Consider the following 54,942-nt stretch of genomic DNA (forward strand, 5'->3'; position numbering starts at 1 on the left):
CTCCTCGGCGTAGAGGCCGCCGTCCGGCCGCCTGAACTGCGTGTGCCGCTTACGTGGCACTTCCCCAACGACGCGGTAGTACGGCATCCGCCCTCCATGTTGTCCGATTACCGGACGCATGTGTCCTCTATGTGTGACCACCGTCCGCCATCGGTGTGGAGATGTCAACCCAGCGCGGCGGCCAGCTCGGCGGCCGCCGCCACCACGCGCGGCCCCGTCCCCTCCTCCAGCGGGCCGAACGTCACCACCCCCACCGAGGCCTCCAGCCACGGCAGTCCGGTCACGGGGGCGGCGATGCCCCGCGCCCCCTCCTGCAACTGCCCCTCCGTCACGAGGTATTCGTCCCGGCCCTCGCGCAGGGCCAGGATCGCCCGGCCCGCCGCGCCTTTCGCCAGCGGATGACGCGACCCCTCCCGGTAGGCCACGTGCATGTCGGTCCAGGACGGCTCCACCACCGCCACCGCCAGCCCGTCGTCGCCCTCGGCCACGGTCAGGTGGGCGGTCGCCCCCACCTCCTCGGCCAGCCGGCGCAGCGTCGGCACCGCCGCCGCCCGCAGCAACGGCTGCACGGCCTGGGCCAGCACCAGCACCCCGAACCCGAGGTGCACCCGCCCCTCGGCGTCGCGGCGGACGAACCCCTCGTTCAGCAACGTCGTCAGCAGCCGGTAGACCACCGGCCGGCTCAGCGACAGCTCGGTGCTCAGCTCCGTGGGGGTGCGCCCGCCCTTCCCGTCGGCGAGAAGTCGCAGCAGGCGCAGCCCGCGTTCGAGCGTCTGGGCGGATTCGGCGGCCATGACTTCGATTATGGAGTGGCGGGCGACGGTGGAAGAGCAGTGAAAGAGCGCGGCGAGGGGGTACGTAGGACAAGAAGCGTCGGGGGGGAAGATGCGGCAGAGGTGGCTGTTCCTGGTTGCCGGGCTGGCTCTCTGCGCCCTGCCGCCCCCCGTCCCGTCGCTCACGACGCCGATCGCGCACATGGCGAGGGAGACCCTGATCGACCCGCCCGACCGGGCGAGCGAGCGGCTGGTGGAGGACACCTTCTACCTCACCCAGGGCATCACGGTGAGCCAGTGGCTGCTGCCGGTCGCCAAGGGGGTGGCCTTCCGCCCCGGCTACGTCGCCGTGGGAGTCAGGGTCGACGCGAGCGGGCGGCTGTACGGCACGCCCTCACGCGTGGGCACGTTCATCGCCCCGGTCGGGCTCTGCACAGGGCAGTCGTGCGAGGAGCAGCTCATCACCCTCGTCGTGCTCGGGAACGTTCCATGGGAGCCGCGCGAGCTGACCTTCCCCGGCCGGACAGGCATCGCGCTCGGCGGCGAGATCGGCATCAACGGCGGCCCCCAGGGCGTGATCCCGACCTTCAGCGTGACCGACCACGCCAAGCTGCCCGCCGGCGTGACGATCGGCCCCGACGGGCACGTGGGCGGCGTGCCCCAGGCGGCCGGCATCTCCGAGGTCCCGGTGCGCGTCTGCGTGGCGGGCAACTGCGCGGGCGTCGTGGTCCGGTTGATCATCGTCTGAGCTCTTGCGCGGGCGCGGTCCTGAGGTCACGGTGGTTCCATGAAATCGGTCATTGTGGTCGGAGCCGGTATATGGGGGTCGTCGCTGGCGTTGCGGCTGGCCGAAACCGGCTGGCAGGTGACTCTGGTCGAACAGCACAAGCCCGGACACGTCCGGCAGGCCAGCGCGGGTGAGACGCGGCTCCTGCGCTGCGCCCACGGCACGGACGACTGGTACGCGCGGCTGGCCTGGGAGGCGCGGGAGGGCTGGCGGCGGCTGGGCGAGCGGGCCGGCGAGGAACTGTTCCTGGAGTCGGGCATGGTGTGGTTCGCGGCCCGGCCGGACGGGTGGGAGCACGCCAGCGCCCAAGTGCTGAAAAATCTGGATATACCTGCTGAGGTGCTCGATCCGGCCGACGGACGGCGGTTCTTCCCCGACTACCGTGGCGACGACCTGAGCTTCCTGCTGTGGGAGCCGCACGCGGGCGTGCTCAGGGCGCGGCGGGCCACCCAGGTGACCGCCCGGCTGGCCGTGGCGGCCGGGGTACGGCTGGTCAGGGCCAAGGCGGCGCCCGTGCCGGGGCTGAGCGCGGTCGAGGTGGACGGCGAGATCCGGCGGGCCGACCGGGTCGTCTGGGCGTGCGGGGCCTGGCTGCCGGGCCTGTTCGCCGTCCCGGTCACGGTGACCAGGCAGGACACGGTGCACTTCGCCGCGCCCGCCGCCTGGTCGACCCCCGAGACGCCCGCCTGGGTGGACTACGGCTCCTCGGCCTACGGGCACGGCGACGTGGACGGGGTCGGCGTGAAGGCCACCTCCGACGCCGAAGGGGAGCCGTACGAGCCGGAGGAGGGCGACCGGGTGGTGGACCCGTCCGCGGTCGAGCAGGCCCGCGGCTACCTGCGGCGCAGGTTCCCGTCGCTGGCGGACGCGCCGGTGCTGTTCAGCCAGGTCTGCCAGTACGCGCTCACCCCCGACGCCGAATGGATCATCGCCGAGGACTCGCCCGGCGTGTGGCTGCTCGGCGGCGACTCCGGGCACGGGTTCAAGCACGCCCCGGCCCTGGCCGCGTACGTGGCCGCGACCCTGGACGGCGAACGCGTCCCCGAACCGCGTTTCGGGCTCGGTCACGAGCGCGCGGCGGCCCGTGGCCTGCGGACGAGCGGTGACCTCGGGGTAGGGCCCGCCTCACCGGGATTCGGGGGACGACGGGCGTGATCCGCGCGGGCGCACAGCGCAGACTTCCCCTGTAACCGACGAATACAGGGAGCCCGCCATGACCACCGCCCTCGCCTCGCAGACCGCCCAGCCCGGTACCCCCCAGCCGCCGCCCGTCGTGCACGCCGCCACGCTGCTGTGGCTGTCGGCCGTGGCGGCGGGGGCGTTCGAGACCGTGCTCGCCGTCGGCAGGGAGTTGTACGAGGGCACGTCCGGCGTCGTGGACCTGCTGCCCGGCGCCGGGCTCCGGGTGGTCGTCTTCGTCGCCGCGGTCGTCCTGGCACTGCGGATGCGCCGGGGTCAGAACTGGGCCAGGCTGACCTTGGCCGTCGGGCTCGGTGTGTTCGGCACGTTGTCGCTGGTCGTGGGGCCCGTCCAGTGGCTGTTGCACGGCGGCTCGATCGCCGAGGCCGCCGCGGGGGCCGACACGGTCGCCTGGCTCTTCACGATCAGCCGCGTGCTGCACCTGACGGCCGTGCTCGGGGCCGTCACGCTGATGTTCCAGCCGAGGGCCAACGCCTGGTTCCGCTCACGGTGAGACCGGCTCCGGCTCGGGGGCGCGCAGGTTGCGCACCCCCGGCGCGGCCAGCGCGGCGAGCGTGGACAGCACGACGAGGGCGGCGCAGCCGAGCAGCGCTCCCTCGGTGCCGAAGGCCACCGCCGCCGGCGCGGCCAGCATCAGCCCGATCGGCCCGAACATCAGTGACCCGAGCGCGTCGTACGAGCTGACCCGCGACAACGACTCGGCCGGGATCTCGCGCTGCATCGTCGTCTGCCACAGCACGCCGAAGACGTCGAAGCACACACCCAGCACGAACGCCCCCGCCACGATCGCCCACAGCGGCGCGTCGAGCCCGAGCAGCACGTACGGCAGCGCGGTCGGCAGGCACAACAGCGTGCCGAGCAGGATCGGCCGGCGCGGGCGCAGCCGCAACGACACCAGCACCCCGGCGATCGTCCCGACGGCCTCGCCCGCCAGGAACGCCGTCCAGGCCGCCGGCCCGCCCAGAGTCTCCTTGGCCAGCAGCGGCCCGAGCACGCCGTGCCCGGCCTGGATCGCCATCACCAGCACCGAGAACTGGGCGACCACCACCCAGATCCACTGCCGCGAGCTGAACTCCCGCCACCCGTGGCGCAGGTCGGCCAGCACCGAGTGCCGCTCCGCCGCCGCGCGCTCGGCGGGGGTCGGGCGCAGCAGCGCGATCAGCACGCCGGCCAGCGCGAACATCGCGCCACTGACCAGCAGGGCCCAGCCGCCGCCGAACAGCAGCACCGTGCCGCCGCTCAGCACCACCCCGGCCACGCGCGAGGCGTTCGCCCCGAGGCCGAGCAGCGCGTTGCCGGCCTGCAGCCGCTCGGCGGGCACGACCTCGGGGATGATGCCGGTCAGCGCCGGGAACATGATCGCCATGCCCACGCCGCAGGCGGCCGCCGCGACGCTCATCACGGGCAGCGGCGCCCAGCCGGTCAGCAGCATCGCCGCCAGCGCGAAATAGCCCAGCGCCATGAGCAGCTCGCCGGCCATCATCACCCGCTGCCGCGGCAGCCGGTCCGCGATCACCCCGCCGAGCAGCATGAACACGATCATGGGCAGTGACTCGGCGGTGAGCACCACCGACAACGTCGTGGCGTTCGCGCCGGGCAGTTCGAGGATGCCGAAGGCGAGCGCCACGGGCGCGAAGGCGCTGCCGAGCATGGAGATGGTCCGCGCGGACAACAACAGGGCGAACTTGCGGTCGCGGAGCAGCCCGAGGTCGCGGAGGTAGCTGTGCACTGGGCCGGTCCCCTCAAAAACGGTCAAAGCCGAACTATTCTGCCGTCCTTGCGCGGGTGTTGTCGTCCGAATATTCGGCGTGACGGTCGTGGGGAGTCGCCGGTGGCCGGCTCGACCGAGGGGCTTGCTGGCTGTGGGGAATCGGGGTGGATCTCATTGAACGTTGTTGATCGTCCAGATATTGTGCTATCTGCCCACGATCACCCCCACATGGGAGTAAAGGCGCCATGCGACTGCGGAAGATCTTCGTCATCGGACTGGCCCTGTCGTTGCTCGGCGTCGGTGTTCCCGCCTGGTCGGAGGACGATCCACGGGGCTGCAACGACCTGATGTCCGCCGACACCCCGGCGTACGTCGTCTGCCGCTGGCTGGCCACTCCCGACGAGGCCGCCGACATCGCCCGGTTCTGGCTGGACAACGACGGCAAGAACATGATCGACTCCGGCCCGATGCGCGAGATCGTGGTCGACTGCACCGAGCCGGGCAACGAGTGCGCGACCGACTCCGAGGGCGACGGCGAGATGCACGACGTCGGCTCCCCGGACGTCGACGGCGCCGAGGACGGCGGCACCCCCGACGACTGCCAGGACGGCCAGAAGTGCTACGTCGACCCTGACGAGATCTCGGCCGCCGCGAAGACCGCCGCCGCCGAGAGCCCGGCGGGCCAGGCCGTGAAGAGCGCGGTCGGCGCCGGCCTGCGGACCTGGATCGAGACCGAGCTGGCCGACGACTACAAGGCCGGCAAGCTGGCGGAGGCCGCCAAGAAGGTCGCCGCCCTGGCCGCGCAGCCGGGGGTCGTCGGGATCAGGTTCACCTCGCAGCTCGGCTACAACCAGACCTTCGCCACGGCGGAGGAGCTGGACAAGTTCGTCACCGAGACCACGACCGCGCTGCGCAACCTCGTGCCCGGCAAGAAGCTCGCGGCGCACACGGTGGTGCCGCTGTTCGGCTGTGGCGCCAACGACGCCTGCAAGGCCGAGATGACCAAGAAGTATCCGCTGCTCGACCCGGCCCGCATCGGCGCCTGGCTGTCCGGCGGCCAGATCGACCAGCTGACCCTGGACACCGGCCACATGGCCACCGAGTACGCCACCTGGAAGATCGACGCCAACGAGGCCCAGCGCAACCAGTGGATCCAGGTCCGCGCCCGCGCCTGGGACGCCTACGCCCAGATCGCCGCCGAGGACGCCGGGTTCACCGCGGCCGGTACCTCCAAGCTCACCGCCGAGCAGGCCACCCAGGCCATCACCGACCGCATCGCCGCCCCGCTCCAGGCCGACGCCGCCGAGACGGTCGTCCTGTGGAGCCGCTGGCAGGACGCGCAGGGCCAGGTCAACCGCGTGTACGGCGAGAAGTGGGCGGCCAACGCCACCTGGGACCAGCTCAAGAAGCTCGGCACCGTCCGCCCGAGGCTGGCCACCGTCTACGACTACAGCAGCCCCGAGACCGACGTCGCCACCGACATCAAGAACCTGTCCGAGGTCTTCGGCCAGGTGTACCTGCACACCGCCTGACGGAAACCGCCCGGTTCCGCCCGCCCGCCCGCCCGTACGGGGGGCGGGCGGCAGGAGTTCGCCTAGCAAGGGGGCGGCTCGGTCATTTCTGCAGGAACGCGCCGAACTCGTCCACGTCGATGAGGCCGTCGCCGTCCTTGTCCAGCTTCCGCACGCCTGCCTGGGCGGCCTCCAGGGTGACGGGCTGGCCGAGCACCTCCATCAGGCGGACGAGCTCGACGGCGGAGATGCGGCCGTCCTTGTCGGCGTCGATCAGGTCGAAGGTGATGGCATGGTCGTTCATCGGGGGTGCCTTTCCTGTGTTACCGGTGCGTCGGGTCAGACCTTAGTGGCGACTTCCCGAAACAGGCCGATGAATTCGGGGTGATCGCCGGAAGAGCGGGGCTTTGCGTGATTTGCGGTTCCCGGGGTGATAGCACGGATGGATGCGTATCCGAAAGGCGACCCCGGCCGACGCCCAGGCGATCGCCGAGGTTCACGTACGGTCCTGGCAGGCCGCGTACCGCGGGCTCGTCCCTCAGGACCATCTCGACCGCCTGGACCCCGCGGCACGGAGGCCCGGCTGGGAGCGTTGGCTGGCCGGTACGGCCTGGCCCAGGCAGGGAGCGCTGGTCGCCGAGTCCGACGGACGGGTCGTCGGCTTCGCCGGCGTGCTGCCCGCCCGGGACGGCGAGGACGGCGCGACGGTCGCCGAGGTGGCCACGATCTACCTGACGCCGGAGAGCTGGGTGCGGGGCATCGGCCGGGCGCTGATGGACGCGGTCCTCGCCGCCCTGACCGAGGCCGGCTACCAGGAGGCCGTCCTGTGGGTGCTGGACACCAACGTCCGCGCCCGACGGTTCTACGAGGCCGCCGGATGGCACGACGACGGCGTGGCCAAGGAGGACGGCAGCCGGGGCTTCGTCCTCACCGAGGTCCGCTACCGGCGCTCGCTCGCCTGACCGGCCCCCCGCCGCGTCAGACCGTGGTGGCGGCCTGTTTCAGGGCGTCGACGAAGGCGGTGACGTGGGGGCGGACGTCCTGGCGGCGCCAGGCGATGGCGAGCCGGCCCGGCGAGAGGCCGGTCACCGGGCGGTAGACCATGCCAGGACGCTTGTACAGCGCCGCGTTCCCCTCGGCCACGAGGACGACGCCCAGGCCGCTGATCACCGCCTCGAACACCTCCTCGGGCGTGTTCGCGGTGACGCCGACGACCGGGTCGTCGTCTCGCGCGTCGCGGGCGAGCCAGAAGTCGCGCAGCGGGCCGGCGGCGGCGGGCAGCGCGATGAACGGCTCGTCCCGCAGCTCGGCGAACGGGACCTCGGCCATCCCCGCCAGCCGGTGCCCGGCCGGCATCGCCACCCCACGCTCCTCGGTGACCAGCACGTGCGTCTCCAGCCCCGGCGGCACCGGCAGCCAGATGAACGCCACGTCGGAGGAGCCGTCGGCCAGGCCGCCGCTCGGGTCGTCCCAGCCCACGAGCCGGAGCGAGACCTCCCATCCCGGCCGGGCCTGCCGGAACAGCCGCAGCGCCTCCTGCTGCAACCCGCGGCCGACGGCCGTCTGCATCCCGATGACCAGCGTCCCGGCGGGGGCGGCGGCGCGTGCCGTCTCCACCCCGGCGGCCCAGCGTCCGAGCAGGTCGCGGGCCACCGGCAGCAGCGCCTCGCCCTCGCGGGTCAGCGTGACGCCGCTGTGCACCCGTTCGAGCAGCGTGAAGCCGAGCTGCCGCTCCAGCACCCTGAGCTGCTTGGACAGGGCGGGCTGCGAGACGAAGAGCCGCTCGGCGGCGCGCGTCACGTTCAGTTCCTCGGCCACCGCGACGAAGTAGCGCAGCTCCCGCAGATGCACGTCCATAACCGTTGGTTATAGCAAAGGGTCTTGGACGCCGCGCGCCCTCCGGCGGCACGATCTCCGTCATGAAGACACGTGAACTCGGAACACTGCAGGTCCCCCCGCTCGGTTTCGGCGCGATGGTGCTCTCGCCCGGCGTGTACGGCGACATCGACGACACCCGGGCCGCGACGGCGTTGCGGGCGGCCCTGGACGCCGGCGCCACCCACATCGACACCAGCGACGCCTACGGGGTGGACGGCCACAACGAACGCCTGGTCGGCCGCGCCCTCAAGGGACGGAACCGGGACGAGGTCGTGGTGGCCACCAAGTTCGGCCTGACGATCCCGGACGGCGAGCCGAGCCGCCCGCACCCGGTCGGGTACGCGTTCAACGAGCTCCGCGTGAACGCCGACCCGCGCCTGGTCCGCCGCTACGCCGAACGCAGCCTGCGCAACCTGGACACCGACGTGATCGACCTCTACTACCTGCACTACCCGGACCCCGGCGTCCCGGTGGAGGAGACGGCCGGCGCGATGGCGGACCTGGTGCGCGACGGCCTGATCAGGCACATCGGCCTGTCGAACGTGACGGCGGAGCAGCTGAGGGCCGCGCACGCCGTCCATCCGGTGACGGCCGTGCAGAACGAGTGGTCGATGTGGCGGCCGGTGGAGCCCGCTCTCCTGGCCGCGGCCCGCGAGCTCGGCGTCGGCCTGGTGGCCTGGAGCCCCCTGGGCAACGGGTTCCTGACCGGCACGGTCCAGCGGCTGGACGAAGGCGACTTCCGCCACAACGCACCCCGGTTCTCGGCCGACAACCTGGCCAGCAACAACGACCGGTACGCCCCGATCCGCGCCCTGGCCACCAGCCTCGGCATCACCCCCGCCCAATTGGCCCTGTCGTGGCTGCTGCACCAGGACGAGCACGTGGTGGCGATCCCGGGCAGCCGCACCCCGGCCCACATCCGGGAGAACCTGGCCGCGGCCGACCTCACCCTGCACCCCGACACTCTGGCCAGGATCGACGAGGCGCTGGCCAGGTTCGACGTGAGCGGCGGCACCCTCCTCTGAACGCTCAGGGCGTCGCGGGGGAGTCCGCGCTCCGGCCGGTCAGGACCACCCGCAGGGCGCACAGGGCCCCGCCCGCCAGCAGGACGATGACCGCGACGACGACCCGCAGGAGACCGTCGGCCGAGGAGGGCGCGGCGAAGTACACGCTGCCGAGCCCGGCGACGGCGGTCACCCCGGCGAGCACGGGCCCGGTGGCGTTCAGGGCCGAGAGCGCGGAGGCCAGCCGGGGCTCGACCAGCGTGGTGATGCGGGCGATCAGCGGGCTGTACCCGGCGGCGTGCCCGGCCCCGGCCAGGAGCAGCAGCGGTACGGCCACCACCGGCCGCCACTGGTCACGGCACAGGAGCACCAGCAGGCCCGCTCCGGCCGCGAAGGCGATCGGACCTACGACCGGCAGGACGCGCCGCAACCCCGGCGGATAGCGGGTCCAGCTCAGGCTGAGCGCGCCGAAGCCCAGGGCGTACGGGACGAAGGCCAGCCCCGCCTGCAACGGCGAGTACCCCAGCGCGGTCTGGAGGTGGAGAGTGAGGGTGAGCAGGAAGACGGTGTAGCAGCCCATGACGGTCCAGCAGGCGGCCAGCCCCGGCTTGACCCCGCTCGGCCGTACCGAGGCCAGGTCCAGCAGCGGATGGCGCGCCCTGGTCTCATGACGGACGAACGCCACCGACAGCGCGGCGCCGCAGGCCAGCGAGATCCACACCCAGACGGGCCCGCCCAGGTCGCGGCCGAAGATCAGCGGGACGGTGATCGCGGCCATGGCCGCGGTCAGGAGCGCCACGCCGCCCGGATCCAGGCGCGCCCGCCTGTCCCCGGGGGAGGCCGGCAGCAGGCGCGGGCCCACGGCCAGCGCGATCACGCCGATCGGGACGTTGATCAGGAAGACGGGCCGCCAGGACAGGCCGAGGAGGTCGGCGCTGACGACCAGCCCTCCGACGACCTGACCCAAGGCGACGCCCAGGGCGAGCACCATGCTGTAGAGGCCGATCGCCCTGCGGCGCGCCACGCCCTCCCAGTGCGTCTGGATGAGGGAGAAGATCTGCGGGGTGAGCAGCGCCGCCCCCACGGCCTGCGCGACGCGCGCGAGCACCAGGACGCCCACGTCGGGGGCCAGCCCGCACAGCAGCGACGCGCCGGTGAACCAGCCCAGCCCGAGCAGGAACGCCCGCCGCTGCCCGACGACGTCACCGATGCGCGCGCAGGTCACCAGGAGCACGCCGACGGTCAGGAGATAGCCCGACACGACGAGCTGGATCGCCGTGCCGCCGGCGTGGAGGTCTTCGCTGATGCTCTGCGCGGACACCGACACGATCGAGCCGTCCATGGAGGCCATGACCTGGCCGGTGAGCAGCACGGCGAGCATCGGGCCACGGCGTACGACCGTCGCCCGGGGAGGAGCGGAAAGGATCACGCGTCCAGCATCGGCCGCCCGCCCCCGCCCGGTCTTGAAGAAATTTGCGCGCCGGCCGTGGTCATCGCGTGGCGTCGAAGCCGGCCGCCATGCCGAAGGGAGCGAAGAGCTCGGCGCCCTGGAACACCGAGTTGCGGCTGATGCCCTCGGCGGTGACGGTGAAGATCTGGAGGGTGTGGGGCTCGTACCGGTCGCCGACGCGCTGGAAGGCGCAGAACCCGGGCTGGCCGTTGGCCGTGATCGCCTCCAGCCGCCAGTCGGTGCCGGCCGCCTGGAAGACCCATTCCATGAACAGGCCGTAGTTGACGCGGCCGGCGAACCAGTTGAGCATCGGCGGCATCTCCATGATGACGTCCTCGGTGAGCAGCCGTTTGAGCCCTTCGACGTCGGCGTGCTCGAACGCCTTCATGTAGCGGTCGATCCAGCCGCGCTGTTCGGCCGCGGGCGGCTCGTCGAGCGGTTCCCGCCGGACGCCGGCCTCCTTCACCCGGGCACGCGCCCGCTGCAGGGAGCTGTTCACCGACACGACGGTGGTGCCGAGGATCTCCGCCGCCTCCGAGGCGGAGAAGCTCAGCACGTCACGCAGGATCAGCGCGCCGCGCTGCCGCGCCGACAGGTGCTGCAGGGCGGCGGCGAAGGCCAGGCGCAGGCCGCTGCGCGCGACCACGGCGCCGGCCGGGTCGCCCCCGTCCAGCATCGAGTCGGGCAGGGGCTGGAGCCAGGCGAGGTTCTCCCCCTGGACGAACGGCGCGAGCGGCTCGGACGCCGCCACCAGCCCCGACGGCAGCGGCCGCCGCCCCCGCACCTCCAGGGCGGTCAGGCAGACGTTCGTCGCGATCCGGTAGAGCCAGGTGCGCAGGGAGCTGCGCGTCTCGTCGTACTGGTCCCGGCTCCGCCATGCCCTCAGGTAGGTGTCCTGGACCAGGTCCTCGGCGTCGTGGACCGAGCCGAGCATCCGGTAGCAGTACGCCAGCAGCTCCGTCCGGAAGGGTTCGATCCGGAGGTCGAAGCCCTCTTCTCCTGGCGTCACCGCGCCCACGCCCTTTCCTCGCCCCCTGCACCTTATGGGTAGATCAGCCGGCCGCCACAGCCGGACTGTTGTGATAGGCCGCGAGCAGCCAGGCGCCGTCCCGCTTCTCCAGCACCCAGGTCGCGTGCACCATGCGCTCGGCGGGGACCTCGGTCTCGCCCGGGAACTTGACGCCGGTCTCGCTCACCGCGATGGCGGCGCTCTCGCCCAGGAAGCGGAGGCTCTCCAGCCTGTCGACGGTCGTGCTGCCCTTGAGGTAGGACGCGAAGCCTTCCGCCATGTTCCGGCGGACCTCCTCCTTCGACGTGCGCCGGCTGCCGGGCATGATCGCGGTGGCGTCCTCGGTGTAGTCCTTGACGAAGGCGTCCGCGTCGCCGGCGGCCCAGGCCTGGTACAGGTCCTCCAGCACGGCCTTGATGGCGGCCACGTCGTGCGCTCGGTTCTCGGTCATGACTGTCTCCTCATCGTTCGTGACGGTTCACGGATACATACCGGCGAGGCTCCCGGAACTCATCGCGCTCCCGGAGATCTTTTTCGGGAGTTGCAGTTCGGGTTGCGAACTATTATGGTTCGTATCACGAACAAGTCGTCGTCTCGACGGGAGTTGTGCACCATGAGCCGTACTGTGGCGATCATCGGCGGGGGTTACGGCGGCGCGGCGGCCGCCAAGGCGCTGGACGAGCACGCGGACGTCGTCCTCGTCGAGCCCAAGGACGCCTTCGTGCAGAACGCCGCGTCCATGCGGGCGCTGGCCCGGCCCGAGTGGGCCGAGAAGATGTTCTTCCCCTATGACGGGTTGATGCGGCGTGGCCGGATCGTGCGGGAGCGGGCGGTCTCGGTGGACTCACGGGGTGTGCTGCTGGCGTCCGGGGAGCGGGTCGAGGCCGACTATCTCGTGCTGGCCACCGGTTCGGGGTATCCCTTCCCGTTCAAGTTCGACGACGACCTGGCCGGGCAGGCGCGGGAGCGCATCGGCGCCGTCCACGGCGAGCTGGCGGAGGCCGGCCGGGTGCTGATCGCCGGGGCCGGGCCGGTCGGGCTGGAACTGGCCGGGGAGATCAAGGCCGTGTGGCCGGGCAAGCAGGTCACGATCGTCGACCACGGGACGGAGCTGCTGCCCGGGTTCGAGTCGGCGGTACGCGCCGATCTGCGCAGGCAGCTCGACGAGCTGGGGGTGGAGCTGCTGCTCGGCACCGCCCTGGACGTTGAGCCGCCCGCCGAGCCCGGGCTGGCCGGGCCGTTCACCGTCGGGTCCACGGCGGGGGAGCTGTCGGCCGACATCTGGTTCCGCGCGTACGGCGTGCGCGTCCGGACCGGCTACCTCGGCGGGGACCTCGGCGACGCGCGCACGCCCCGCGGCCACGTACGGGTGACCGAACGGCTCAACGTCGAGGGGCACGAGCACGTCTACGCGATCGGCGACATCACCGACCTCGCCGAGGCCAAGATGGCCGGGAACGCGATGCAGCACGCCGAGGTCGTGGCGGCGAACATCATCGCCCAGGTGCGCGGCGAGCAGCCCTCCTCGGTGTACCGGCCCTCGCCGCTGCCGTTCGTCCTGCTGCCGCTGGGGGCCGAGGGGGGCGTCGGCCAGCTGCCCTCGCCCGAGGGGTCGATCGTGCTGCCGGCCGAGTCCGTCGCCGACTACAAGGGCAGGGACCTGTTCACCGGACGGTTCGCGGAGCTGTTCGGGATCGCCGGGGAGCCGGCGACGGCGGGGGTCTGACCCCGGCCGGAGGTCAGGAGACCTCGGCGGCGCGCTCGATGAAGACCGTAGGGGCGTTGTTGTCCCGCACCAGCCGGGAGAGCAGGTCGGCGAGCGTGGCGCGCTCGCTCTCGTCGAGCCCCGACGGAAGCTCGTCGATGCGCCGGCAGGCCTCGGTGTAGAACTCGTCGGCGAGCTTGGCGCCCTGCTCGGTCAGCGTGACCTGGACCGCGCGACGGTCGCGGGGATTGGGCTCGCGGCGGACCATGCCGCGCTGCGCGGTGCGGTCGACCAGCTCGGTGAGGCTGGACTTGGCCAGGCGCAACATCGAGCCCAGCTCGCTCATCCCGTACGGCTGGGCCATCAGCACGCACAGGAGCTGGCCCTGCTGCGAGGTCAGGCCGTACTCGCGGGCGGACTCGGCGTAGACGGCGTTGACCAGGAAGGTCGACCGCACCAGGGCGGAGACGACTCCCAGCTGCTCCTCGGGCTTGGCCATAAGATCAGTCTAACATCAGTTCGGCTACCGAACTATTGGCTCGGACGAAGCGCGCCGGGAACCGCTCGAAGACGGGATCCGCGCGCAGGCCGGGGTTTGGCCATGCCGTCGTCGCCCGAGGTCAGGCGATCAGAACCGGACGGAGACCACCAAAGGGACATTTCTTCTGGGCGGGTGGGTAGCAGGGCCGCCATGCGACTGACGTACACCTCCGACGTCTGGTGGAAGAACGCCGTCGTGTACTGCCTGGACGTCGAGACGTTCAAGGACGGTAACGGCGACGGCGTGGGCGACTTCCGCGGCTTGACCCAGCAGATCGACTATCTCGCGGGCCTCGGCGTGACATGTCTCTGGTTGATGCCGTTCTTCCCCACCCCCAACCGGGACGACGGCTACGACATCACCGACTTCTACAGCATCGATCCCCGGCTGGGGACCTTGGGTGACTTCGTGGAGTTCATGCGGACGGCCAACGACCGGGGCCTGCGGGTGATCGCGGACCTGGTCGTCAACCACACCTCGGACCAGCACCCATGGTTCAAGGAGGCGCGCAAGAGCAAGGACTCGCCGATGCGCGACTGGTACGTCTGGTCCGACACCCCCGAGCCGGACGACCCGAAGCAGGTGGTCTTCCCCGACAAGGAGGACTCGATCTGGCAGTACGACGAGGGCAGCGGCCAGTACTACCTGCACAGCTTCTACCGTCACCAGCCGGACCTGAACGTCGGCAACCCCGAGGTCAGGGACGAGATCACCCGCATCCTCGGCTTCTGGATGGAGCTCGGGCTGTCGGGCTTCCGCGTGGACGCGGTGCCGTTCCTCATCGAGAACGTCAGCCCCAAGCTGGCCGACCCGCACGAGTTCCTGGCCGACCTGCGGGCCTTCATGACCAGGCGCAAGGGCGGCTCGATCCTGCTGGGCGAGGTCAACGTGCCCTACAAGGAGTTACTGCGGTACTTCGGTGAAGGGCTCGGTGACCAGATCACCATGTGCTTCGACTTCATCGGCATGCAGAGCAGCTGGCTCTCCTTCGCCCGCAACAGCGCCCGCCCCCTGATGGACGCCCTGCGCGAACGCCCCCGGGCCCCCAAGGACTGCCAATGGGCGATGTTCCTCCGCAACCACGACGAGCTGACCCTCGACAAGCTCACCGACGCCGAACGCCAGGAGGTCTTCGAGGCGTTCGGCCCCCGTAAGGACATGCAGATCTTCGGCCGCGGGCTGCGGCGGCGGCTGCCCACGATGTTCGGCGGCGACCTGCGGCGCATCAAGATGGCCTACAGCCTGCTGTTCTCCCTGCCCGGCACCCCCGTGGTCTTCTACGGCGAGGAGATCGGCATGGGGGAGAACCTGGACGAAGAGGGGCGGATGGCCGTCCGCATCCCCATGCAGTGGTCCGAGGACGGCGGCTTCAGCCAGACGGAGGACACGGTCCGCGAGATCCCGGAGGGCTCCTTCGCGCCCGACCGGGTCAACGTGGCCGACCAGAAGCGGGACACCGACTCGCTGCTGCGCTGGTTCCAGCTCCTCATCGAGCGGTACCGCGAGTGCCCGGAGCTGGCGTGGGGGCAGTACACCGTGCTGGACACCGGCGACGACGCGATCTTCTCGCACCGCTGCGACGCCGACGGCGCGACGGTCGTGGTCGCCCACAACCTGTGCGACACGGCCAAGGACGTCGAGCTGCGGCTGGACGGCCTGGAGCACTGCGACCTCACGGACCTGCTGGTGGACGGCACGATCAAGGTGTCGGCCGACGGCACGGCCAAGCTCGCGCTGGGACCGCACGGTTGCCGCTGGCTGCGCGCGTCGCCCCCCGAGCTGCCCCCGGAGGACGCGAGCGTCATGTCGCAATGACCCGTGCAGCCGCGCAGGATCGAACCACCCTGATCCGCGCCACCGCACGGCCAAGCCGCCGTGCGGTGGTCAAGGCGTGGGGGGCGGGTAGGCGGTCATCGCGAGTTCGGCGACCTTCAGCAGGTCGGCGTAGGGGGCGCCGTCGCGTGACTGCGTGGACATGCCCTGGATCACCGACGCGTAGAAGGTGGCCAGGGCTCCCGTGTCGGTGCCGGGAGCCAGCCGTCCGGCCGCCACGTCGTCGTCGACGCGCCTCCTGATCGCCGCCTTCGCCTCCTCCCTGAACCCCCGCAGCAGCTCTTCCACCTCGGCGGACTCGGGCCCGCAGTTGACCGCGGCGCTGATGATCAGGCAGCCGCGCGGGTGGTCCGCGCTCGCGTACTCGGCGGCCGACTCGCGCAGCACGCGCTCGACCGCCTGCCGGCCGGTGGGCTCCTCGGTGAGCGCCCTGGTGGTGAAGGCGCCGTAGGTGAGCTGGTAGCGGCGCACCGCCTCCTCGAACAGCCGCCGCTTGTCGCCGAAGGCCGCGTACAGGCTGGGGGGCCTGATGCCCATGGCGGCGGTCAGCTCGGCGATCGAGGTCGCCTCGTAGCCGTGGGTCCAGAACGCGCGCAGCGCGCTCTCCAGTGCCGTGTCCCTGTCGAATGCCCGTTGCCTCGCCATGCCGCCATTCTATAGCGATCGCTATGTTATGGTTTTCTGTATCGATCGCTAAAGAAAGGATTCGAGCGATGAGGACTGCCCTGGTCACGGGAGCCGGCAGAGGCATCGGCCGGGCCATCGCGCTGCGCCTGGCCGAAGACGGGTTCCGGGTGATCGTGAACTACGCGAGGGACGCGGCCGCCGCCGAGGAGGTCGTCCGGACGATCGGGGCGCACGCCGTGGCCGTACAGGCCGACCTGGGCGTACCGGAGGACGTGGACCGGCTCGCCCGGCGGGTGGCCGACGAGACGGACGTGCTCGACGTGCTGGTCAACAACGCGGGCATCGGCATGTCCAGGCCCATCGCGCAGGAGACGGAGGAGGGCTACGACCGGGTGTTCGCGGTCAACGTCAAGGGCCTGTTCTTCCTCACCCGGCAACTGCTGCCGCTGATCCCGGACGGCGGCCGCATCGTGAACATCACCTCCGGCGTGGCCCGCATCGCCTTCCCCGAGGGCATCGCGTACTCGATGACCAAGGGCGCGGTGCAGGTGTTCACGCTGGCCCTGGCCAAGGAGCTGGGGCCGCGTGGCATCACGGTCAACAACGTCGCGCCCGGCATCATCGACACCGACGTCAACGCGGGCTGGCTGCAGGACCCCGACGCCCGCGCGTACGCCGCGAGCAGGCACGCGCTCAACCGCATCGGCGAGCCCGGCGAGATCGCGAACGTGGTCGCGTTCGCCGTCTCGCCCGAGGCGAGCTTCATCACCGGCACCACCCTCGACGCCACCGGCGGCGGAAACCTCTAGGAGTCACCTCATGCCCACGGTCATCCACGACGGCGGACACGTGCACTTCGACCGGGCGGGCAGCGGCCCCGGCCTGGTCATGGTCCACGGCTCCGGCGGCGACGCCGCCGGCAACTACGGCCACCTCGTCCAGAACTTCACCGACATCCGCACGGTCATCACCCCCGACTACGCGGGCAGCGGCGAGACCACCGACCCCGGCGGCGACCTCACGCTCGACCTGCTGATCGAGCAAATGGCGGTGACCTTCCCCGGCGGCGGCCCGTCCGACCTGGTCGGCTTCTCGCTGGGGGCGTTGGTCGCGGCCGGGGTGGCGGCCCGGCATCCCGAGCTGGTCAGGCGGCTGGTGCTGATCGCCGGCTGGACGCACGCCGGCGACCCGCGTCTGCGGCTCGGCCTGCGTACCTGGGCCCGGCTGGCGGCCACTGACCCCGAGAGCTTCGCGGCGTACGGCCCGCTGGTCGGATCGAGCCCGGCCTTCGTGAGCGGCCTGGGCGAGGAGGGCGTGAAGGCCATGATGGCCGGCGACCCGCCGCCCGGCATCGTACGCCAGATCGAGCTGGACCTGCGGACCGACATCAGGGACCTGCTCCCGAGCATCACCGCCCCCACGCTGGTGATCGGCTGCACGCAGGACCACCTCGTCCCGGTCGGGCACGCCCGCGCCCTGCACGCCGCGCTGCCCGGCAGCCGGTACGCCGAGCTCGACAGCGGTCACATGGTGGTGCACGAACGTCCTGAAGAGGTGACAGCCCTTATCCGCGATTTCGTAACCAACGAGTAATTTGTCCTAGTTACTCTCCAGGCACATGCAGACCAAGAAGCTCGCCGCCACCGGGGCCGCCGCGCTGACCGCGCTGGCCCTGGGGGCGCTCCCCGCCCACGCGAGCGGGGACAAGAGCGTCACCGTCACCGTGATGGGGACGTCGGACATCCACAGCAACGTCCTCAACTGGGACTACTTCAAGGACGCCGCCTACTCCGACAAGCAGGGCAACACCATCGGCCTGGCTCAGGTGTCGTCGCTGGTCAACAAGGTCAGGGCCGAGCGCGGGGCGGACCACACGCTGCTGTTCGACTCGGGTGACACGATCCAGGGCACGCCGCTGGCGTACTACTACGCCAAGGTCGAGCCGATCACCGAGACCGGGCAGACCCACCCGATGGCCAAGGCCATGAACGCCATCGGCTACGACGCCGTCACCCTCGGGAACCACGAGTTCAACTACGGTCTGCCGCTGCTGGCCACCTGGATCAAGCAGATGAAGGCCCCGGTGCTGGGCGCGAACGCCGTGCACGCCGGGAGCGGGAAGCCGGCGTACGAGCCGTTCGTGATCAAGACCATGAAGGTCAAGGGCGAGAAGCCGATCAAGGTCGGGGTGCTCGGCCTGACCAACCCGGGCGTGGCCATCTGGGACAAGGCGAACGTCGAGGGCAAGCTGCGCTTCACCGACCTGGTCGAGTCGGCCAGGAAGTGGGTGCCGGTCATCCGCGGCCTCGGCGCGGACGTGGTCGTCGTGACCGCGCACGCGGGCGACAGCGGCATCTCCTCCTACGGCACCGACCTGCCCGTCGAGAACGCCTCGGCGATGGTCGCCGAGCAGGTGCCGGGCATCGACGCGGTGCTGTTCGGGCACGCGCACAACGAGGTCGCCCAGCGCTTCGTGACCAACAAGGCCACCGGGCAGCAGGTGCTGCTCACCGAGCCGGGCAAGTGGGGCCAGCGCCTGTCGCGGCTCGACTTCACCCTCGCCAAGCAGCGCGGCAAGTGGGTCGTCACCGGGAAGACCTCCGCCACGCTCAACACCAACACGGTCGCCGAGGACCCGAAGATCGTCTCGCTGCTCAAGCCGCAGCACGACACCACGGTCGGCTACGTCAACAAGGTCGTCGCCAAGTCGGCCGAGGAGCTGTCGGCGGCCGAGTCGCCGTACAAGGACACGCCGATCCTGGACTACATCCAGCAGGTGCAGACCGAGACCGTGAAGGCCGCCCTGCCGGGCAACACGCTGCCGGTGTTGTCCATCGCCGCGCCGTTCAGCCGCACCGCCGTCTTCCCCGCCGGGGACGTACGGGTCAGGGACGTGGCCGGGCTCTACGTCTACGACAACACGCTGCTGGCGATCAAGCTGACCGGCGCCCAGATCAAGGACTATCTGGAGTACTCGGCCCGCTACTTCAACCAGCTCAACCCGGGCGACCCGGTGGACGTCACCAAGCTGACGAACGCCGCCAACACCCCGGACTACAACTACGACCAGCTCTCGGGCGTCTCGTACGACATCGACGTGGCCAAGCCCGCCGGGCAGCGGATCGCCAACCTCACCTTCGAGGGCGCGCCGATCCCGGCCGGCAAGGAGTTCGTGGTCGCGATCAACAACTACCGCCAGTCGGGCGGCGGCGGGTTCCCGCACGTCACCACGGCCCCGGTGCTGTACAACGCCCAGGTGGAGATCCGCCAGGCGCTGATCGAGTACGCCACCGCCAAGGGCACGATCAACCCCGCCGACTTCGCCTCCGCCAACTGGAAGCTGACCCGCGACGGGGCTCCGCTGTTCTGACCTGACACAGGGCGGGCGCGCCATGAAGGCCGCCCGCCTTGTCACGGGCAGCGGTCCTCAGGTGGCAGAACCGGCGCCCGCCTTGTCCCGGACAGCAGGACCAGCCACCCGCCTTGTCACAGGTAGGACGGGCCGGTCACGCGGTGCCTGAACGTCCACCACACCCACCCCTGCGAGGCCACCAGCAGCGGGATCAGGACGAGGATCACCGGCGTCAGCAACGCGCCCGACGACCCCGCCGTCAGCGGCAGCCGCAGCCCGGCCAGCACCCCGACCATCAGCATCGCGCCGGCCGTCAGCGCGTACGTGCGGCCCTCGCCAGCCTCGCCGGACAGCAGCCCGGCCCGCTCCCGCAGCGATCCGCGCAGCCGCAGCGCCGCGAACGCCAGCCCGTGCACCGCGAACAGCGCCGCCACCACCAGCGCGGCCAGCAGCACGAGCGGCCCGCGCATGCCGAGCAGCACTTCGGCGAGCAGCAGCCCCCAGCTCAGCGCCAGCCCCCAGCTCCCGGCCACGATCCCGCCGTCCCAGAACGCCTGCCACCGCGCGCCGGGCACCCGCCCCCGCAACCACAGGCCCATGTCCCGGACCACCCACGAGACGAGCAGCGCGACGACCACCACGTAGTTGCCGCTCAGGAGGTGGCCCTCCAACTCGGGGAAGAGCCCGGCGATCACCCCGGCCGAGGCCACCAGCCACACCTCGTTGCCGAGGAAGAACGGCGCGATCGCGGCGATCACCTCGCGCCGCTCGCCCGCCGACCGCCCGAGGTACGGCAGCGCCATGCCGACCCCGATGTCGGCCCCGCCCAGCACGAGATAGCCGAGCGCGAAGAAGGCCAGGACGAAGATTTCCATGTTCGCTTCCTAGAAGGCGAGGAGGGGAGGGGCGAAGGCGGGGACGGGCTGGAAGGCGGGGACCGGTCAGAAGGCGGGGACCGGGACCGGCGTCTCGGTCGGGAGGGCGCCGAGCGCGACCGCGTCGGGCCCGCGCCGGGCCGCCCTGGCCAGCAGCCAGTAGTTGACCGCGATCAGCACCGTGAACACCGTCACGAACGCCGTCAGCGACAACCGCATCTGCCCCGCCGTCACCGGCGACATGGCGTCGGACGTCTTCAGCAGCCCGTAGACCACCCACGGCTGGCGCCCCATCTCCCGGAACGTCCACCCGGCGAGCATGGTGACGAACGGCACGGGGATCATCAGCGTCAGCAGCCAGTGCCAGGCCCGGAACCCGCGCACGACCGGCGGGAAGAACATCAGCAGCAGGCTCAGCCCCGCCACGATCGTCATCACCACCCAGAGGATCATCATCGTGATGCCGGCCCCCTGCACCCAGCCGGTCGCGGGCAGGTAGTCGCCCGGCCCGAACCGGGCCGCCATGTCCGCCTGCACGGCGGCCAGCCGGTCGGCCTGGCCGGTCCAGGCCGCGGCCTTGGACGGCTGCAGGGTCTGGAACCCGAGCCCGCCGAACGTCACCGTGAAGAACGAGGCCGGCAGCGCGACGCCGACGCCGATGCGCAGCGACTTCCTGAACAGGGCCTGCTCGGCCGTGCGCCTGCGCAGGTGGTAGGCGCTCACCCCGGCCATGAAGAACCCGCCGACGATCATCGCGCCGCCCATGACGTGCCCGAACGCGATCTGCGCGGCCGGGTTGGCGACCATCGCGCCGAAGTCCGTGAGCCGCAGCCTGCCGCCGTCGAGGGCGTAGCCGACCGGGTTCTGCAGGAAGCCGTTGGAGATCATGATCCAGAACGCCGACGCGTACGCGGTCAGCGTGACGACCCAGATCAGCGCCAGGTGCGCCCAGCGGTTCAGCCGGTTCCAGCCGAAGATCCACAGGCCCAGGAACGTGGCCTCGACGAAGAAGGCCACCAGCGTCTCGATCGCCAGCGAGGCGCCGAAGACGTTGCCCGCGTAGTCGGTCAGCCCGCTCCACGACAGGCCGAGCTGGAACTCCATGACCAGGCCGGTGACGATGCCCATGGCGTAGTTGATGATGTAGAGCTGCCCCCAGAACCTCGTCATCCGCAGGTGGACGGGGTCGCCGCTGAAGGTGGCCCGGGTCTGGACGACGGCCACCAGCGTCGCCAGGCCGAGCGTCAGCGCGACGAAGAGGAAGTGCGCGCCCGCGGTGAACGCGAACTGCAGGCGGGCGAGGTCCACGGTGTCCATGCCGGAAAGCTTGGCGTTACGGCGCGCTCCACCGCGTCATGCCGGGGTCTGCAATCCGGCGTACAACCCCGGGCGGAAGATCACTTTGGACGTACGACTCAAGTTGTAAGCCAGCCCGGGGTGATCATCCCGGCCTCGTAGGCGAGCACCACGAGCTGGGCCCTGTCGCGCACGGCGAGCTTGGTCATGATGCGGCTGACGTGCGTCTTCGCCGTGGCGGGGCTGAGCACGAGGCGGGCGGCGATCTCGTCGTTGGACAGCCCGGCCGCCACCAGGCCCATGACCTCCCGCTCCCGCTCGGTGAGCGCGTTGAGCTCGGGGCCCGGCTCCGGCCGCTTGACCCGGCCCGCGAACTCCGCGATCAGCCGCCGCGTCACCGACGGCGAGATCAGCGCGTCGCCCCTGTCCACGACCCTGACCGCGTGGATCAGCTCGGCCGGCTCGGTGTCCTTGACCAGGAACCCGCCCGCGCCCGCGCGCAGCGCGCCGTAGACGTAGTCGTCGAGGTCGAAGGTGGTCAGGATGATGACCTTGACGCCGTCGAGCCGCGGGTCGCCCGCGATGCGCCGGGTGGCCTCCAGGCCGTCGAGCTCGGGCATGCGGATGTCCATGAGCACGACGTCGGGCCGGTGCTCGTGGGCGCCCGCCACGGCCGCCGCGCCGGTGCCGGCCTCGCCGACGACCTCGATGTCGTCCTCGTCGGACAGTATGGACCGGAACCCGGCGCGTACCAGGGTCTGGTCGTCGGCGAGCAGTACGCGGATCATCGGGCTCCGTTCAGTGGCAGGCGGGCGACGACGCGGAAGCCGCCCTCGGGGCGCGGGCCGGCCTCCAGGTCGCCGCCGAGCGCGGTGGCGCGCTCGCGCATGCCCTGCAGGCCGAAGCCGCTGCCTTCGGTGTATGTGACACCCGGGCCGTCGTCATCGACCCGGATCAGGATATTTCCGGATGAGTTGCTGACCGCGAGGGTGGCCTTCGTCGTGCCGGAATGGCGGGCGACGTTGGTCAGCGACTCCCTGATGATGCGCGCGGCGGCCAGGTCGACCTCGGTCGGCACGTCGTCCAGCGGGCCGGACAGCTCGGTGGCCACCTCCAGCCCCGACGCCGCGACCAGGTCCGGCAGCCGCGTGAGACTGCCCGCGGGGGCGGTCGGCGCGTCCTCGTCCACCTGGCGCAGCACTCCGAGCGTGGTGCGCAGCTCGCGCAACGTCTCCTTGCTGGTCTCCTTGATGGTCCGCAGCGCGGCCTCGGCCTTCTCCGGGCGCCTGGCGAGCCCGTGCAGCGCGGCCGACGCCTGCACGTTGATCATGGAGATGTTGTGCCCGAGCACGTCGTGCAGCTCCCTGGCGATGCGCAGCCGTTCCTCGCTCTCGCGCCGCCTGGCCTCCTCCTCCTTGGAGCGCTCGGCGTCCAGCGCGCGCTGCTGCGCCTCCAGCAGGTACGCCCGGCGGTTCCTGGTGACCCCGCCGAACGCGATCGCGGCCACCACCCAGCCGGTGATCGCGCCGAACATGCTGTCGTCCACGTGCCTGACCCCGTGGGCCTCGCCGAAGCCCATGGCCAGCAGCACGGCGGCCCCGGTGGCGATCGCCGCGACCAGCCGGCCCTGGTCGGCGGCGGTGTACAGGGCCACGAACACCAGCACGATCAGCGGACCGTCGAGCCGGGCGAGCGGGTAGTAGACGGACACCGCCGCGACGACCACGATCAGCGACGCGACGGGGAGGCGCCGCCGCAGCATCAGCGCGCCGCACGACACGATCGGCAGCACCACGTCGAGGACGTTGGGAGGCTGCGCGCTCCGGAACGCGGCGACCACAGTGCCGGCGAGCGCGACGGCGACCACCAAGAGGGACACCGTGGTGCTCGCCTGCAATCTGCGCATGTGCTCCATTTTGTATGGTCATGCGGGTCATGGGGTAGTTGAGCGGGATGACGACTAAGGATGAGCTCCGGCGGGTCGAAGAGGACCTGGCCCGGCTTAAGGCGGAGAACCAGGAGTTGCGCGACCAGGTGGGCGACATCGGCGCGACCGACCAGATCGAGACCTCGGCAATGATCGCCCAGGCCGACGAGCAGTCCGAACTGATCGCCGACCTCGAACGACGCCGTGCCGACCTGGAGAGACGGGTCGAGGAGGAGGGCTGAGGCTCAGCGGCGCAGCGGGGCGCCCACCTCGTGGAGGTGGCGCAGGGCCTGGCCGTAGGAGGCGACGAGCCCGGTCTGCAGGTAGCTGACGCCGACCTCGGCGCAGTAGCTCTCGACGATGGGCTGCGCCTTGCGCAGGTTGGGCGCGGGCATGTTCGGGAACAGGTGGTGCTCGATCTGGTAGTTGAGCTGGCCGAGCGCCACATCGGTGAACAGGCCGCCCCTGACGTTGCGGGAGGTCAGCACCTGCTTGCGAAGGAAGTCCAGCTTGTCGTCCTTGGTGAGGACGGGCATGCCCTTGTGGTTGGGCGCGAACGTCGACCCCAGGTAGAGGCCGAACAGCCCCTGATGCACGACCAGGAACACCAGGGCCTTGCCGAACGGCAGCACGGTGAAGACCGCGCCGAAGTAGAGCACGAAGTGGCCGGTCAGCAGCGCCAGCTCCGCCCACGGCCGCTTGGCCGACGGTGCGAGCAGCGCCTTGAAGCTGGCCACGTGCAGGTGCCAGGCCTCAAGGGTGAGCAGCGGGAAGAACCAGAACGCCTGGTACTTGGCGACGAAACGGGGCAGGCCGACGCTCCGCGCCGCCTGGTCGTCCGACCAGACGAGGACGGCGGGCGAGACGTCCGGGTCGTGGTCCTCGTGGTTGGGGTTGGCGTGGTGGCGGTTGTGCTTGGTGGTCCACCACCCCCAGCCCAGGCCGATGCCGAGGTTCCCGAGGAGGAGACCGGTCACGTCGCTCGGCCGCCGCGTCCTGAACACCTGGCGGTGGCCCAGGTCGTGGGAGACGAAACCGAACTGGGCGAAGACCACGGCCAGTGCGACCGCGACGAGGAGCTGCCACCACGAGTCGCCCACCCAGGCGAACATCGCCCAGCAGCCAAGATACGCGGCGACGACGATGCTGAGCCGCACCGCGTAATAAACGGGACGCCGGTCGAGGAGACCGGCGTCCGAGATTCGGCGGGCTAGTCGGGCGAAGTCACTGCCCCGGGTGTCGACCACACTAGGACTGGCCACAGATCTCCTCACATTGCGGTGGAAAGTTGCCACAACCCTGGCGTATCCACCGCAAAACCGGAAGGTGTTCCGTGGTCATCCGGGGAGCGGTGGAGAAGGGGGCTCGTCGTCGGTTCCGTGGCCTCTCCCCAGACCATATGGTGCGACACCCCGTGCCGCGCACGCGACGGGCTCAGCCCAGCAGGAACAGCGCGTGCCTTTCGGGGGCCGGCAGCGAGGCTCCCCTGGTCAGGGCCTCGTGGAAGGCGTCGGCGCCGAGCGCGGAGCGGCACCGCCCGTCGAGGGCGACGACGAGGGGATCGGCGGAGCCGTCGATGCCGCGCAGCGCCCGGGCGGCGCCCAGCAGCTCGGCCGCCGCCCGGGGCGGCAGGTGCTCGGCCGCGCCTTCGAGCACGGCCGCGCGGGCCGTCCGGTCGCCGCAGGTCTCCATCAGCTCCAGGGCGGTGCGCAGCGACGGCTCCGGCGCGGCCACGCGGGCCAGCTCGACGTGCATGAACGCCCTGAACTGCGCGGGCCCCTCCCCGCTGCCGAGCGCCAGCGCGCGGTCGAGCAGCCGGGCCGCCCCGGTCCGGTCGCCGGTGCGCCGGGCCAGCTCGGCGCGGGCGTGCAGAACCCTGGCCTGGGTCACCGCGTCCTCGGCCCGCAGCGCCGACCGCCACGCCTCCTCCAGCGTGACCGCGGCCCCCTCGTGGTCGCCCGCCCGCGCCTTGAGCTGCCCGAGCCGGAGCAGGTACGTCATCGGGCCGAGCGGCGCGTCCAGGCCCGACAGCTCCTCGGCCAGGCGGCCGGGCTCCTTGGCGCGGGCCAGCGCGGCGGCGAAGTCGCCCCGGTTCTCGGCGACCAGCGACAGCCAGTAGAGCGAGGCCCACTGGCCCCAGCGGTCGCCGGTGCGGCGGAAGCCGTCGAGGGCCGGGCCGAGCAGGTCCTCGGCGCCCGCGACCGTGCCGTACTCGAACCGGACGATGCCGCCGAGCAGCAGCGCGGCCGAGCGCGTCCACAGGTCGGGGGAGTCGCGCAGGCGCTCGACGGTGTCCTCGGTCAGCTCGACGACTTCGGCGGGCGGACGTCGCGCGCCGCTCATGGCCCAGAAGTTGAGCGCGGCGGGATGGCCGGAGCCCAGCACCGCCGGGGTCGGCTCGCCGCCCGTCAGCACCCGGCACAGCCCGTGCGCCAGCTCGCGCCCCGGCGGCGGCACGTCGCCGACCCGGCGCAGCACGGCCGCCGCCCGCTCGCTCATCTCACGCCGCCGCCCACGCATGATCCACGGCCAGAACCGGGGCAGGATCAGCCTGAGAGGGTCGTCGGAGTGGCGCAGCGCGGCGTCGAGGTTGTCCTGCTCGGCGTCCAGCACCTCCAGCCAGGCGAGCTGCTCGCCGGTACGCAGGAGGGGCTCGGCGTCCTCGGCCAGCCGGGTGTAGTAGTGGGCGTGGGCCTGCCGGAGCGCGGGCAGGTCGGCGGCGGCGTACTGCCTGATGGTGGCCAGCATCGAGTAACGGTCGCCGGAGACCGACACGAGCGACTTGTCCACGAGTGAGGCGAGGTCGTCCGGGGCGCCGCCGCACACCTCCGCGACGGCCTCGTACGTCGCGCCGCCGGAGAAGACCGTCAGCCCGCGCAGCAGCTCGCGCTCGGACGCGGACAGCAGGTTCCAGCTCCAGTCGATGACGTCGCGCAGCGTACGGTGACGCGGCTCCGACGTGCGGCCGCCGCGGAAGGTCAGCCGGTCACCGAGCTGCCGGACCAGCACGGACACCGGCATCGTGCGCAGCCGGGCGGCGGCCAGCTCGATCGCCAGCGGGATGCCGTCGAGCTCGCGGCAGATGCGCTCGGCGTCCGCCGCGCCCACCTCCAGGCCGGGCCTGGCCGCCGCGGCCCGCGCCAGGAACAGCTCGGCGGCCTCGGGCAGCGGGAGGACGGGGTGCAGGTTCTCGCCGGGGACGTCGAGCGGCTCCCTGCTGGTCGCCAGCACGCGCAGCCCGGCCACCTCCGACAGCAGCCACCGCGCGACCAGGGCGGCCTCCTCGACGACGTGCTCGCAGTTGTCCAGCACGATGAGCGGCGACGTGCCGCGCAGCGTGCGGACCACGTCGGTCGTCCTCAGCACGCTCTCCACCGTGGCCCGCACGCCGGTGGCGGAGGCCAGCTCGACCAGCCACACCCCGTCCGGCACGTCGAGCCCCGAGGCGGTCTCCAGCGCCAGGCGGGTCTTGCCCACGCCGCCGGGGCCGACGAGCGTCACCAGCCGCTCGTCCTGGCCGTCCAGCAGCGCGCGCAGCCGGGCGACGTCGCCCTTCCGGCCGACGAAGCCGGTGAGCCGGGCGGGCAGGTTGCCCCTCGGCGCGGGGGCCGGGTCGCGCAAGGCCGCCATGTGGGCCGCGCGCAGCTCGGGGCCGGGATCGACGCCCAGCTCGTCGGACAGGTCGGCCCTGATCCGCTCGAAGACCTCCAGCGCCTCGCCCCGCCGCCCGCGCGCCACCAGCGCCCGCATGAGCAGGGCGTGGAACGGCTCCCGCAGCCGATGCTCGGCCACCAGCCCCTCCAACTCCGCCACGACCCCGGGCCCGGGTCTCCCGGCCGCCGGGTCGGCTGACAGGTCGGCGGCCATCGCGGTGGCGAGGGCGGTGAGGCGTAGTTCCTCCAGGCGGGCGGCCGGGGCGGCGGCGAACTGCAGCCCGGCCGCGTCCGCCAGCGCGGGCCCGCGCCACAGCGCCAGCGCGCCGCGCGGGTCACCGGCCCGCACCAGCCGCTCGAACGCCGACGCGTCCACCTCGCCGGGTGGCACGTCCAGCAGGTAGCCGGCCGGGTGGGAGGAGATCAGCCCCGGTGCCTGCCGGCGGGCCCGCGACACCAGGGACTGCAGCGCCGCCGCCGGATGCGCGGGCGGCTCGCCGGGCCACAGGTCGTCGATCAGCCGGTCGGCGGTGACCACTCGGCCGGGGTCGAGCGCCAGGCGGACGAGCAGGGCGCGTACGCGGGCGCCGCCGATCTCGGCCCCAGCCACCTGGAGCGGCCCCAGAACCCCGATCCGCATGCCTCCCACCGTACGCACCGGCGGCACCGGGCAGGCCGGCACGGACGGCCCGCGACCGCGCCCGCCCACGACCGGTTTCCGGCGCGGAGCCCGCACGCACCGCGTTCGAGCAGCTCGGGCAAGGGCGCGCGGCATGGCTCAGCCCGCCGAAAGAGCCGGTCGAAGAGGCCGAGCGGTGTGGCTCAGCCGGCCGCGAGCTGGTCGAAGAGGTCGAGCGCGGCCTGGCGCACCTCCGCCGGGGACAACCCGTCGAGGGCCTGCCGCGCGTCGGTGATGTCACGCGTCGTGGCCAGCGTGATGGCCACGGACGACGCCGCGGCGCGATCGATCGATCCCGTCGGGGCGGCGTCGGCCAGCTGCTGGGCGCTCGCGGCGAGGTCGAGGTTGTCTCTCAACGGATCTCCTCGGACGAAGTCTGCTTCGCACATTTCATCACTTTGCGTCGCCCCACATCCACCATTTGTTGAATTCGGAGGTTATGCCCTGAGCGGGTCGTGCCCGACGGACATGAGCTCGCGCCGCGAGTCGTCGTCCGTCCGGTCGCCCATGGTCTCGACCAGCTCCACCACCTGGCGCATCACGTCCAGGTCGGTCTTGGTCAGGTCGCCCTTCCGCTTGCTCAGGACGTGCAGCACGCCCCGGCCCAGCTCGTCGATGCCCATGTCGGGGTCGGGAGGGAAGCCCTCCTCGTCCGAGGCGTCGGCCAGCAGGTAGCCGCGCAGCTCCTCGGAGTTCATGTTGACCACCCGATGGAACTCCTGCCAGAGCGTGTCCGTGTCGAAACCCTCAGTCATATGGGCCGCTTACCCGCCTGATCCTCCCGTTACGCCCCGGGAACGGTCAGCCCCGACTCGTAGGCGGCGATCACGGCCTGCACGCGGTCCCGCAGGCCCAGTTTGCTCAGCACGTTGCTGACGTGCGTCTTCACGGTGTGCTCGCTGACCACCATGCTCTCGGCGATCTCCGCGTTGGACAGCCCGCGTGCGATCAGCTGCAACGTCTCGCGCTCGCGGGCGGTCAGCGACTCCAGCGTCCGGGCGGGGGTGGCCGCGGCCGCGGGGCGGGAGGTGAACTCGGCGATCAGCCTCCGGGTCACCGTGGGCGCGAGCAGCGACTCGCCCGCCGCCACGACGCGGACCGCGGTCACCAGGTCGTCGCGCCGCACGTCCTTCAGCAGGAAGCCGCTGGCGCCCGCCCGCAGCGCGTCGAACACGTAGTCGTCCAGGTCGAACGTGGTCAGGATCAGCACCCGGCAGCCGGTCTCGGCGCACACGATCCTGGCCGCCTCGATGCCGTCCATCCTGGGCATGCGGATGTCGAGCAGCAGGACATCGGGCTCGTGGGCCCGTACGGCGGCCACGGCCTCGATCCCGTCGCTCGCCTCGGCCACCACCGAGATGTCGGGCTGGGCGTCGAGGATCATCGCGAACCCGCCCCTGACCAGCTCCTGGTCGTCGGCCACCACGACGCGCACGCTCATCGGCCGGCCTCCAGCGGCAGCCGCGCCGACACCGCGAAGCCGGGGCCGTCGGCGCGCGGGCCGGCGGTCACGCTGCCGCCGCAGGCCGCCGCCCGCTCGCGCATGCCGATCAGCCCGTTGCCACCCGAGGGCAGCGCGGGGCCGCCGCCGCGCCCGTTGTCCGTGACGTCGATCATGAGGTGGTCGTCCTCCCAGGTGAGCCGGATCTCGGCGCGGTCGGCGCCGGAGTGCTTGACGATGTTGGTGAGCGCTTCCTGCGTGATCCGGTAGGCGGCCAGCGCGCTGTCGGGCCCGATCGGGCGCGGCTCGCCGACCTCGGCGAAGTTCACCTCCAGGCCGGTCCCCGCCACCTGGCCGGCCAGCGTGGGCAGGTCCGCGAGGGTCGGCTGCGGCGCCCTCGGCGCCTCGGGCTCGTCCTCCTTCAGTACGCCGAGCATACGGCGGAGCTGCACCATCGCGTCCCGGCCCGCCGCGGCGATGGCGTCGAAGGCGGCCTCGGCCCTGGCGGGGTTGCTGCGCACCACCACGGGCCCCGCCTCGGCCTGGACCACCATGAGGCTGACCGCATGGGCCAGGATGTCGTGCATGTCGCGGGCGATCCTGGCCCGCTCGCGTTCGGCCGCGCGCTCGGCTTCCAACTGACGCTCCCTTTCGAGCCGGGCCGCGCGCTCGGCCAGCTCGGCGGCATGGGCGCGGGACGTGGCCGCCGCCCGGCCGATGGCGTACGCGGCGGAGAACAAAGCGACCCCGCGCATCGCGGTCTCCCACGAGCCGACGGAGGACAGGCCGCCGACGAGGGTCACGACGAGCATGACGACCCGGGGCAGGCGGGGGGAGTAGGCGGCGACCGTGTAGAAGATGACGAGGGCGCCGTACCAGATGGGCTGGCGGGCGACGTTGTCGGAGAAGTCGTAGAGCGCGCCCACGAACAGGCTGACGATCAGCATGGTCACCGGCCACCTGCGCCGCCAGACGACGGGGAGCGAGGCGCCGATCGCGACCACGTACCCCCACGCGTCCCACCTGCCGCCGTACGGGTCATGACTGGAGATCAGCGGCCATGCCTGGACGACGGCGATCAACAGGGCGAGCGCCCCGTCCACCCAGAGGTGGGGGAGCGCTCGAAGCCTACGGCGAAGGACGTCGACCAGCGTCAAATCGGACACAGGATCCCATTGTTCCTCACGCATGGACGAGCGTGCGCCGGGCGGCGGGCTGGACCTGGCGCCGGGCCAGCGGCCAGAACGACACCAGCATGCACAGGGCGCCGAGCGGGATGAGGTCCTTCTCGATGATCGGGATGGCGAAGTCGAGCATGACGAGGACGGGCGTCCAGAGCTTGAGCTGACGGCGCGCGGCGAGCTGGATGACCAGGGCGAGCTGGGCGATGTAGAACAGCATCGGCCCGACCTGGTAGACCGCGAGGGACACTCCCGGGATCGCCTGGACCTGGTCGAACAGCGGGGACATGGCGTCGTGGTCGGCGGACATGAACCCGACGGCGATGTCGATCACGAACTGCGCGGACGCGCACGCGATGCCCACCAGACCGACCACGAGGCTGGTGGTGGCGATGCGGTTGCGGTCCAACATCCGCCACATTTCCCGAAATATCATGATGAACAGGACAAGAGCGGCAAGAAACGCGAGATGGCCGGTTGTCCAGGCCAGTCCGGGCCCTCGGGTTCCGTCGAAGCCGTCGGCGATTCGGATGAGGCCGTACGCCAGGACGAGCAGCGGGGCGGCGACGAAGGCGATCCGGGTGTTCATCGGGGTTCTCCTCAGCGGGTGGGGCGATGCACTTATCCTGCGGTTTTCCGCTCCGAATGTGATCACCGGGACGGGCGATCCCGCGCCTCGCTCTCAAGAGGGAGGCCCCTCACTCGCAAGGGCGTCCCCCGCCGGACGACCAGGTTTCCCCGAGACGCACTACCGACAAGACGAGTCGGCTTGACAAGCGATATTGTCGGTGCGATCCTCGGCCGCACTGCCCGAGGCCGTGACAGGGAGACAGTCATGCCGCACGAGTTCGAGATCCGCCACGAGATCCCCCTGGACGCAGCCCCGGACGTCGTCTGGCGGGCCATCGCGGAGGGACCCGGCATCGACTCGTGGTTCATGGGCCGTACCGAGCTCGAACCCCGTGAGGGCGGCAGGGGCACGCAGACCTTCGGCGCCGACGTCCCCACCGAGAGCGTGGTGACCGCCTGGGAGCCGGGCGAACGCCTGGCCTACCGGGGCGTGGAGAACCCCGACGGCACGTTCATGGCCTTCGAGTACCTGCTGGAAGGCCGCGGTTCGGCCGGCACGGTGCTCCGTTTCGTCCACAGCGGCTTCCTCGGCGACGACTGGGAGTCCGAGTACGACGACCTTGAGCGCGGCGACCTCCAGTACCTGTACAAGCTGGCCGTCTACCTCAGGCACTTCCCCGGCAGGATCTCCACCCACAACCTGTTCCTGGTCGCCCCGCGCGCGTCCGAGGAGGAGTTCTGGGCCGCGCTGGAGACCGCCCTCGGCCTCGCCGGACGTCCGGCGGCGGGGGAGAAGGTGACGGTCGCGATCGAGGGGCGGGCGCCGGAGCGGGGCGTCGTGGAGTGGGTGACCGCCCCCGGCACCTTCGTGGCGGTCCGTACGGACGACGGTCTGTACATGTTCGTCCAGGGGCGGGGCATGGCGGTGGTGGAGCACCACGCGTACACGCCGGTGGACGGCGTGGCCCTGGAGGCCGCCTGGACCCGCTGGCTCGCCGCCGCCTTCGCCTGACCGAGCCCTCGAACCAGCCCGGACGGGCCCCCGTGGTGGTGGACCTCAGGCGAAGAACTCCTTGAGCACCGGCGCCAGCGCCTCCGGCTTGACGATGTGGGTCTGCCCGTCGAGCGTGCGGTAGTCGGCCGCGGGCAGCGCCTTCGCCAGCGCGCCGACGGAGTTGCGCATCCACTGCGGGCTCTTCCCGCCGTCGGCGACGAGCGTCGGTACGGTCACCGACGCCCACGCCTCCTCGGGCAACGACTCTCCCCGTTGGTAGGGGGCGACGAGCGCGGTGTCGTACGGCAGGGTGTGGGCCACGGCCTTGAGCTTGGCCCACGCGGGCATGAACCGCATCATCGCCACCACGAACCCCGGCAGGCCGACGCCCTCGCGCATGAACAGCTTGACCGCCTCGGCCCGGCGGTCGGCGGCCACCAGCGCCTCCAGCCGCCGTACGTAGTCGTCGCCGAGCGAGGGCCGGGTGCCGTCGACGATGAACGGCGGCTCGTACAGGGCCAGGCGCTCGACGGGCAGGCCGTTCGCGACCGCGGCCAGGGCGAGCGCGGCGCCGGACGAGGTGCCGTACAGGCGGATCGGGCCGCCGGCCGCCTCGGCGAGCGCGGCCAGGTCCTCGAATTCCCGCTGCGGGGTGGTCGGGGTGGTGTCGCCGCTCTCTCCCCGGCCGCGCCGGTCGTAGGTGTAGACCGTGAAGTCGGGGGCGAGCGCCTCGGCGAGGCCGCCGTTGATGCTGGAGCCGCGGAAGCTGAGTGCGCCGTCCACGAGGATGACCGCCGAGCCCTGACCTGCGCGTTCGTACGCGATGGGGGTGCCGTCCGCGGAGTTGATCATGCTGCTCATGGTGTTCCTCCGTTTCGTGAGGCCCACGATAGTCACCGACAAAAATATTTGTCAAGAAAAACTTCGAGTGGGGATGTACTGATGCGGGCTCCTTTGCGCTCTTACCCGGTGGAGTCGTCCTGAGCGCTGGGGACGCTGGGGCGGCTCCTACGTCGCGTGCCGCGAACAGGAGGGGACGGCACGTGCCGCGGACGGGGGCGGGCGGTCTGCCAGCCGCACGCCCCGGCCCGCGGCACGTGCCGTGGGCGACGACGCCGCGACCCTCGAACCTGCCCGCCGCCCGCATGCGGACGAACTACGCCGCGACCGTGACCGGCCCGCCCTCGGAGAGCGGCGACCTCCGGCCCAGCCGCCGGACCGGCCCGATCACCAGCAGCGCCGTCACCACGCCGACCGTCACCACGGCCGACACCAGCATGAAGTCACGCGGCTCGACCAGCGCGGTGACCGGGCCGGCCAGCGCCTGCCCGACCGCCATGCCCGCGACCGACCCCGCAACCTGGTAGGCGTTGACCCGGTTCATCACGTCCGGGGCGACCTGCGTCTGCACGGTGGTCGACCACATCACCGACCAGAACGCCATCGCGCACCCCCCGATCAGGTGCCCGGCCATCAACAGAGGCAGCGGCAGTCCGAGCGCGACCGACAGCGGCACGGGGACGTACCCGATCAGCGCCACCGCTCCCGCCGCCAGCGGCCTGCGCGGCCTCAGCCTGATCGCCACCAGCCCGCCGAGCACGGTCCCGAGGCCGAGCGCCGCCATCACCCACCCGTAGTCGGCCCCGATGACCTGGGACGACAGCGGCACGTACGGCCCCACCACCAGGACGCCCCAGAACACCCAGACCAGGATGACCGACCACATCCAGTTCCTGGCCTTGAACTCCTCCCAGCCCCTGCGCAGGTCGCTCAGCACGTCGGACGGCTCCGGCTTCGGCACGGCGACCCGGACCAGCAGCAGGCACACCGCGCTGACCAGGAACGTCGCGGCGTCCACGGTGTAGACGAAGACCGGCCCGGTGGCCACGATGAGGATCCCGGCCAGCGCGGGCCCGGCGAGCTGGGTGACCGCCTCGGCGATCTTCAGCGTCGCGTTGGCCCGCTGCGGATCCTCGGCGACCAGCGGGACCATGCCGTTGACGCACGGCTCGAACACCCCGGCGGCCATGCCCGACAGGCACGCCATCGCCAGCAGCAGGACGAACGGCGGAGCGCCGTCGAGGAAGGCGACGGCCACGACGCCCTGGGTGACGATCCTGACCACGTCCGCGCCGATCATCAGGCGCCGGGGCCCGATCCGGTCGGCGACCACCCCGCCGAACAACATGACCAGCACGGCCGACGCGGTCCACAGCGCGAGCACGAAGCCGACGCCGGCGATCCCGTAGACTTTGCCGATCGCCAGCGCCGAGGCCACGGGCATCATCGCGTCGCCGAGCAGCGAGATCGTGCGGGCCCCGAAGTACAGGGCGAAACTCCTCGTCCACATGAGGCCCAATTCTGGATTTTTCCAGTTCAAAGCACCGGTGTCCCAAATGACATCATTAGGTACATTTGCGCCATGGTCCTGGACTGCCCGGAGACGCCCCCGGCCCCGCCGAGCCCGCATCGTGTGGTCGCCCTGGTCGCGCCGCACCAGGAGCTCTATCCCGTCACCTCCGCCTCGGCGGTCTTCGGCTACCAGGGCTCCGACATCCCCCAGCACTACAGCTTCCGTCTGTGCGCCGAGCATCCCGGCTCGCTGCCCACCACGCTCGGCGTCCCCATGCAGGTGGACAGCGGCCTCGAAGCCATCGACGACGCCGACACCGTGATCGTCGCGGGCTGGACCCTCGTCCCTTCGCCGGCCGTGCTCGACGCGGTGTCCCGAGCCCATGCCCGGGGCGCCCGGATCGTCGCCGTCTGCGCCGGGATCTTCATCCCCGCCGCCCTGGGCCTCCTGGACGGCCGCCGCGCGTCCGTCCACTGGGAGCTGTCCGGCGAGCTGGCCGCCCGCCACCCCCTCGTCATCCCCGACGACACCGTCATCTACGTCGACCACGGCGACGTCGCCACCGCCGGGGCCTCGGCCGCCACCCTCGACCTCTGCCTGCACCAGGTCCTCCAGGACCACGGCGCGGCCCACGCCATGCGCATCGGCCGCCAGCTCGCCGCCGGTCCGCACCGCGAGGGCTGCCAGCGCCAGTACCCGCCGCTGCCCACGGCGGGGCCCATGCCGGACTCCCTGGCCCCGCTGCTCGAATGGCTCCTCGGCCGGCTGCCCGACCAGGTCAGCGTGGAGGACATGGCCGCCTACTCGGGGGTCTCGACCCGTACGCTGACCCGCCAGTTCGCCGACCAGCTCGGCGTGCCGCCCGCCCGCTGGCTGCTGGAACGCCGGCTGGCCGCCACCCGGGCCCTGCTGGAGGAGACCGACCTGCCGGTCGAGACCATCGCCACCCGCGTCGGCCTCTCCTCGGCCGTCAACCTCCGGCGCCGCTTCCACACCGCCCTGCGCACCACCCCGGCCGCCTACCGCCGCTCCTTCCGCTGACGGGTCCGCTCGCCGCCGCCGTCGCTAGGCCGCGTGCCAGGGACGGGTGGGCTCGGTCCGCCTGGCGGCGTCCGCGACCCGCAGCGCGTACGTCGGGCGCTCGGCGCCGGGCACCGGCCCGAGGTAGGCGTGGCCGGTCAGGTGGCACCAGGCGGGCAGGTCGTAGGGCGCGGCGGGGTCGGTGGCGATCAGGTGGATCACGGCGCCGGGACCGGCGCGCAGCACGTGCCCGCGCAGCTCGATGAGCAGTTGGACGCACATCTTGTCGCCACCGTCGATCAGGAGATCAGGTTCGGGCATGCGTCCAGGAAACCATGCGGCGACGTCGAGTAGGTTGAGGCCTGTCCTGGCCCCGTGAGGTGACAGGGCGGGCGTCGCACGGTAACGGCCCGGACACAACGGGCGGATTATCCCAGTAAAAGGGCCATAATCCTGTTCAAGTGTTGGGGAAGGCGGTGATGAGATGACCGGGTTCACCGAGATCGCCGAAGAGGCCGGGCCTGCCGACGGCCCCGGAACCGAGCGCGGGCGTGGCTCCGCAGGTCGGGGCGCCAGGCTCGCGCGGATCGCGGCGGTCGTCATGGGGGTGGCGTCCCCGGTCCTCACGGTCGCCGCGCTGCTCGTCTTCGCCCACCTGCCGGAGGCGTGGATCCCGCTGCGGACCGCCACGCCCCAGACGGCCGCCGCCCTGACCTTCCCGGCGGTCGGCGCGTTCCTGATCTTCCACCGGCCCCGGCTGAACATGGCCTGGCTGATGGTCGCGGGCGGGCTCGCCGCCGCCGTCAGCGACCTGTCCAGCGCGCTGATGTTCCGGCTGGCCGCCGACGGCGACCTGGTCACGGCCGGGTTCCTGCGCTTCCCCGCGCAGGTGGGCTGGGCGGTGTGCGGGCTGACGCTCACCATGCTGCTGCCGCTCTACTCGCCCGACGGACGGCTGCCCTCCCCGCGCTGGCGCTGGGTGCTGCTGCTGGGCGCGTTCTCGCTCGGGCTCGACCTGACCCGCGCGGTGTTCCGGCCCGACCCGCCGGCCGGGAGCTATCCGTACCCGGCCGTCATCCCCAATCCGGTCCAGATCCGCGCGCTCGGGCCGTACCTGGAGGCCGTCTCCACGGTCGCCTGGACCGGCATCTACGTCGCGATGGCGCTGACGGCGCTCTCCCTGGCGCTCCGGCTGCGCCGGGCCGACCCGGTGGGCAGGCGGCAGATCGGGTGGCCGCTGTTCGCGTTCGCGGGCTATGTCGTGTTCCTGATCGCGGCCGCGTTCGAGCCGGCGTTCCTGTGGACGAGCGTCGGGTGGGCGGCGCTCATCCCGGTCGCCGTCGCGTTCTCGGTGACCCGCTACCGGCTCTACGGCATCGACACGGTGATCAGCCGGGCCTTCGTCGCGGCCGGGCTGGTGGCCGTGGTGAGCGCGGTCTACTTCGGCGCGGGCGCGCTGTCCAGCCTCGTGGTCTCCGGTTACGACGAGATCGCCGGCGTCGCCGCCGCCCTGTTCGCGGGCGCGTTCTTCCAGCCGCTGCGGCGGGTGCTGCAACGCGCCGTCGACCGCCTGCTGTACGGCAGCGTAGGCGACCCAGCCGTGCTGGCCGAACGCCTGACCCAGGCCGTCCGGCGCGGCGACCCGGCCAAGGCGCTGACGTCCGTGGTGAGCGTGCTGCGCGACGGGCTCGCGGTCGAGGGTGTGGCCGTGGAGGTCGCCGACGGCGAGCCGCGGTACGTCGAGAGCGGCCGGGTCGGCTCCGAGCCCCGCCAGGTGCCGCTGGTGTGGCACGGCGAACGCGTCGGCCGCCTGTTCGTCGGGCCGCCCGGCCCGCGCCGATTCCCGGCGGCGCACAACGAGCGCGTGCTCGCCACGCTCACCCCGTACGCCGCCGACGTGGCGCACGCCGTGCGCATGGCCGCCGACCTCCAGCGGTCCAGGGAACGCATCCTGACCGCCAGGGAGGAGGAGCGCCGCCGCCTGCGCCGCGACCTGCACGACGGGCTCGGCCAGACCCTCTCGGCCATGGCCATGACCATCAACATGGCCAGGATGAGCCTGAAGAAGTCCCCCGACGCCGCCGACGAGCTGCTGCGCGAGCTGCACACCGGCATGGGCGCGGTCACCGACGACATCCGCGAGCTGGTGTACGGCCTGCGCCCGCCCGCGCTCGACGACCTCGGCCTGGCCAGGGCGGTCCGCGAGCTGGCCGGGCAGTCGTCCCCGGACACCGAGATCGAGGTGGAGGTCGAGGGGAGCATGGCCGACCTGCCCGCCGCCGTCGAGGTGGCCGTCTACCGGATCGTCCAGGAGGCGCTGACCAACATCCGGCGGCACGCCAGGGCCTCCCGCGCCCGCATCGTGCTCCAGCGGGACTCGGTGCTCCGCGTGATGGTCTCCGACGACGGCCGGGGGCTGCCTGCGTCGTACAGCGCGGGGGTGGGGCTCGGCTCGATGCGGGAACGGGCGGCCGAGCTCGGCGGCATCTGCGTCGTCAACAGCGGGCCGGACGCCGGGACGCGGGTCGAGGTCATGCTGCCCTTGGGCACGGCCGCGAAGGAACCGGTGCGCCTGCCGCGGGCGGGCCGCTGATCACCCGCCTCCGGGCCGGGGCCGGGTAAAATTAACTGATCGTAGTTTTAATCTTACCCATCGTGCGGAACATGGTGAAGTATCACCTCATTCTTCACGGAGGACGTGCATTGCCCCAGCACACACCCCGCCTGGTGATGTACTACCGGACCCACTGCGACTGCGGCCTCTACGTCTCCCCGCTGCCCCTGATCGAACGGCGTACCGGCCTCACCCACCTGGTCGTCGCCACCGTGCGGACCGGCGAGGACGGCGTCGTCCGGCTCAACGGCGCCTCGCCCGACGCCCCGGACCTGGCCCAGATGTGGGACGACGTGCAGGTCGCCCAGGTGTACGGCGTACGCGCCCTGGCCATGATCGACGATCTCGCCCGGCTCGACGACGACTTCGAGACCTGCTATCCGCCCCTGCGCCGCCTTCTCGCCCGCCGCCGCCTCGACGGCGCGGACCTCCACCTGACCGAGCCCGTGTCACCGTCCGGCCTCGCACGCCTCCTCGACCGGCTGCGCGCCGACTTCGGCCCCGCCTTCCTCCTCACGCTCACCCCGTCCGCCGGCGTCGACCACGACCAGGTCTTCCGCGAGCGGGGCGCTGACCTCGCCTGGCTCAACCTGCCGATGTACGGCGGCCCGAGGAGCCTGGCCGACCCGTGCGACTACGACGCCGTGCTCGCCGAGGGGCAGGTGCCGGCGGGCAAGCTGGTGGCCGGCGCGGTCACCAGCCCCGACAACGCGGGCGGCGGCTACGTCGAGGTCGACCGCCTGGCCGCCACCGTCGCCGAGCTGCTGTACCGGCATCCGGGGATGGGCGGGGTGAGCGGCTGGGAGTACTACAACGCCCTGCCCGGCGGCACGGACGCCCCATGGCAGTGGGCCGAACGCATCGGCGCCGCACTCAAACTCTGACCCCGCACCTGTCTGCCCGTCCCATCCGGCGTGTCAGCGCCGCCGTCGTTTCTGTGCGCCCGCCTGCTTGCGCGGCTTGCGGGGCTTCCTGGGCAGACGCCCGCGCTCACCCGGCGGCCGTACGTGCACCCCGCGCCAGCGCTGCAACGTCAGGCGCGCGGCCGAGGCGACCCGGGGCGCCGGATGGTGCTCGATGAGGAAGCGCAGCATCGGGGTGGTGTAGGGATGGTCGCTGCACGTCATCATGCCGAGCATGCTCAGCACGTCCTCGACGTCGAGGTTGCCGGAGAGCTGGAGCACCGACTCGGCCGGCCCGCCGATCTCCATGGCGGCCACGGTCATGTCGGCGTACACCCAGGCCACGTCCACGGGGGCGGGCGGGAGGCCGTGGTCCTCCTTCTCGCGTGCCCGGATGAGCGCCCCCAGCCGGGGCACCTCGCGCAGCGCGGCGGCGATCTCCAGGCCCGGCCCGCCGAGGTCCTCCAGCAGCACGGTCAGGCCGACGGCCCGGCTCAGCGGGCTGACGTCGAGCAGGACGCCGGCGATCTCCTCGGCGGCCCGCGCCGGATCCCGGCCGCCCAGCCAGACGCGCACCTCCTCGGCGCGCTCCTCGTCGTCGTACGTGCGCAGCGCCCGCAGCAGCGTGGGGGCGTCGACGCCGGCCGTGCCGCCGTGGACCGGGATGTCCTGGCCGATGAGGGTCTTGAACAGGTCGAGCGCGCTCCACGTGCCGAGCGGGGTCAGCGACACCGACGAGCCCTCGCGCCGGATCAGCCGCAGCCAGGCCAGCTCGTCGGCCGCCTCGTCGGTCAGTTCGGGGATCTCCGTCAGCAGCAGGGCGTCGCGGTGGCTGAGCAGCATCAGCAGGGTGCTCGTGCCGGCGTCGAGCGCCGCCGCGTCGGCCTCGGGGGAGAACAGCGAGTAGAGGATGTCGCCCCACGTGTCCAGCACGTCGTCGGCGGGCCCCGAGGTCAGGGTCTCGACCGCCGGGCCGGCCGTGGCGGCCCCGTCGCGCACGTCGATGAGCCTGCTGTCCTCCGCCACGCTCCACAACCGCCCGGACTCCGGCCGCGCCGCCCCGGGATCACCGGCGGCGGAGGCGAGTCGGAGCAGGTCGTGGACGATCGGCGTAGCCCGCACCACGGCCGCGAGGTCGTCGGCCGGGAGGAGGCGCACCGGTGGCTGGAGGGTCACTGGCGGCAGCAGGTCCGCCTGATGGAGGAAAGAGTCCACGGTGCGTAAGGTTACTGTTTCATTGTGTGACGTTGCCTGCTCTTTGCCTGCATCGGGTGGCCGGAAAACGCGTGGGATTCTGTCGGTGGCCGGTGATACAAACGGGTCCGACGTTCACCCGCCCTCGGCCAAGGGGTTTCACCGTGACCACCGGCAGTTCGGAGTTCTCCGTCGAAGGCGGCCCCCGCTACAACCGGCGGGGGCCGGTCCGCTGGCTCTGGTCCCACCTGCGCCACCACCCGCTCCCCCTGACCGGCTTCCTCGGCGGTTCGCTGGTGATGGTGGTGCTCAACGCGCTGGTTCCGCAGCTCACCGGCGCGGCCTTCGACGCGGTGCTGGGCGGCCGGGGCGAGCCCGCCGCCGCGCTGGGCCTGGTCGCCCTGTCGCTGCTGGCGGTGGTGTCGGCCCGCGGCCTGCTCGACCTCGTCGCCAGGCTGAGCAGCGAGACCCTGGCCAAGCGGCTTGAGCGCGACGCCCGCGACGAGCTCTACGTCGGCCTGCTCGGCAAGAGCCAGACCTTCCACAACCGGCAGCGGGTGGGCGACCTGATGGCGCGGGCGGCCAACGACATCCGCCAGCTCTCCATCATGATCAGCCCGGGGGTCGACCTGATCGTCGACTCCGGGCTCACCGGCCTGGTGCCCCTGTTCTTCATCGCCGCGATCGACCCCCGGCTGCTGCTGGTGCCCGTGGTGTTCGCGGTCACGTTCGCGTTCGCGCTGCGCCACTACATGGGGCAGCTCAACCCGGTCGCCACCCGCATGCGCGACGAGTTCGGCGACCTCAACGCCGGGCTGAGCCAGGCGGTGCGCGGCATCGAGGTGATCAAGGTCACCGCTCAGGAGGAGCAGGAGCGGCTGCGCTTCCGCGCCCACGCCCGGCGCTACCGCGACTCCTTCGTGCGCAACGGCCTCGTCCAGGCCCGTTACCTGCCCACGTTGCTGTTCGCGGCCGCCATGGCCGGGGCGCTGTGGCACGGGCTGCAGCTCCAGGCCGCCGGCGCGATCACGATCGGCGACCTGGTGGCCTTCATGGGGCTGATGGGCATGCTCGGCTTCCCGACCCAGATCTCGATCTTCACGTTCTCGCTGGTGCAGATCGGCATCGTGTCCTCCCGCCGCATCCTCGACATCGTCAACGCCGAGACCGAGCTGGCGCAGCCGTCCGCCGGCCACGCCGCGTCCGTCGAGGGCGAGATCGTCTTCGACGACGTCACGTTCGGCTACGGCTCGGGCGAGCCCGTCCTGCGCGGGGTGTCGTTCACCGTGCGGCAGGGCGAGACGGTGGCGATCGTCGGCGAGACCGGGGCGGGCAAGAGCACGCTGACGAAGCTGGTGCCCCGCATCTACGACGTCACCTCGGGCCGCATCCTGGTCGACGGCGTCGACGTCCGCGAGTGGGACCTCGACTCGCTGCGCTCCCAGATCTCCACCATCGAGCAGGACATCGTGCTGTTCTCACGGTCCGTGGCCGAGAACATCGCCTTCGGCCTCGGCCAGCGGGCCGACCGCGCGGCCGTGGTCAGGGCGGCGGAGGACGCGCAGGCCGCCGAGTTCGTGGCCGAGCTCGACGACGGCTACGACACCGTCATCGGCGAGCGCGGCCTCACGCTGTCCGGCGGCCAGCGCCAGCGGCTGGCCATCGCGCGGGCGCTGCTGACCGACCCGGCGATCCTCGTCCTCGACGACTCCACCAGCGCCATCGACTCCGCCACGGAAGACCGGATCCAGCAGGCCATCGGCCGCATCCAGGAAGGGCGCACGACCCTGCTGATCACCCACCGGCTCTCCCAGATCCGCTGGGCCGACAAGATCCTGCTGCTGCGGCGCGGCGAGGTGGCCGGCTTCGGCACCCACGACGAGCTGATCGCCGGCAGCCCCCTCTACCGCCGCATCTTCTCCCACTACGACGAGGTCCCGGTCGGCGAGGGCGCGCTCGACGAGCAGGAAAGGGTCCACTGATGGGCTTCATCATGGACGGCCTCGACGCCGAAGACTACGACCGCAGCTACGACGACCGTGACCTGATGCGCCGGATCCTCGCCTACTTCCGCCCCAAGCTGGGCGCGATGCTCCTGGTGGCGACCATGATCGTGCTGGTCTCGGCGGCGCAGGCGGTCCTGCCGCTGCTGGCCAGCCAGGGCGTCGACGCCATCCAGGACGGCACGATCGGCCACGTCGGCCCGTTCCTCGTCGTCGGCATCCTGCTCGCCGGAGCGCTGAGCTGGGCCTTCAACTTCGTCCGCCAGTGGTACAGCGCGCGGGTGACCGGCGACGTCGTGCTCCGCCTGCGCGAGGACGCCTTCGACGCCGTGCTCCAGCGCGACCTGTCGTTCTACGACGAGACCCCCTCGGGCCGCATCGTCAGCCGCGTCACCTCCGACACCGACGACTTCGCCACGGTCTCCACCCTGACGATGGACCTGATCAGCCAGGTGCTGATGGTGGGCTTCGTCACCGTCCTGCTGTTCCTGCGCAGTGTCGAGCTGGCGTTGCTGACCCTGCTGGTGGCGCCGATCGTGATGGGCCTCGCGCTGGTGTTCCGGCGGCTGGCCAGGTCCAGCACGCGCCGCGCCCAGCGCTCGCTGGGCCGGGTCAACGCCAACCTCCAGGAGACCATGGGCGGCATCGCCGTCGCCAAGAACTTCCGCCAGGAGCGGCAGGTCTACGACGAGTTCCGGCCCATCAACGAGCAGAGCTACCGGGTGACGCTGCGGCAGGGCTTCGTCTTCTCGGCCATCTTCCCCCTGCTGTTCCTCGTGGCCGGGCTCGCGACGGTCGCGCTGGTCCAGCTCGGCGGCACGTCGGTGCTGGGCCACGGCCTGTCGGCGGGCGACTGGTACCTGTTCCTGCAGGGCGTCTCGCTCTTCTGGATGCCGCTGACCTCGATCGCCGCCTTCTGGTCGCAGTTCCAGCAGGGCCTGTCGGCCTCCGAGCGGGTCTTCGCCCTGATCGACGCCCCGCCCCGGGTCGTGCAGACGGGCTCGGCCGACCCCGGCAGGCTGGCCGGGCGCATCGAGTTCGACGACGTCACCTTCGGCTACGACGCGGCCCACCCCGTCCTGCGGAACTTCGACCTGGTCATCGAGGCGGGCGAGACCGTTGCGCTGGTCGGCCACACCGGCGCCGGGAAGTCCACGCTGAGCAAGCTGATCACGAGGTTCTACGAGTTCCAGGAAGGCCGCCTGCAGATCGACGGCCACGACATCCGCTCACTCGACCTCGGCGCCTACCGGCGGCAGATCGGCGCGGTGCCGCAGGCGCCGTTCCTGTTCAGCGGCACGGTCGCCGACAACATCCGCTACCCGCGGCCCACGGCGGGCGACGACGAGGTGCTGGCCGCGGCGGCCGCGGTCGGCGGCGGCGACTGGATCGAGGCCCTGCCCGACGGCCTGCTCACCGACGTGGGCGAGCACGGCCGGGCCCTGTCCATGGGCCAGCGGCAGCTCGTCGCGCTGGCCCGCCTGCTCATCCAGGACCCGGCGATCGTCGTCCTCGACGAGGCCACCGCCAGCGTCGACCCGCTGACCGAGGCCCAGATCCAGGAGGGGCTCGACGTGGTGCTGGCCGGCCGCACCTCGATCGTCATCGCCCATCGGCTGTCCACGATCGAGCACGTCGACCGGATCATCGTGCTCGACCACGGGCAGATCGTGGAGGAAGGCGGCCACGCCGAGCTGCTGGCCCGTGGCGGCCGCTACTGCCAGGTCTACAACACCTACTTCCGCCACCAGTCGCCCAACTACCGCCCCGACAGCGGGTTCGTCGCCGTCGGCGGCACCTGACGGCCTCACATGATGAGCCGCTGGTGCCTGCTGCTGCGCCACTCCACCATGAGCACGGTCGCGTCGTCCTGGAGCCGCCCGTGCTGGTGCTCCAGAATGGCCTGCACCAGCCGGCGCAGCGTCTCGGGGGCCGACAGGCCGTCGGCCTCCTGCCGGAGGATGAAGTCGATGAAGCGCTCCAGCCCGAACAGCTCGCCGTCCGGGCTCTGCGCCTCGATGATCCCGTCGGTGTAGAACAGCAGCCGGTCGCCGGGCTGGATCTGGTACTGAAGCTCCCCGGTGCACGGCTGCAGCGAGAAGCCCATCGGCGGGTCGGGCTCGCCGGACAGCGTGGCGACCTGCTGGCCCTCGCGGACCACGAGCGGCGGATGATGCCCTCGGTTCACCCAGGTCAGCCAGCCGGTGCGCAGGTTGAGCTCGGCCAGGATGCCGGTGGTGAAGCGGCCGGTGAACTGCTCGGCGATGGCGGCGTCGATCGCCTGGGCCGTGCCGACGAGATCGGCGCCCTGCCGCCGGCTGTTCCGGCTCGCCCCGACGGCGATGGTGGCCGTCAGCCCGGCGGAGGTGTCGTGGCCCATCGAGTCGAAGATCGACACGTGCAGCGTGTCGCCGGCGATGGCGTAGTCGAAGGCGTCGCCGCCCACCTCGTACGCCGGTTCCAGCACGGCGCTGACGACCACCTCGTCGTTGGCGAACGTCCCGGGCGGCAGCAGGGGCAGCAGCACCTCGGCCGACAGGGTCATCGGCTGGGCGCGGACCAGCCGCGAGTAGGAGTCGCTGTGCGGGCGCTTGCTGATCACCAGCAGCGCGACCAGCGACGCGAGCTGCTTGGCCCGCCACTCGGCGACCTCGTCGTCCTCCTGCACCGTCACCCCGAGCACGCCCATGCGTTCGGTGCCGTCGAGGAGCGGCAGCCACAGCCTGGTCGCACCGCCGGGCACCCGGACGACCTCGGCGTTGCGGAAGGCGACACCGGCGAGCGTGCCGTCGATCCGCAGGACCGCCGGCGGCTCGCCGGACACGTCCTGCTGCTGCGGGATCGGGATGAGCTGCTGTTGTTGCAGGTCGGTGACGTAGACCACGGTGTCGGAGAAGCCCGCCATCGCGGCGTGCCGGGCGACCATGTGCGGCAGGTCCTCCATCGCGGTCAGATGGTTGGCGGACAGCATGCCGCCCAGCATCAGCTCTCCGCCACTGCGCCGCATCGGCCCCCCTCCCTGAGGTCCGTCCGGGAACCTACCCAATTTCAAGTGGCCCGTTTCTGCCCCGACGGCCGTCGCTGACACATCCGCACGGTCCGGGCCGGAGGTCCCTCAGCCGTCCGCCTGTTCTTCCGCGCGCGCCCGCCGCCACGCCACGTCCTGGTACGCCTTCGTCACCGCCACGATCATGGCGGCCAGCGCGGTGACCGTCAGCGCCAGCCAGGCCACGCCCCCGCCCACGACGACGGAGAGCGCCAGCCGCGAACGCCGCGCCGCCTACAGCAGGCGCGAACGGTTCGAGGCCGCCCTCTTGCGCACCTCGGTGAAGAACACCTCCGTGTGGCGGTGGTGGCGTCGCGTACGGCTGGGCTCCCGGCCGGGCGCGGTGTCCGCGTGCTGGGAGAAGGTCAGCCAGCAGCTGCGGATGCCGTAGAGGAGGTTCTCCAGCAGGTCGAGGGCCGGGCGGCCGGGGTTGAGCGGGGTGATGGGCAGATAGACCGTGCTGGGGCCGAGGCCGAGCTCGGGATGGTCGGTGCGGGCCTGGGCGATCAGCTCCTCGGCCACGCCGATGCGGTGCTTGGCCTCGGTGACGCCGTAGAGGTGGCCCTCGGCGACGTGCAGGGCGTTGCGGATCATGGGCATGACCGCGTGCCGGGGCGAGCCGCCGCCGCTCATCGCGGAGATGACCTCGGTGAGGCTCTCCTGGGCGGGGGCCTTGATGTTGTCGACCTCGGAGATCGTCTGCATCGGGTGCAGGCCGGTGTGGCGGGCGCTGACGGTCGCGGCGGCGTAGAGCCAGTGGGCCGCCGCGATCGCGGCCGCCGTCGGGTCGATCTTCGTGAACAGCGCCTCCGTGCCGAACGGATGCTGGTGCAGCAGGCTGTCGGCCTGGGCCACCTGAAGGGGCGAGGCGTCCTCCCGGCTGAGCATGACGGCCTGCTGGGCGCGCGCGGTCAGGTCGCCGAGCTCGGCGTTCTCGATGGCGGCCAGCTCCGCGGTGACGTCGGTGGCGACACGGCCGGACAGCCGGGCGAGGTTGATCGTGGCCAGCGTACGGCCGACGCGATGGGCGACCTCCTCCACCCGCGTGGAGTAGAGCGTCAGCGCGCCGTTGGCCGGCCGGACGGGCGCCAGCAGGGCCGGGATGACCGAGGCGAACGCGTCGCGCTCGGCCTGGCGCTGCCAGCCGACGCTGTTCGGGCCGTGCTGGTCGGCGGCGCTGGACGGATGGGTGTAGCAGCGCCAGCAGGCGTGGGACAGCTCCGTGAGGCTGGTGGCCAGGCGGAGGGTGTCCGGGCTCGATGGCACTTCTTCCGCCACGGTGGTGGCGATGTCGCCGATCCCCGTACCCCATGTGGCGATGAGCGCGTGGCGGGTGTGGTCGACGGCGAACCGGGTCACGGAGGCTCCTTAAAACGGGGGGTGTGGGGGAGCGTGATGACATGCTCAGGATGCTTGATCCAGGGTGGGCGTGTAGGGAAATTCGCATTGTTGTCGGTCCCTGATCTGGGGATTTGCCGTGAAATGCGCCAGAAGATTTTTCCGGAGGATGGGCTGGTGGGAGGCCGCTGAGCGGAGGAGTCGCGTTTTGTAGGGATATGTCGGCTCCTGGTAGGCATACGGGAGAGGCCGGCGGGCGCACCCGTGAGGGCGGGACGGTGCGCCCGTGCGGGCAGGGCGGTGTGCCCGTGCGGGCGGTGGCGGTGTGCCCGTGCGGGCGGGGCGGTGTGTTCGTGAGGGCGGGGCGCCGTCTCTAGCCGCGTTCCTCCGGGCTGGACCTGTTTCGGTCCGTCACTTTCGGTGGCCAATATCCGCTGGCAGAAAAGAAACTTGGGCGCCGGTGTAATGGAACTCCACCCGGCGAAATCGTGATCATCCCCACGCGGCCGAGCAGTGTGTCACCGTTTTCTCATCCCTGGGGCTCCCACCCGCCCGTCCGGTGCGGGCCCCTTCCAAGCTGCGCAAAGGCAGGAATGTGTGGACCTAGAAACACAGATCCTCAGGTTGCTGTTGCGCCTGCGGAAACTCAAGGCAGGCAGGCCCACCGGCGACCTCACGGCGACCACGACCGGCATCACGCGGATGCAGGCCGACATCGCCGACATCCGGACGGAGATGCGACAGGACTTCGCCGCCCTCGGCGACGAGCTGGCAGCCCTCCGACGCCACATGAACGACCATTTCACCGCCGACCGGTCGCGCTGCTGCAAGGGCCCGGTTCCCGGCTGCCCGCAGGGCGCGTCGGCGTTCGACGCAGGCCCGATCGGATCCTGACCGGCTCCGCTCCAGGCTCAGCCTGAGGCCGTCGCGGCGCCAGGCTGAGCCCCTCCGGGACCCCGCACCCGTTGCTTGCTGGCCGTCGTGTCGGGTATACACGGGTTGCCACCATGTGCTTACAGCAAGTGGGACCCGGCCGCCCTCCTCCACCGGGCCGGTTCCCTACCTACTACCGGTGAAGGTAGGAGTAAGTGGATGTAGAGGCGGAGATCCTGGACATCAAGCTTCGCGTCCAGGCGCTGGAGGCGACGCTGTGCGCCGAGGCCGACTGTTCGGAGGCGGTGCTCGCCTTCGCCGAGATGAGGGCCGACCTCGCCGAGACCCGGAGCGAGGTGGGCCAGGACGTGACGGCCCTGACCGACGAGCTGCTCGGCCTCCACGGGCAGACCGACGAACACTTCCAGGCGGTCCGGTCGAAGATCCGCCGCCGGCTCGACCTCCTGCGCTGCGAGACCCTCGACCTGGCCATCAGGCTCGACCGCCTGCTGGAGAGGGGCGACTCCTAGCGTGCGCGGGCCCGTCCCTGGGTGAGCAGGGTCCGCATGGTCGCCGGCGGGCGCGCGGCGAGGTCGGCGGCGAAGTGCTCGAAGATGTTGAGTATCGTCCCCTCGGGCAGGCTCTGGAGCTCGCGTTCCCGGCGCACGAACGGCCCGAGCGCGTGCCACATCTCGACGTACCGGCGGTGCAGCAGGGAGCTCACGAACTGCTTGTCGATGATGTCGAGGTGGGCCAGGATCGCGTAGAGCTGGAAGAAGTAGCCGATGTCGTAGATCTTGCGCTGCACGTCGTCGTCCAGGCCCGAGATGCCCTTGTCGCTGGGGAGTTTGGGCAGCTCGTCGCGGATGAAGGCGTAGCTGCGGTGGAACTCCAGCGACCGGAACTCCTTGAGCAGGTCGATCAGCGGTTCGACGTGGTTGCCGTGCCGCTGCGCCCTGAACTGGTTGCGCGCGATGCGCGAGGAGGCCACCACCGCCGAGATGGAGACGATCACGGCCCCGACATTGATCAGCACTGAGACGTCCATCAGGCCTCCTCGGTCAGCCCGGCCACGAAAGCGTGGATCACGTCGTTGACCACGTCCGGACACTGGAGCTGCGGCCAGTGCCCCAGGCAGCGCGGTCGCAGGTCCACCACGGAGATCAGCGGGTTCAGCGAGCGCAGGACCGCGAGGTCGGTGTCCCGGCGGCTGCGTACGTAGAGCATCGGCACCGGGCAGCGTCTGCACAGGTCCGTGGGGTCGTACCGCAGGATGTCGTGCCACAGGGGCCGTACGACCTGCTCGGGGGTGCGCTCCAGCGCCCGGAAGACCTCCGCGCGCCCGTCGTGGCCGCCGTCGGGCCCCCAGGCGTCGCTCATCGTGGCCAGGTAGTGGCCGCGCCAGTCGCCCGCCTCGGACTCGCGCGCCCGGGCCGCGTTCGCCCGCCTGCCGGCGGCGGTGACCGCGAAGTTGCTGTCCAGCACCACGACGCCGGAGACGAGCTCGGGCCGGGTCGCGGCGATCATCGCCGCGATCAGGCCCCCGGCGCTGTGACCGGCCAGGACGACCCCGCTCAGCCCCCGCGCGCGCAGCTCACCCGCGACGGCCTCCGCCATGGCCCCGACCGAGTACGCGCCGCCCGCCAGCCCGGGCGACCCGCCGTGCCCGGGAAGATCGAGCCCCAGCAACCCCAGCTCCGGCCTGAGCCCCTGCCACTGCCGGACGAACTGCCCCCGCTCGCACCCCAGCCCGTGCAACAACACGATCGTGGGCCCGCCGGGCAGCTCGGACGGCGGCCGCTCGGACGCGGCGAGACGAAGAGGTGGATTCCCGGTGATGTTCGGCATCGCAGTGACCTCGCAGAAGACGTCACTTCAGGGTTACCCGGCCAACGCCCCGTCCTCCCCGGAGGTTCCCGGCCTGGCGACGTCGAGGAAGGCGGGGCGGGTCCAGGTGGACAGGAGGCGGAGGGCGGTCTGGGTGGGGGAGCCTTCCTCGGCGGTGTGGGCGATCAACGCCTGGTCGGGGTCGTCGGGAAGGCGGAGGGTCTCGAAGCCGAGGTCGAGCCTGCCGACCACCGGGTGCTGGTAGACGTAACGTCCGTGGGTCTTGTCCTTGAGCCGGTGTTCGGCCCAGAGCTCGCGGAACTCCGGGCAGGCCGCGGACAGCTCCTCCACCAGGGCCGCCGTCCGCGGGTCCCCGGGGTGGCGGCCCGCGTCGAGGCGCAGGTAGGCGACCACGTCGGCGGCCTTGGCGGGCCAGTCGGCGTACAGGTCGCGCATGCCCTCGTCCAGGAACACCAGGCGGGCCAGGTTGCGCTGCCGGGGCGGCAGCGCGCCGAAGTCGGTGATCAGCGCCGCCGCGAGGTGGTTCCAGGCCAGCACGTCGGTGTCGCGGCCGACGACGTAGGCGGGCACGTCGGCCGACGAGTCCAGCAGGCGCTGGAGGCCGGGCCGGACGCGTTGCAGCGGGGGCGTGGCGTGATCGGTCTCGTTCCAGGGGCGGGCCAGGCGGTGAAGGTGCTCGCGCTCGACGTCGTCCAGGCGCAGGGCGCGGGCGACGGCGTCCAGGACCGCCTCGGAGAAGTGCAGGGTACGGCCCTGCTCCAGCCGGACGTAATGGTCCACGCTCACCCCGGCGAGCTGGGCCAGCTCCTCCCTGCGCAGGCCGGGAACGCGCCTGCGGTTGCCGTACTCGGGGAGGCCGAGCTCCTCGGGACGCAGCCGGGCGCGACGCGATCGAAGGAATTCGCCCAGTTCTGCACGTCTGTCCAGTGCCATGAGAGCAGTATGGCCGCCCGGCGCGTTCGTGAGCCTGGTCATGCCGTGCCCAGGCACCGGCAGGCACTGGGTGGGCCGGGGGCGGCGCACCAAAGTGGGGTGCACCGGACGTCCGTACGGGACGACCTGGTCACCTCGATCTCACAGGGAGCACCACGACATGAGCACCACCCACCTGCCGACCCGGCCTCTGGGCACCACCGGCATGGACGTCACCCGCCTGGGCTTCGGCTCCTGGGCGGTGTCGGGGCCGGGCTGGAAGTTCAGCTGGGGCACGACCGACGACGCCGAGTCGATCGCCGCGATCCGGCACGCCGTCGCCCGCGGCGTCAACTGGATCGACACCGCCGCCGTGTACGGGCTCGGCCACTCCGAGGAACTGGTCGGCAAGGCCATCGCCGACCTGCCCGACGCCGACCGCCCGTACGTCTTCACCAAGGCCGGCCTGGTCTGGGACCCCGAGAACCCGCAGGCGGCCCCGCGCCGGATCATGAAGCCCGCCGGCGTCCGCCGCGAGCTTGAGGACTCGCTGCGCCGCCTGAACGTCGACCGCATCGACCTGTACCAGGTGCACTACCCCGACACCGGCGAGTCGCTGGAGTACGCCGGCGGCGGCTTCGGCGCGGTCTCGCCCAACGCCACGCCGCTGGAGGAGTACTGGCAGGTCATGGCCGATCTGAAGGCCGAGGGCAAGGTACGCGCGATCGGCCTGTCCAACCACTCGCCCGAGCAGTTGGCGGCCGCGGAGCGGATCGCGCACGTGGACGTCGTCCAGCCGCCGTTCTCGGCGATCAACCGGTCGGCGGCGGCCGAGATCGCGTGGGCGCACGCCCACGACACGGGTGTGATCGCGTACTCGCCGCTGCAGTCGGGACTGCTCACCGGGACCTTCTCCGCCGAGCGCGTCGCGAACCTGCCCGCCGACGACTGGCGTGCCGCCCACGAGGACTTCACCACCGGTCTGCCGGCCAACCTGCGGCTGGCGGAGGCGCTGCGCCCGATCGCCGCGCGGCACGGCGCCGGCGTCGCCGAGGTGGCCATCGCCTGGGTCCTGGCCTGGCCTGGCGTCACCGGGGCCATCGTCGGCGCCCGCAAGCCGGAGCAGGTGGACGGCTGGATCGGCGCCGGCGCGGTGGACCTGACGCCGTCGGACCTGGAGGAGATCGCCGCCGCGATCACCGTCTCCGGCGCCGGCCCGGCCCGTCCCCAGGCGTGAGGAGGGCACGGGAGATGTCGCTCGTCGTCGTGGCCCAGTGCCTGGCCGCGCCCGGACAGGAGGACCGGCTGCGGACCGCCCTCGAAGCGATGATCGAACCGTCCCTGGACGAGCCCGGCTGCCTGGCCTACCGCGCCTACGCCGACCCCAACCATCCGGCGAGCATGGTGGTGATCGAGGAGTGGGCCAGTGCGCGGGCGCGGCTGGAACACCTCGCCACCCCGCATCACCGCCATGCGGCACAGGTGCTGGCCCTCGTCCTGGCCGAGCCGATGACCCTCCGCACGCTCGTGACCGCCTCCGGCGCGGGCGGGGAGGTCAGAGCGCTGACCGTTGACGTAGTCGATCGACGGGCTGTGCGTCACCGGTGTCCGCAAGCGGTCGATGTCGGGCACCCGTCACCGGACGGCGGTGAGGTCGACGACCACGAAGTCGCCGCCGCGGCGGAAGACCGCGAGGCCGCTGCCCGCCGGCGCCCTGAAGCGGACCTGCGGGTCGATGTCCCGCAGCTCGGCGGTGACGCCTGATCGCAGGTCGTGGACCAGTGCGCGGTCGGGCAGCTGGGCGGTGAGAAATCGGTCCTGCTGTAATGGTTGCGGCCCGACCCCTGACACGTCCACGTCGCGTCGTCCTCGCCCGTCCCGGTCCTGGACGTGGGCGATCACCGCGCGCCGTCCACCAGGCGATCCGGCCCTGGCCCGCGGTGAAGCCGTCGGGGAAGAGGGTGGTGCCGGAGGGGCGGGGGAGGGCGGCGAGCCTGGTCGCCTTGGCGGTGTTCACGTCATAGGCGTAGAGGCCGCCGGGCTTTCCCGATCCCGCCGCGGCGGTCAGGAGGAGCCTGGTGGCGTCCAGCATCAGGCGTGGCCGGACCTTTCTGCCGTCGGGTAATTCGGCCGGTAACACGTGCACTGCTCCGGGCCACACCTTCTCCACGGGTTCCGGAGCCGAGATGGCGGGTGCGCCCGGCTTTTCGCCGCTTTTCGGCCCGGACAGAACGTGAATTGCGGCAGCCGAAATGGCCGCCACCGCCACGGTGGAGACGATCGCCGTCATGAGACCGCGGCGGGGCCGGGCAAATGTGTTGGTCATTTACGAGTCCTTCTTTATAGCGGTTTTCGGTGCGATTCATGAGTATGGGGGGCATGGAGTGCGTGCCGCAGGAGGGCGGTGCGGCCGGGGCTCGGGGAACCGGGAGAGCCGTGGCCGCTCGGCGGGTCGTCGTCGGGGGCGGGGTGCTGGTCGTGGCGGTGCTGGCGTACTGGCTGGGCGGCGGCGGTGGTGGCAGGGAGAGCGCCGGAGGAAGGCCCGGCGTGACGCCGACGCCCAGCGCGACGCCCGCGGTCCCGGACGTCTTCCGGAAGGTCGGGCCGTCGGTGGTGGTCGTCCGGGCGGGGAAGTCGTTCGGCACGGGGGTGATCGCGGCCGAGGACGGGACGGTCCTGACGGCGCATCACGTGGTCAAGGGCACGAAGAACGTCGATCTCACGTTCGCCGACGGGACCAGGGCCAAGGCCGTCGTGGCCGCGGCGAACCCCAAGCGGGACGTCGCCGTGCTCAAGCCGGCGAAGCTGCCGGAGATCGTCGTGCCGGCGACGCTCGGCGGCGCCGTGGACGTCGGGGCGCCGGTCGTGGCGATCGGCAATCCGCTCGGCCTGACCTACAGCGTCTCCACCGGCGTGGTGTCGGGCCTCGACCGGACCACCGGCGGGACCGCCGAGGACGGCGGCCTGGACGGGCTGATCCAGTTCGACGCCTCCGTCAACCCGGGGAGCTCCGGCGGGCCGCTTCTGGACGCCCGCGGACTGGTCGTCGGGATCGTCGTCTCGATCGCCGACCCCGGGGGCGACGACGCGTTCGCGGGCATCGCGTTCGCGGTGCCGATCGGCGTGGCCCTGGGTGGCGACGAGGGCGACGGACCGCCGGGTGACGGACCACAGATCTGACCCACCTTGCGCGTAGCGTCGAGAGAAGGGACACCATGACCCCACCCCCGTCTCATCCGCTCGAACAGGTCCTGTTCGAGGTCAAGCGCACCATCGTCGGCCAGGACGTCCTGCTCGAACGCATGGCCGTGGCCCTGATCGCCGACGGTCACCTGCTGGTGGAAGGCGTACCGGGCCTGGCCAAGACCTTGGCGGTCCGGTCCCTGGCGGCGGCGATCACCGGCGGTTTCCAGCGCGTCCAGTTCACCCCCGACCTGGTCCCCGCCGACCTCGTGGGCACGCGGGTCTACCACCAGCACTCCGGCGAGTTCAGGACGGAGCTCGGCCCGGTGTTCACCAACCTCCTGCTCGCCGACGAGATCAACCGCGCCCCCGCCAAGGTGCAGAGCGCCCTGCTGGAGGTGATGCAGGAGCACCAGGTGACGATCGGCCGGGAGACGTTCCAGGTGCCGGAGCCGTTCCTGGTCATGGCCACGGAGAACCCGATCGAGTCGGAGGGCACCTACCCGCTCCCGGAGGCGCAGGTCGACCGGTTCATGATGAAGGTGGTCGTCGGCTACCCCGCCCAGAACGAGGAACAGGCGATCGTCGAACGCGCGCTGCGCCCACCGGACCCGCCGCAGCCGACGGTCACGACCGCCGAGCTGATGGAGATGCGGGCCCGCGCCCGGCAGGTGTACGTCGATCCGTCGATCGTCGACTACGCCGTACGCCTGGTCGCCGTGACCCGTTCGCCGGGCACGGCCGGGCTGGGCGAGCTGGAACGGTACGTCACGTACGGGGCCAGCCCGCGCGCGTCCATCGCGCTCGTGACGGGTGCCCGCGCGCTGGCCTTCCTGCGCGGCCGCGACTACGTCCTGCCGGACGACCTGTCCGAACTGGCCCTCGACGTGCTGCGTCACCGTCTGGTGCTGTCGTACGAGGCCCTGGCCGACGACGTGGACGCCGACACGATCATCACCCGGGTGCTCGGGGCCGTCCGCGCGCCCGACGTCGTCCTGCGGAACCGCTGAGCCGTCATGGCCACCGCCCCCGAGAAACTGCTGCTCCGCCTGGAGTGGCAGGTCGTCCGCAGGCTGGACGGCCGCCTCCAGGGCGCCCACTGCACCGCCCACCGCGGCTCCGGCGTCGACTTCACCGGCCTGCGCCCCTACACCGGCGGCGACGACGCCCGGCACATCGACTGGAACGTCACCGCCCGCCTGGACGAACCCCACCTGCGCGTGTTCACCGAGGACCGCGAGCTGACCGTGTGGCTGGTGCTCGACCGTTCGGCCTCGATGGCGGCCGGACGGCCGGGACGCGGCAAGCACGACGTGCTGGCCGAGCTGGCGCTCGTCCTCGCCCGGCTGTTCGGGCGGGGCGGCAACCGCGTCGGCGCGCTGCTGTTCGACAACGGGATGTCGCGCGTCGTGCCGCCGGGCGCCTCCCGGCGGCACACGCTGCGGATCGGCGCCGAGCTGGACCGCACCGCCGGCGCGCGCGCCGGCGCCACCACCGACCTGGCCCGGATGCTCGACGCGGCCGGACGGCTGGCGCGCCGCCGCTCGCTCGTCGTCGTCCTGTCGGACTTCATCGGCGACGGCGACTGGGAACATTCGCTCCGGCGCCTGGCCCGGCGGCACGAGGTCGTCGCCCTGCGGATCGTGGACACGGCCGACG

Annotated in this window: 56 protein-coding genes (2 of these 56 cut by a window edge); 25 read left to right on the plus strand and 31 right to left on the minus strand. The window is 71.8% G+C overall.

Going from position 1 to position 54,942, the window contains the following annotated elements:
* A protein-coding gene (locus ACWCSU_RS47020) for a homogentisate 1,2-dioxygenase (RefSeq protein ID WP_357696529.1) crosses the window boundary here: on the minus strand, positions 1-87 show its beginning. The gene continues 1,083 nt to the left of window position 1, outside the view; 87 of the gene's 1,170 nt are visible here — the first part of the coding sequence; the start codon lies at positions 85-87; its stop codon lies beyond the left edge, outside the window.
* A 77-nt stretch (positions 88-164) separates the two neighbouring features.
* Positions 165-794, minus strand: coding sequence for a helix-turn-helix domain-containing protein (locus ACWCSU_RS47025; RefSeq protein ID WP_357696527.1), 630 nt, complete (start codon positions 792-794; stop codon positions 165-167).
* Positions 795-885: 91 nt separating this feature from the next.
* Here ACWCSU_RS47025 and ACWCSU_RS47030 point away from each other — a divergent pair, with 91 nt between their 5' ends.
* From ACWCSU_RS47030 to ACWCSU_RS47040, 3 genes are read left to right on the plus strand one after another with little or no spacing between them, the layout of a single operon-like run.
* Entirely contained in the window at positions 886-1,521 is a 636-nt protein-coding gene (locus ACWCSU_RS47030; protein WP_357696525.1) for a hypothetical protein, read from the plus strand.
* Between the two features lie 39 nt (positions 1,522-1,560).
* Positions 1,561-2,715: an NAD(P)/FAD-dependent oxidoreductase gene (locus tag ACWCSU_RS47035; RefSeq protein ID WP_449942874.1), complete on the plus strand. Its 1,155-nt coding sequence runs from the start codon at positions 1,561-1,563 to the stop codon at positions 2,713-2,715.
* A 58-nt stretch (positions 2,716-2,773) separates the two neighbouring features.
* Positions 2,774-3,253: a hypothetical protein gene (locus tag ACWCSU_RS47040; RefSeq protein ID WP_449942877.1), complete on the plus strand. Its 480-nt coding sequence runs from the start codon at positions 2,774-2,776 to the stop codon at positions 3,251-3,253.
* On the opposite strand, the gene ACWCSU_RS47045 is transcribed toward ACWCSU_RS47040, so the two are convergent.
* A complete protein-coding gene (locus ACWCSU_RS47045) occupies positions 3,245-4,489 on the minus strand; it encodes an MFS transporter (RefSeq protein ID WP_357696519.1) in 1,245 nt (414 codons plus the stop codon). The genes ACWCSU_RS47040 and ACWCSU_RS47045 overlap by 9 nt on opposite strands.
* 227 nt (positions 4,490-4,716) lie before the next feature.
* Here ACWCSU_RS47045 and ACWCSU_RS47050 point away from each other — a divergent pair, with 227 nt between their 5' ends.
* Positions 4,717-6,003: a hypothetical protein gene (locus tag ACWCSU_RS47050; RefSeq protein ID WP_357696517.1), complete on the plus strand. Its 1,287-nt coding sequence runs from the start codon at positions 4,717-4,719 to the stop codon at positions 6,001-6,003.
* An 82-nt stretch (positions 6,004-6,085) separates the two neighbouring features.
* Here the strand turns inward: ACWCSU_RS47050 and ACWCSU_RS47055 are convergent, their stop codons facing one another.
* Entirely contained in the window at positions 6,086-6,286 is a 201-nt protein-coding gene (locus ACWCSU_RS47055; RefSeq protein ID WP_357696515.1) for an EF-hand domain-containing protein, read from the minus strand.
* A gap of 142 nt (positions 6,287-6,428) precedes the next feature.
* Between ACWCSU_RS47055 and ACWCSU_RS47060 the strand changes: the two genes are divergently transcribed.
* On the plus strand, positions 6,429-6,944 hold the full coding sequence (locus tag ACWCSU_RS47060; RefSeq protein ID WP_449942880.1) for an N-acetyltransferase family protein: 516 nt from the start codon (positions 6,429-6,431) through the stop codon (positions 6,942-6,944).
* Between the two features lie 16 nt (positions 6,945-6,960).
* On the opposite strand, the gene ACWCSU_RS47065 is transcribed toward ACWCSU_RS47060, so the two are convergent.
* Positions 6,961-7,839 carry a LysR family transcriptional regulator gene (locus ACWCSU_RS47065; protein ID WP_449942882.1) on the minus strand — a complete coding sequence of 293 codons (879 nt, stop codon included), beginning with the start codon at positions 7,837-7,839 and terminating at the stop codon, positions 6,961-6,963.
* Between the two features lie 62 nt (positions 7,840-7,901).
* Between ACWCSU_RS47065 and ACWCSU_RS47070 the strand changes: the two genes are divergently transcribed.
* On the plus strand, positions 7,902-8,885 hold the full coding sequence (locus tag ACWCSU_RS47070; RefSeq protein ID WP_449942885.1) for an aldo/keto reductase: 984 nt from the start codon (positions 7,902-7,904) through the stop codon (positions 8,883-8,885).
* Positions 8,886-8,889: 4 nt separating this feature from the next.
* Here ACWCSU_RS47070 and ACWCSU_RS47075 read toward each other — a convergent pair whose 3' ends face one another.
* The 3 genes from ACWCSU_RS47075 to ACWCSU_RS47085 form a co-directional block, all read right to left on the minus strand.
* Complete coding sequence (locus ACWCSU_RS47075) at positions 8,890-10,293, minus strand: MFS transporter (protein ID WP_449942888.1); 1,404 nt, start codon at positions 10,291-10,293, stop codon at positions 8,890-8,892.
* A gap of 61 nt (positions 10,294-10,354) precedes the next feature.
* Positions 10,355-11,332 (minus strand): sigma-70 family RNA polymerase sigma factor, encoded by a 978-nt coding sequence (locus ACWCSU_RS47080; RefSeq protein WP_357696505.1) that lies wholly within the window; start codon positions 11,330-11,332, stop codon positions 10,355-10,357.
* Between the two features lie 34 nt (positions 11,333-11,366).
* Complete coding sequence (locus tag ACWCSU_RS47085; RefSeq protein ID WP_449942890.1) at positions 11,367-11,774, minus strand: SgcJ/EcaC family oxidoreductase; 408 nt, start codon at positions 11,772-11,774, stop codon at positions 11,367-11,369.
* A 162-nt stretch (positions 11,775-11,936) separates the two neighbouring features.
* Here ACWCSU_RS47085 and ACWCSU_RS47090 point away from each other — a divergent pair, with 162 nt between their 5' ends.
* A complete protein-coding gene (locus tag ACWCSU_RS47090) occupies positions 11,937-13,049 on the plus strand; it encodes an NAD(P)/FAD-dependent oxidoreductase (RefSeq protein ID WP_449942893.1) in 1,113 nt (370 codons plus the stop codon).
* A 13-nt stretch (positions 13,050-13,062) separates the two neighbouring features.
* Here the strand turns inward: ACWCSU_RS47090 and ACWCSU_RS47095 are convergent, their stop codons facing one another.
* Positions 13,063-13,527 (minus strand): MarR family winged helix-turn-helix transcriptional regulator, encoded by a 465-nt coding sequence (locus tag ACWCSU_RS47095; RefSeq protein WP_357696499.1) that lies wholly within the window; start codon positions 13,525-13,527, stop codon positions 13,063-13,065.
* 192 nt (positions 13,528-13,719) lie between these two features.
* Here ACWCSU_RS47095 and ACWCSU_RS47100 point away from each other — a divergent pair, with 192 nt between their 5' ends.
* The gene (locus ACWCSU_RS47100) at positions 13,720-15,384 is read left to right on the plus strand and encodes an alpha-amylase family protein (RefSeq protein ID WP_357696497.1); all 1,665 of its coding nucleotides are present in this window, start codon (positions 13,720-13,722) and stop codon (positions 15,382-15,384) included.
* 69 nt (positions 15,385-15,453) lie between these two features.
* Here ACWCSU_RS47100 and ACWCSU_RS47105 read toward each other — a convergent pair whose 3' ends face one another.
* Positions 15,454-16,047 (minus strand): TetR/AcrR family transcriptional regulator, encoded by a 594-nt coding sequence (locus ACWCSU_RS47105; protein ID WP_357696495.1) that lies wholly within the window; start codon positions 16,045-16,047, stop codon positions 15,454-15,456.
* 68 nt (positions 16,048-16,115) lie between these two features.
* On the opposite strand from ACWCSU_RS47105, the gene ACWCSU_RS47110 reads away from it, so the two are divergent.
* From ACWCSU_RS47110 to ACWCSU_RS47120, 3 genes are read left to right on the plus strand one after another with little or no spacing between them, the layout of a single operon-like run.
* Positions 16,116-16,838: an SDR family NAD(P)-dependent oxidoreductase gene (locus ACWCSU_RS47110; RefSeq protein ID WP_449942896.1), complete on the plus strand. Its 723-nt coding sequence runs from the start codon at positions 16,116-16,118 to the stop codon at positions 16,836-16,838.
* A gap of 10 nt (positions 16,839-16,848) precedes the next feature.
* A complete protein-coding gene (locus ACWCSU_RS47115) occupies positions 16,849-17,622 on the plus strand; it encodes an alpha/beta fold hydrolase (protein ID WP_449942899.1) in 774 nt (257 codons plus the stop codon).
* Positions 17,623-17,647: 25 nt separating this feature from the next.
* Positions 17,648-19,399 (plus strand): bifunctional metallophosphatase/5'-nucleotidase, encoded by a 1,752-nt coding sequence (locus tag ACWCSU_RS47120; protein WP_449942901.1) that lies wholly within the window; start codon positions 17,648-17,650, stop codon positions 19,397-19,399.
* Positions 19,400-19,515: 116 nt separating this feature from the next.
* On the opposite strand, the gene ACWCSU_RS47125 is transcribed toward ACWCSU_RS47120, so the two are convergent.
* The 4 genes from ACWCSU_RS47125 to ACWCSU_RS47140 all read right to left on the minus strand — a co-directional run bounded on the left by ACWCSU_RS47125 (position 19,516) and on the right by ACWCSU_RS47140 (position 23,458).
* Positions 19,516-20,256, minus strand: a complete 741-nt coding sequence (locus ACWCSU_RS47125; RefSeq protein WP_357696487.1) for a cytochrome d ubiquinol oxidase subunit II — start codon at positions 20,254-20,256, stop codon at positions 19,516-19,518.
* Positions 20,257-20,322: 66 nt separating this feature from the next.
* Complete coding sequence (locus ACWCSU_RS47130; RefSeq protein ID WP_357696486.1) at positions 20,323-21,573, minus strand: cytochrome ubiquinol oxidase subunit I; 1,251 nt, start codon at positions 21,571-21,573, stop codon at positions 20,323-20,325.
* 98 nt (positions 21,574-21,671) lie between these two features.
* The gene (locus tag ACWCSU_RS47135; RefSeq protein WP_449942905.1) at positions 21,672-22,340 is read right to left on the minus strand and encodes a response regulator transcription factor; all 669 of its coding nucleotides are present in this window, start codon (positions 22,338-22,340) and stop codon (positions 21,672-21,674) included.
* Positions 22,337-23,458, minus strand: a complete 1,122-nt coding sequence (locus tag ACWCSU_RS47140; RefSeq protein ID WP_449942907.1) for a sensor histidine kinase — start codon at positions 23,456-23,458, stop codon at positions 22,337-22,339. Before ACWCSU_RS47140 ends, ACWCSU_RS47135 begins: the two co-directional genes overlap by 4 nt.
* Before the next feature lie 47 nt (positions 23,459-23,505).
* Here ACWCSU_RS47140 and ACWCSU_RS47145 point away from each other — a divergent pair, with 47 nt between their 5' ends.
* The gene (locus tag ACWCSU_RS47145) at positions 23,506-23,721 is read left to right on the plus strand and encodes a hypothetical protein (protein ID WP_449942909.1); all 216 of its coding nucleotides are present in this window, start codon (positions 23,506-23,508) and stop codon (positions 23,719-23,721) included.
* A 3-nt stretch (positions 23,722-23,724) separates the two neighbouring features.
* On the opposite strand, the gene ACWCSU_RS47150 is transcribed toward ACWCSU_RS47145, so the two are convergent.
* From ACWCSU_RS47150 to ACWCSU_RS47180, 7 genes are all read right to left on the minus strand, one after another.
* Positions 23,725-24,636, minus strand: a complete 912-nt coding sequence (locus ACWCSU_RS47150; protein WP_449942912.1) for a fatty acid desaturase family protein — start codon at positions 24,634-24,636, stop codon at positions 23,725-23,727.
* Between the two features lie 277 nt (positions 24,637-24,913).
* A complete protein-coding gene (locus ACWCSU_RS47155; protein ID WP_449942915.1) occupies positions 24,914-27,772 on the minus strand; it encodes a BTAD domain-containing putative transcriptional regulator in 2,859 nt (952 codons plus the stop codon).
* Between the two features lie 182 nt (positions 27,773-27,954).
* The gene (locus ACWCSU_RS47160) at positions 27,955-28,167 is read right to left on the minus strand and encodes a hypothetical protein (protein WP_357696476.1); all 213 of its coding nucleotides are present in this window, start codon (positions 28,165-28,167) and stop codon (positions 27,955-27,957) included.
* Between the two features lie 81 nt (positions 28,168-28,248).
* Complete coding sequence (locus ACWCSU_RS47165) at positions 28,249-28,566, minus strand: DUF3140 domain-containing protein (RefSeq protein WP_357696474.1); 318 nt, start codon at positions 28,564-28,566, stop codon at positions 28,249-28,251.
* A 29-nt stretch (positions 28,567-28,595) separates the two neighbouring features.
* Positions 28,596-29,252 (minus strand): response regulator transcription factor, encoded by a 657-nt coding sequence (locus ACWCSU_RS47170; protein WP_357696472.1) that lies wholly within the window; start codon positions 29,250-29,252, stop codon positions 28,596-28,598.
* Entirely contained in the window at positions 29,249-30,418 is a 1,170-nt protein-coding gene (locus ACWCSU_RS47175; RefSeq protein WP_449942919.1) for a sensor histidine kinase, read from the minus strand. Before ACWCSU_RS47175 ends, ACWCSU_RS47170 begins: the two co-directional genes overlap by 4 nt.
* 16 nt (positions 30,419-30,434) lie before the next feature.
* The gene (locus ACWCSU_RS47180; protein ID WP_449942922.1) at positions 30,435-31,022 is read right to left on the minus strand and encodes a hypothetical protein; all 588 of its coding nucleotides are present in this window, start codon (positions 31,020-31,022) and stop codon (positions 30,435-30,437) included.
* Positions 31,023-31,268: 246 nt separating this feature from the next.
* Between ACWCSU_RS47180 and ACWCSU_RS47185 the strand changes: the two genes are divergently transcribed.
* Entirely contained in the window at positions 31,269-32,015 is a 747-nt protein-coding gene (locus ACWCSU_RS47185; RefSeq protein WP_449942925.1) for an SRPBCC family protein, read from the plus strand.
* Between the two features lie 45 nt (positions 32,016-32,060).
* On the opposite strand, the gene ACWCSU_RS47190 is transcribed toward ACWCSU_RS47185, so the two are convergent.
* Both ACWCSU_RS47190 and ACWCSU_RS47195 read right to left on the minus strand, forming a co-directional pair.
* Positions 32,061-32,858 (minus strand): alpha/beta fold hydrolase, encoded by a 798-nt coding sequence (locus ACWCSU_RS47190; RefSeq protein ID WP_449942928.1) that lies wholly within the window; start codon positions 32,856-32,858, stop codon positions 32,061-32,063.
* A gap of 295 nt (positions 32,859-33,153) precedes the next feature.
* Positions 33,154-34,347 (minus strand): MFS transporter, encoded by a 1,194-nt coding sequence (locus ACWCSU_RS47195; RefSeq protein WP_397038147.1) that lies wholly within the window; start codon positions 34,345-34,347, stop codon positions 33,154-33,156.
* A gap of 72 nt (positions 34,348-34,419) precedes the next feature.
* Here ACWCSU_RS47195 and ACWCSU_RS47200 point away from each other — a divergent pair, with 72 nt between their 5' ends.
* Positions 34,420-35,391: a GlxA family transcriptional regulator gene (locus ACWCSU_RS47200; protein WP_449942932.1), complete on the plus strand. Its 972-nt coding sequence runs from the start codon at positions 34,420-34,422 to the stop codon at positions 35,389-35,391.
* 24 nt (positions 35,392-35,415) lie between these two features.
* Here the strand turns inward: ACWCSU_RS47200 and ACWCSU_RS47205 are convergent, their stop codons facing one another.
* Positions 35,416-35,691, minus strand: coding sequence for a sulfurtransferase TusA family protein (locus ACWCSU_RS47205; protein WP_449942934.1), 276 nt, complete (start codon positions 35,689-35,691; stop codon positions 35,416-35,418).
* A gap of 163 nt (positions 35,692-35,854) precedes the next feature.
* On the opposite strand from ACWCSU_RS47205, the gene ACWCSU_RS47210 reads away from it, so the two are divergent.
* Both ACWCSU_RS47210 and ACWCSU_RS47215 read left to right on the plus strand, forming a co-directional pair.
* A complete protein-coding gene (locus tag ACWCSU_RS47210) occupies positions 35,855-37,963 on the plus strand; it encodes a histidine kinase (RefSeq protein ID WP_449942937.1) in 2,109 nt (702 codons plus the stop codon).
* Between the two features lie 110 nt (positions 37,964-38,073).
* The gene (locus ACWCSU_RS47215) at positions 38,074-38,868 is read left to right on the plus strand and encodes a hypothetical protein (protein ID WP_449942940.1); all 795 of its coding nucleotides are present in this window, start codon (positions 38,074-38,076) and stop codon (positions 38,866-38,868) included.
* A 33-nt stretch (positions 38,869-38,901) separates the two neighbouring features.
* On the opposite strand, the gene ACWCSU_RS47220 is transcribed toward ACWCSU_RS47215, so the two are convergent.
* Positions 38,902-40,101 carry a hypothetical protein gene (locus ACWCSU_RS47220; protein WP_357696452.1) on the minus strand — a complete coding sequence of 400 codons (1,200 nt, stop codon included), beginning with the start codon at positions 40,099-40,101 and terminating at the stop codon, positions 38,902-38,904.
* Between the two features lie 143 nt (positions 40,102-40,244).
* Between ACWCSU_RS47220 and ACWCSU_RS47225 the strand changes: the two genes are divergently transcribed.
* Entirely contained in the window at positions 40,245-42,062 is a 1,818-nt protein-coding gene (locus ACWCSU_RS47225; RefSeq protein ID WP_449942942.1) for an ABC transporter ATP-binding protein, read from the plus strand.
* Positions 42,062-43,885, plus strand: a complete 1,824-nt coding sequence (locus ACWCSU_RS47230; RefSeq protein ID WP_449942944.1) for an ABC transporter ATP-binding protein — start codon at positions 42,062-42,064, stop codon at positions 43,883-43,885. Before ACWCSU_RS47225 ends, ACWCSU_RS47230 begins: the two co-directional genes overlap by 1 nt.
* 5 nt (positions 43,886-43,890) lie before the next feature.
* Here the strand turns inward: ACWCSU_RS47230 and ACWCSU_RS47235 are convergent, their stop codons facing one another.
* The 3 genes from ACWCSU_RS47235 to ACWCSU_RS47245 all read right to left on the minus strand — a co-directional run bounded on the left by ACWCSU_RS47235 (position 43,891) and on the right by ACWCSU_RS47245 (position 46,488).
* Positions 43,891-45,090, minus strand: coding sequence for a PP2C family protein-serine/threonine phosphatase (locus ACWCSU_RS47235; protein WP_449942946.1), 1,200 nt, complete (start codon positions 45,088-45,090; stop codon positions 43,891-43,893).
* A gap of 108 nt (positions 45,091-45,198) precedes the next feature.
* Positions 45,199-45,327 (minus strand): hypothetical protein, encoded by a 129-nt coding sequence (locus ACWCSU_RS47240; protein WP_449942949.1) that lies wholly within the window; start codon positions 45,325-45,327, stop codon positions 45,199-45,201.
* 36 nt (positions 45,328-45,363) lie between these two features.
* Positions 45,364-46,488, minus strand: coding sequence for a hypothetical protein (locus ACWCSU_RS47245; protein WP_357696442.1), 1,125 nt, complete (start codon positions 46,486-46,488; stop codon positions 45,364-45,366).
* Positions 46,489-47,064: 576 nt separating this feature from the next.
* Between ACWCSU_RS47245 and ACWCSU_RS47250 the strand changes: the two genes are divergently transcribed.
* Both ACWCSU_RS47250 and ACWCSU_RS47255 read left to right on the plus strand, forming a co-directional pair.
* Positions 47,065-47,361, plus strand: coding sequence for a hypothetical protein (locus ACWCSU_RS47250; protein ID WP_357696440.1), 297 nt, complete (start codon positions 47,065-47,067; stop codon positions 47,359-47,361).
* Positions 47,362-47,555: 194 nt separating this feature from the next.
* On the plus strand, positions 47,556-47,870 hold the full coding sequence (locus ACWCSU_RS47255) for a hypothetical protein (RefSeq protein ID WP_357696438.1): 315 nt from the start codon (positions 47,556-47,558) through the stop codon (positions 47,868-47,870).
* On the opposite strand, the gene ACWCSU_RS47260 is transcribed toward ACWCSU_RS47255, so the two are convergent.
* The 3 genes from ACWCSU_RS47260 to ACWCSU_RS47270 are packed head-to-tail and all read right to left on the minus strand — an operon-like array spanning position 47,867 to position 50,121.
* On the minus strand, positions 47,867-48,388 hold the full coding sequence (locus ACWCSU_RS47260) for a DUF4760 domain-containing protein (RefSeq protein ID WP_357696437.1): 522 nt from the start codon (positions 48,386-48,388) through the stop codon (positions 47,867-47,869). The genes ACWCSU_RS47255 and ACWCSU_RS47260 overlap by 4 nt on opposite strands.
* A complete protein-coding gene (locus tag ACWCSU_RS47265; RefSeq protein WP_449942953.1) occupies positions 48,388-49,188 on the minus strand; it encodes an alpha/beta fold hydrolase in 801 nt (266 codons plus the stop codon). The genes ACWCSU_RS47260 and ACWCSU_RS47265 overlap by 1 nt, the downstream gene beginning before the upstream one ends.
* Positions 49,189-49,221: 33 nt before the next feature.
* Entirely contained in the window at positions 49,222-50,121 is a 900-nt protein-coding gene (locus tag ACWCSU_RS47270; RefSeq protein ID WP_449942956.1) for a helix-turn-helix transcriptional regulator, read from the minus strand.
* 160 nt (positions 50,122-50,281) lie between these two features.
* Here ACWCSU_RS47270 and ACWCSU_RS47275 point away from each other — a divergent pair, with 160 nt between their 5' ends.
* From ACWCSU_RS47275 to ACWCSU_RS47295, 5 genes are all read left to right on the plus strand, one after another.
* The gene (locus ACWCSU_RS47275) at positions 50,282-51,337 is read left to right on the plus strand and encodes an aldo/keto reductase (RefSeq protein ID WP_449942959.1); all 1,056 of its coding nucleotides are present in this window, start codon (positions 50,282-50,284) and stop codon (positions 51,335-51,337) included.
* A gap of 14 nt (positions 51,338-51,351) precedes the next feature.
* The gene (locus ACWCSU_RS47280; RefSeq protein WP_449942961.1) at positions 51,352-51,864 is read left to right on the plus strand and encodes a putative quinol monooxygenase; all 513 of its coding nucleotides are present in this window, start codon (positions 51,352-51,354) and stop codon (positions 51,862-51,864) included.
* A 672-nt stretch (positions 51,865-52,536) separates the two neighbouring features.
* The gene (locus ACWCSU_RS47285) at positions 52,537-53,280 is read left to right on the plus strand and encodes a S1C family serine protease (protein ID WP_449942964.1); all 744 of its coding nucleotides are present in this window, start codon (positions 52,537-52,539) and stop codon (positions 53,278-53,280) included.
* Positions 53,281-53,315: 35 nt separating this feature from the next.
* Complete coding sequence (locus ACWCSU_RS47290) at positions 53,316-54,293, plus strand: AAA family ATPase (protein WP_357696421.1); 978 nt, start codon at positions 53,316-53,318, stop codon at positions 54,291-54,293.
* A 6-nt stretch (positions 54,294-54,299) separates the two neighbouring features.
* Positions 54,300-54,942 carry the 5' portion of a DUF58 domain-containing protein gene (locus tag ACWCSU_RS47295; RefSeq protein WP_449942967.1) on the plus strand. It continues 242 nt past the right edge of the window, so only the first 643 of its 885 coding nucleotides appear in the window; the start codon lies at positions 54,300-54,302; its stop codon lies beyond the right edge, outside the window.

The organism is Nonomuraea sp. NPDC001699 (assembly GCF_053596455.1).

Coding starts and splice junctions, on each gene's coding strand:
- ACWCSU_RS47025 (WP_357696527.1), bottom strand. CDS start 794: ATGGCCGCCGAATCCGCCCAGACGCTCGAACGCGGGCTGCGCCTGCTG.
- ACWCSU_RS47030 (WP_357696525.1), top strand. CDS start 886: ATGCGGCAGAGGTGGCTGTTCCTGGTTGCCGGGCTGGCTCTCTGCGCC.
- ACWCSU_RS47035 (WP_449942874.1), top strand. CDS start 1,561: ATGAAATCGGTCATTGTGGTCGGAGCCGGTATATGGGGGTCGTCGCTG.
- ACWCSU_RS47040 (WP_449942877.1), top strand. CDS start 2,774: ATGACCACCGCCCTCGCCTCGCAGACCGCCCAGCCCGGTACCCCCCAG.
- ACWCSU_RS47050 (WP_357696517.1), top strand. CDS start 4,717: ATGCGACTGCGGAAGATCTTCGTCATCGGACTGGCCCTGTCGTTGCTC.
- ACWCSU_RS47055 (WP_357696515.1), bottom strand. CDS start 6,286: ATGAACGACCATGCCATCACCTTCGACCTGATCGACGCCGACAAGGAC.
- ACWCSU_RS47060 (WP_449942880.1), top strand. CDS start 6,429: ATGCGTATCCGAAAGGCGACCCCGGCCGACGCCCAGGCGATCGCCGAG.
- ACWCSU_RS47065 (WP_449942882.1), bottom strand. CDS start 7,839: ATGGACGTGCATCTGCGGGAGCTGCGCTACTTCGTCGCGGTGGCCGAG.
- ACWCSU_RS47070 (WP_449942885.1), top strand. CDS start 7,902: ATGAAGACACGTGAACTCGGAACACTGCAGGTCCCCCCGCTCGGTTTC.
- ACWCSU_RS47085 (WP_449942890.1), bottom strand. CDS start 11,774: ATGACCGAGAACCGAGCGCACGACGTGGCCGCCATCAAGGCCGTGCTG.
- ACWCSU_RS47090 (WP_449942893.1), top strand. CDS start 11,937: ATGAGCCGTACTGTGGCGATCATCGGCGGGGGTTACGGCGGCGCGGCG.
- ACWCSU_RS47095 (WP_357696499.1), bottom strand. CDS start 13,527: ATGGCCAAGCCCGAGGAGCAGCTGGGAGTCGTCTCCGCCCTGGTGCGG.
- ACWCSU_RS47100 (WP_357696497.1), top strand. CDS start 13,720: ATGCGACTGACGTACACCTCCGACGTCTGGTGGAAGAACGCCGTCGTG.
- ACWCSU_RS47105 (WP_357696495.1), bottom strand. CDS start 16,047: ATGGCGAGGCAACGGGCATTCGACAGGGACACGGCACTGGAGAGCGCG.
- ACWCSU_RS47110 (WP_449942896.1), top strand. CDS start 16,116: ATGAGGACTGCCCTGGTCACGGGAGCCGGCAGAGGCATCGGCCGGGCC.
- ACWCSU_RS47115 (WP_449942899.1), top strand. CDS start 16,849: ATGCCCACGGTCATCCACGACGGCGGACACGTGCACTTCGACCGGGCG.
- ACWCSU_RS47120 (WP_449942901.1), top strand. CDS start 17,648: ATGCAGACCAAGAAGCTCGCCGCCACCGGGGCCGCCGCGCTGACCGCG.
- ACWCSU_RS47125 (WP_357696487.1), bottom strand. CDS start 20,256: ATGGAAATCTTCGTCCTGGCCTTCTTCGCGCTCGGCTATCTCGTGCTG.
- ACWCSU_RS47130 (WP_357696486.1), bottom strand. CDS start 21,573: ATGGACACCGTGGACCTCGCCCGCCTGCAGTTCGCGTTCACCGCGGGC.
- ACWCSU_RS47135 (WP_449942905.1), bottom strand. CDS start 22,340: ATGATCCGCGTACTGCTCGCCGACGACCAGACCCTGGTACGCGCCGGG.
- ACWCSU_RS47140 (WP_449942907.1), bottom strand. CDS start 23,458: ATGCGCAGATTGCAGGCGAGCACCACGGTGTCCCTCTTGGTGGTCGCC.
- ACWCSU_RS47145 (WP_449942909.1), top strand. CDS start 23,506: ATGACGACTAAGGATGAGCTCCGGCGGGTCGAAGAGGACCTGGCCCGG.
- ACWCSU_RS47155 (WP_449942915.1), bottom strand. CDS start 27,772: ATGCGGATCGGGGTTCTGGGGCCGCTCCAGGTGGCTGGGGCCGAGATC.
- ACWCSU_RS47165 (WP_357696474.1), bottom strand. CDS start 28,566: ATGACTGAGGGTTTCGACACGGACACGCTCTGGCAGGAGTTCCATCGG.
- ACWCSU_RS47170 (WP_357696472.1), bottom strand. CDS start 29,252: ATGAGCGTGCGCGTCGTGGTGGCCGACGACCAGGAGCTGGTCAGGGGC.
- ACWCSU_RS47180 (WP_449942922.1), bottom strand. CDS start 31,022: ATGAACACCCGGATCGCCTTCGTCGCCGCCCCGCTGCTCGTCCTGGCG.
- ACWCSU_RS47185 (WP_449942925.1), top strand. CDS start 31,269: ATGCCGCACGAGTTCGAGATCCGCCACGAGATCCCCCTGGACGCAGCC.
- ACWCSU_RS47190 (WP_449942928.1), bottom strand. CDS start 32,858: ATGAGCAGCATGATCAACTCCGCGGACGGCACCCCCATCGCGTACGAA.
- ACWCSU_RS47195 (WP_397038147.1), bottom strand. CDS start 34,347: ATGTGGACGAGGAGTTTCGCCCTGTACTTCGGGGCCCGCACGATCTCG.
- ACWCSU_RS47200 (WP_449942932.1), top strand. CDS start 34,420: ATGGTCCTGGACTGCCCGGAGACGCCCCCGGCCCCGCCGAGCCCGCAT.
- ACWCSU_RS47205 (WP_449942934.1), bottom strand. CDS start 35,691: ATGCCCGAACCTGATCTCCTGATCGACGGTGGCGACAAGATGTGCGTC.
- ACWCSU_RS47210 (WP_449942937.1), top strand. CDS start 35,855: ATGACCGGGTTCACCGAGATCGCCGAAGAGGCCGGGCCTGCCGACGGC.
- ACWCSU_RS47230 (WP_449942944.1), top strand. CDS start 42,062: ATGGGCTTCATCATGGACGGCCTCGACGCCGAAGACTACGACCGCAGC.
- ACWCSU_RS47235 (WP_449942946.1), bottom strand. CDS start 45,090: ATGCGGCGCAGTGGCGGAGAGCTGATGCTGGGCGGCATGCTGTCCGCC.
- ACWCSU_RS47260 (WP_357696437.1), bottom strand. CDS start 48,388: ATGGACGTCTCAGTGCTGATCAATGTCGGGGCCGTGATCGTCTCCATC.
- ACWCSU_RS47265 (WP_449942953.1), bottom strand. CDS start 49,188: ATGCCGAACATCACCGGGAATCCACCTCTTCGTCTCGCCGCGTCCGAG.
- ACWCSU_RS47270 (WP_449942956.1), bottom strand. CDS start 50,121: ATGGCACTGGACAGACGTGCAGAACTGGGCGAATTCCTTCGATCGCGT.
- ACWCSU_RS47275 (WP_449942959.1), top strand. CDS start 50,282: ATGAGCACCACCCACCTGCCGACCCGGCCTCTGGGCACCACCGGCATG.
- ACWCSU_RS47280 (WP_449942961.1), top strand. CDS start 51,352: ATGTCGCTCGTCGTCGTGGCCCAGTGCCTGGCCGCGCCCGGACAGGAG.
- ACWCSU_RS47290 (WP_357696421.1), top strand. CDS start 53,316: ATGACCCCACCCCCGTCTCATCCGCTCGAACAGGTCCTGTTCGAGGTC.